The organism is Ralstonia sp. GX3-BWBA, assembly GCF_003290055.1.
In the GTDB taxonomy this organism is placed as follows: domain Bacteria; phylum Pseudomonadota; class Gammaproteobacteria; order Burkholderiales; family Burkholderiaceae; genus Ralstonia; species Ralstonia holmesii.
This window is the reverse complement of sequence record NZ_QMKS01000022.1, coordinates 57672-115342: the sequence shown is the minus strand read 5'-3', so window position 1 is coordinate 115342 and position 57671 is coordinate 57672. Positions and strand designations below refer to the sequence as shown.

Below are 57671 nucleotides of genomic sequence, written 5' to 3'. Positions count from 1 at the left end.
TCCAGCGCATTGAGTTCTCGCGCGACCTCAGCGCCATCCATCCACGGTGCCCCGACCAGGCCAAACGGCGCCGACGTGCCTCTGCCCACGCTGACACTTGCGCCCTCGATCAGCCCCACATCCGGATATCGCTCCAAGGCAGCGAAGTCACGCAGGTTTGGCGATGGCGGAACCCAACCCAGCCCGGTATTGGCAAAGCGCATTGCGCGGTCGTACTGCTCCATGGCCACGACATGCAGTGCTGCGCCGATGTGCAGCTCGTCGTTCAGCAACCTGGCAAGCTCGCCGATTGTCATGCCGTGCACAAGCGGCAGAGGCACGTAGTTCGTCAATGAGCGGTTCGCCGTATCTGATACCGGCCCACCAACGAGATCACCGCCTATCGGGTTGGGACGGTCCAGCACCAGCACTGGGATGTGGGCCTTCGCTGCGGCTTCCAGCGTCGCCCCCAGGGTGGCAAGGTAGGTAAAGAAGCGTACGCCCGCGTCCTGGAGGTCAAACACCAGGACGTCGATATCGGCCAGAGCGCTGCGTGGTATGTCCTTGCTGTTGCCGTAGAGGCTATGGACGACCACGTTGGAGCGTGTATCGATCGTGTCACCAAAGCGCGCATCGAGATCGGTGCCGATGCCATGCTCTGGCGCAAAGATGGCGCTCAGCCGCACACCGGGTGCCTGACTCAGTACATCGATAGTCCGCCGCCCCTGCGCGTCAAAGCCACTGTGGTTCGTGACCAAGCCGACCCGCTTTCCGACAAGCGGTGCGAAGCCGTTGGCCTCCAACACGTCGATACCGGATCGCACGGGTCCGACCGCCATGGGCAAGCGGCGTCCAGCACTGATCACTGCATCAGCCATGGGCGGGGCGCGCGCCGCGATCTGTTCGCCGGAGAGCAGCGGCGCCGTGCTCGATACCAGATTCAGCACGGCTTCACGCAACGGCGTGGCGTTACCCCGCTCGTCCGGATACAGCCGGCTCGTGAGCACAATCACGAATCGGCGCGTGACCAAGTCGATCCATAACCCAGTTCCGGTATAGCCCAAGTGCTGGACGAGTCCGACACGCGGCGCGCGATAGCGGTTGGGGATCAACGGCGCCTGGACTTCCCATCCCAGCGTGCGCGTCCCCTCCACTGCAGTCGAACCGTCCGGCGTCAACAGCAGGGCAACGCTGTCCGGCTGCAAGATACGGCGATCCCCAACGCGGCCCCCGTTGAGGAGCATCCTGGCGAACTGCGCGAGATCATCCGCCGTAGAGAACAAGCCCGCGTTGCCGGCGACACCGCCCAGCGCCGCGGCCGTCGGATCATGCACTTTGCCGCGAAGCCATCGCCCGTTGCGAATGATGGTCGGCGCAATGCGCGTGATCGCCTTGCGGCTCGGGCGGAACGCGGTGTCGCGCATGCCAAGTGGTCGAAAAATGTTCTGCGCACACCATGCGTCAAGCCCGATCCCACTGACACGCTGGACGATCTCGCCCAAGGTGACATAGTTGAGATCGCTGTAGATGACACGTTGCCCTGGCTCTGCAATCGGCGGCATGATCCCGATGGCGTGAAGCACCGTGGCGGGGCCCCGGAGTTCGGATCGGGCAGCCAGGCCGGGAGGCAGGCCTGAGGTGTGCGTTAGCAACTGCCGTATTGTGATGCGCGCCTTCCCTCCGTCCGCGAAGGCTGGCCAGTACCGGCTGGCAGGCGCATCCAGGTCCAAACGTCCGCGCTCTGCCAACTGCAACACCGCCGTGGAAGTGGCCACTGCCTTGGTAAGGGATGCCAGATCGAAGATCGTGTCTTCGGTCAGCGGCTCAGCGGCGCGTCCGACGGACCTCTGACCCAGCGCGATACGTTCGCGCACCCCGCTGGCATCACCGACGGCCACCACTGCCCCGGCCACATTGGCATCTGCAATCTGCGCGGCCAGCACGGCTTCCAGCTCTCGCATGGGCACAGGCGTGCCCAGCGGCCCTGGCGCGTTGATGGTGGGCTCGGCGCGCCCGCTTTGCATGCAGGCAAACAGCACCGCAGCCAGCACCGCGGCTATCGCGGCAAATTGGCTGGATCGTAACGATTGCGCGCATTCCATAACATCCACCCGTTGGTATCTTCCGCATCGGCAGCGTCGACTTGGGCGCGGATCATCTCGGCATTGAACTCACGACGATCAAAAGCATAGTCCCGGAACGCCTGGAGCCATGGCCGGAACCTCACCCCCGGCAAACCTGTACGCCGCTTCGCTTCAGCCAGAGAGTGCGAGACGATCTCGCCGGGATTCTCGGTGGGTTTTCTGACGCCCGGCAAGCCCCAAGTGAAACCGGACGGATAGAGCATGGGCGAGATGTAGTCGACCACAGCACCCAATGTGTTGATCTGCTGGCCGATCGCCGTGTCGTCGGTGTTCCAGCAAACGTAGCCGAAAATATCCGCTGCCAGGTAAATGTTGTACGGCCGCAGCCGCTCTCTCGCCTGCGCAAGAAAACCTGTCACGGCCGCAACCCGGTGTGCTTGCGTGTTGGCCTGATGGAACTGCAAGCCGTTGGCGTCCGGAAAACGCAGGTAGTCGAACTGGATTTCGTCGAACCCGAGTCTTGCAGCCTCTTCCGCCACGTCAAGTGTGTTGGCCCAGGCGGCTTCGACACCGGGGTCGATCCATTGTTGATCTTCACGATCGTGCCAGACCGCTCCATCGCGATCTCGCACGGCCCATTCGGGGTGCACCCGGGCCAACGGGTCGTCCTTGAAGACAACGATGCGCGCAATCAGATACAGGCCACGTAGACGAAGTTGCCGAATCACGGCGGCGAACTGGTTGAAGCGGGCTGCACCGCTTTTCTGTTCGCGGGCCGCGCCTACTGCCACACGGGCCGCGCTCGGGTAAGGTGTATCGCCCCGGTCGCCCTTCATGTCGATCACCAGCGCGTTGATGGCCGTCTCGCCCTGAAGTGCGACAGCCGCATCGCGCAAGGATCGGTTGGATACGCCCTGTACCGACAGATAGACCGCCCGGGGCTTGATCTGCTTGAGCACGATCTCGCCTGCGGGCTGCGCGCCGCCAAGCACCCGCTCGGCACGTGCGTAGCCGGGAGCGCGGACACTGAGCGTCGCGCGTGCATCCACTGCCGATGTCGGGATGGCGGCCAGGCCAGCAGCATCGGTCGTTCCGCTCTGACCCTGAACGAATGTGATCGCACCTTCCACAGGACGGTGGGTCTGTGCGTCTACCACCCTGACCTCGGCTGCGCCGGCAAGCTGCGCGCAACTGAGCCACGCCGCTGCAAGCCAGTGGCGCAGGCGGCTATTCATGATTGCCCCCGGCTGCATTGAGAATATTCGTCATGCATCGCGCTCCACAGCCATCGGTGATCAGGTATCGGGGCAGTGCGAGGGCGGGTTGCTTCGCCCGCAACGGTTGCGCGTCCAGCGTGAAGGCTGCGGTATAGCCCTCCTCTTGCGCGATGCGTTCCAACTCAGCATCGTGGATGCCGAAAGGCCAAGCAAGCAAATGCACCGGAACGCCGATCTCCGTTTCGATGCGCACCTTTGCACGGCGCAACTGATCGTGGGCGAACTTGACGAAATCATCGGCGCTGCGGTGCATCCGTTCCACCCGGAAGTTCGGATGCCAGTAGGTATGAGACTGCACGTCAAACTGGCCGGTGCGGGCCAGCTCTCGCAACTGTGCCCAGGTCATCGCGTATGCGGCATTTGAGATGGCAGACGGGTACACAAATAGCGTTACGGGAATGCGCCGGCCGCGCAGCGCGGGCCACAACGTCTCGTAGACAGACCGATGGCCGTCATCCACCGTAATGGCCACGGCCTTCGCCGGCAGTGCATCTTGCTCGCCCTCGTGCCAGCGCAGGATGTCCGTGAGCGGAACGATGCGATAACCAGCCGCCTCGATCGCCTGTAGATGCGCTTCGAATGTCTGCATCCGAACCGTCATGGTGCTATCCACCGTCGATGCAAAGCGGTGATAGACGAGCACCACCACATGTGGCTCCACGGCCGCCATATCTGCGTTGGCACTAGGGCACGCAAACATCAGAAGCGCCCAGCACAACGAGAAGACCCAGGTGTTCATCAGCCGCAGCTCCGAAGGAATATGGATAGTGCGCCTCGCCCGCCCCGCCCGGCCTATGATTCGCGGGGTGTGCCGTGCAGCCAATGCCAGAGCAGCACTCCGCTGCCCACCATGCCGCCCAGATGGGCAAAGTGCGCGACATCGACTTCGGTTCCACTCACGCCCAGCGTCAGTTCCACGATCGCATAGAGCGTCGCAAAAACCCACGCAGGCATGGGGATGGGTGGGATCAACGGAACAATCATGCGATTGGGAAACAGGACGGCGAAAGCGAGAAGCAATCCGAATACGCCACCGGAAGCGCCAATGACCGGACCCGCCGGCAGAACGCTGAAGGCGGTAAAAGCGATTTGGGCGAACGCCGCGCTCAAGATGCTGGATACGTAGAGCAGCCAAGTCCGAGGCGTGCCCACGGTGCGTTCCACGTCGCGCCCGAACATGTAGAGGCCGAACATGTTGAGCGCCAGATGCGCCCCGTTCGCATGCAGGAAAGCGTATGTCAGCGGTTGCCACGGCATGAATCCGCTGCGCAGGCCGGCCCCTGATATGCCGAGCGGCCAGAGCGCAAAGGTACGCAGCAGCGCGTCTCCCGCAAAGAGCTCTGCACCGAACACGGCCACGTTGATGAGGATGAGCAGCTTGATCATGAAGGCACCCCTGATCTCTGCCCACGATACGGCCGCGCGCGTTGGCCGGATTGATCTCGCGCAAGCCGGTTCGACAGTGTGTCGTGATCCGGCAAAGCCACGCATTCCGTTTGATGTGCCGCAAGGCCCTGGTATGGCCAGATGAAACGATGGAGCTACGAGCACACAAGAGGATGTCCCATGCCATTGGCCGCTTCCTATCGGTACCCCGCGAATCAGGCCATCGCCGCGATCTTTAACGAAATCGCTGATTTGCTGGAGGTTGAGGAGGCCAACCCGTTTCGGGTGCGCGCTTACCGCAATGCTGCCCGCATGGTCGAAGGCATGACGGAAGGCGTTGACGCCATGCTGGCACGCGGCGCCGACCTGACCGCCTTGCCCGGTGTCGGGGTCGACCTCGCGGCAAAGATGCGCGAGATCGTCGAAACGGGAAGCTGCGCCATGCTCACGCGCGTGCGCACCGAGGTTCCATCGTACGTACTTCAACTGCTCCAATTGCCCGGCCTTGGCCCAAAGCGGGCCCGTGCGCTGCAACACGAACTGGGCATCACATCGTTGGACGAGTTGGCTCGGGCTGCGGCGGCGCACCGCATTCGCGAACTGCATGGCTTCGGCGCCCGAAGCGAACTGCGGCTGCTCGAAACCCTCAACGCGCGTCTGGCACGCGATCGCCGTTATGGCTTGGCAATCGCCAAGCCATGTGCCGACGCATTGACGCATTACCTGCTGGCAAGCGGCCTGGTCGACCAACTCGTCGTGGCCGGCAGCTACCGCAGAGGGCGAGACACCGTGGGGGACCTTGATCTGCTCATCACGGGAAGAAAGCGCGCGCAGATCGTTGAGCATCTCGTGCACTACAACGAGGTTGCCACTCGGATTTCTGCGGGGCCCACCCGCGCCAGCGTCGTCCTGAAAAATGGCATGCAGGTGGACTTGCGCGTGGTGCGGCCCGACGCTTTCGGCGCGGCGCTTGTGTATTCCACCGGCTCGAAGGCCCATAACATCGCGCTGCGCAAACTTGCACAGACCCAGGGGCTGAAGATCAACGAGTACGGTGTTTTCCGAGGAAAGGAGCGTATCGCCGGCCAGACGGAGGCATCGGTCTACCGCGCAGTCGGGTTGCCCTGGATCTGCCCCGAGCTGCGCGAAGACCACGGGGAGATCGCGGCCGCGCAGTCCGGCTTGCTGCCATCCCTCCTTGAGCAGAGCGACATCAAGGGGGATCTTCATGTCCACACATCCGCCAGCGACGGCACCGCCAGCCTCGAAGCCATGGCAGCGCAAGCGCGTCTGCTGGGCTATCAATACCTGGCAGTGACCGACCATTCGCCGCGCATTGCCGTGACACACGGGCTTACGGCAGATCGCCTGGCCGCACAAGCCGATGCCATCGACCGGTTCAACGCCGAGCACAAGGGTTGGCCCGTGCTGCTCAAGGGGGTTGAAGTCGACATCCTGGAGGACGGGTCACTGGACCTGCCCGACTCGGTGCTGGGGCGCCTGGATCTTGTCGTGGGCGCCATCCACAGCCATTTCAGTCTGCCGGTCGATCAACAGACCTCGCGCATTCTCCGTGCGCTCGACCATCCCCACTTCAGCATCCTTGCCCACCCGCTGGGCCGCCTGATCGGCGAGCGCAACGCCTGCAATGTTGACCTCAAGCGGGTTCTGACAGCCATCGCACAGCGCGGCTGCTACGTTGAGGCCAATGCCCAACCCACGCGACTGGATCTGTCCGACATTGGATGCCGCCTGGCAAAGGCGGAAGGTGTGCTCGTGAGCATTGCGTCTGACGCGCACAGCCCCGCCGATCTGATGAACCTGCCCCTTGGTGTCACGCAAGCTCGCCGCGCATGGCTGGGGCAAGCGGACGTACTCAATGCGCATTCGCTCGACACCCTGCTGCCGTTGTTGAGGCGAACCATGTGACGAGCGCATGCGCGCACCACCTCGGACAGTCTGTATTTGCACCGCAACATGCCGTACGCCGTGCCCCTCGGGTTGATCCGAGTCAAGGTGCCGGAAATCGTGCGGTCAAGAATGGACACATGAATTTCCACATCAGTCACCAGACCAACCGGAGCCAAACCATGAGCGTCCCAGTCGACATTTCTTTCCAGGGTATTCCGCATTCCAAGGCCGTCGAAGAAGCGGTTATCAACCATGCAGACCGCTTGAAGCGTATTCATGCCGATCTGATGCGCTGCCGCGTGAGCCTTGCCGTCGGCGCCAAGCATCAGCACCAGGGCAAGCCGTTCGACGTCAACGTCCACGTGTTCACACCGCATCAGACGCATGTTTCGAGCAACACCTCCAACGAGGACCCATACGTCGCACTTCACGAGGCCTTCTCGCACGTGGAACGAATGCTCGTGGAAGCCAGTAGCAAACGCTCGTCACAGTCTTGAGGCGTCGTGGGCATGCGCGCGCACTATTGCATGTGCATGCCACCATTCACGGCCAGGTTGGCACCGGTGACGTAGGCCGCGTCCTCGCCGCACAGAAAGGCCACCAAGGCAGCCACTTCTTCCGGCCGGCCGAGGCGGCCCACCGGAATCTGCGGAAGAATCCGCTCTTGCATGATCTCGTGGGGAATATCGCGCGTCATTCGCGTGGCGAGATAACCGGGCGAAATCGTGTTGACGGTCACGCCCTTTGCGGCGCACTCAAGTGCCAGCGCCTTGGTGAACCCATGTATGCCAGCCTTGGCCGCCGCGTAGTTCGTCTGCCCGAATGCGCCCCGCGATCCGTTGACTGACGAGATGTTGATGATGCGGCCCCAACCGCGCTCGATCATGCCTTCGTATAGCGGCTTGGTCATGTTGAAGACGGAGTCGAGATCGGTGGCCAGCACGTTCCGCCAGGCATCCAGCGTCATGCGCTTGAAGGTCGTGTCCTGGGTGATACCGGCGTTGTTCACCAGAATGTCGACCGGGCCCACCATGGAGAGCACATCCGATGCGCACCGCTGGCAAGCGTCGTAGTCAGCCACATCCACCGCGAACGTCTGAAACAGACGCCCCTGGGCATGCTGTTCCGCCATCCATGCGGTCACATGCGTATTGCCCAACGAATGCGTTACCACAACCCGATGCCCTTGCGCGTGAAGACGGATGGCAATGGCCTCGCCCAACCCGCCCATACCACCGGTGACGAGCGCAATGCGTTGTGTTGTCATGACGGCCTCATCGCGTCGTCGGACGTGCGCCAGTGCGAGGGCAATCGCGCTTGCACAGCAGCCACCGGTCTGTTTCCGGTTCGATACGCAACCGCACAACGGTATCGACCGGCTGTGCGCCGGCGCGAATGCTCAGGGTCTGCATCACACCCCGATACGCGGCCGTTATCTGATAGTGCCCGCGAGGCAATCGCATATACAACAGGGGGCCCTCCGTGCGCACGCGCAAACGGAGCTTGCCGCGATCATCGGCAACCGAAACATCCACATCCGACAACGCCTCGCCGGTTCTGGCCGACACCACGTTCAGCCGCACATTGAAACGACGTGCCATCGCATGCATGGTGTCGCGCTCGTCGCTCCCCACGCCACCTGACACATAGGCGATCTCGTTCTGTACGCGGACCTCCGGCGCTGCCGCAGCATCCGGCCCGACTGCACCAGCGTGCGCGCTGGCGGCCAAAACCAACGCGGCGAGAATGCCGTGTGGCAAAAAACGACCTGCTTGGCTCATCTCATACCTCACTGATCAGCGGCCGGGTGGCCAACCGTCTGCGCCAGCACCGGAACCTCGTCTTCATTGAGTGACAAGGCTTCTGCCAGCAGACGCTGATTGAGCCAGCCACGCACCACACAGCCGAGCCCGGCCGAAGCACAGTAAAGCGACACGTTTTGCGAGATCGCTCCTGCGGCGACGCCGGAAAAGGTTTCGCGCACCGCTTCGGGCATCTGGTCTGCACGAGCATGGTTCACCACGTACACCAGATCCAGCGGCGCCTTGCCGACAAAATCCTGGTACCCCGTCAGGTTGCGCGCGTCCACGGCGTGCTTGAGCCGCAAGCGGTGCGCCACAGGCTCGTATTCGTAGACGCCTTCCGGCAGAGCGGCGTAGATGTCGATCTCGTTCAGGCCATGCGCTGAAGGCGCGGTGCGCCCGCCTGTTTCCGGCCGGTTGATGCCGTTCGCCGCCCATAGCAATTCGCTCAGTTGCTGCAGCGACAGTGGCGTGGGCGCGAATTCCCGCACGCTTTTCCGCTTGGTCAGCGCGGCAGTCAACGTGTTGCCGCCATCCAGTAGCGGCGGCGCCAGCGGAATGGTTGCCGGTGGCGCCGCGTGGGACGTTGGCTGCGGCAGTAGATGTTGCACAGGGTCATAAGACAGGAGCATCGCCTTGCTCATGGCATCCACCTCACAAAACTGAAAATCCATCGGACATGTGCCGCCTAGGCGGAGATGATCACCTTGAGTGCCTGCGTCTTCGCGGCGTTGCGGAACGTATCGTAGGCAGTGAGGATGTCATCGAGCTTGAACCGATGCGTAATGAGCTGCCCTGGCAGAAGCTTCCCCGCGCGCACCGTTTTCAGAAGCATCGGTGTGCTGACCGTATCCACGAGCCTTGTTGTGATGGCGATGTTCTGGCTCCACAACGTTTCCAGATGCAGGTCTGCCTTGACGCCATGCACCCCAATGTTCGCAATCACCCCGCCCGGCGCAACCAGTTGCTGGCAGAGTTCGAACGTCGCGGGCACGCCCACTGCCTCGATCGCACAATCGACCCCCACGCCATCCGTCAGCCGCTTCACGGCGGCAACGGCGTCTTCACTGGAGACGTTGATGCAGGCCGTTGCGCCCAGCCGGTCGGCTACTTCCAGCCGCGCCATGTTCGTGTCGATCATGATGATCTGCGCCGGCGAGTAGAACTGCGCCGTCAGCAACGAGGCCAGCCCGATGGGGCCTGCACCGACAATTGCCACGCTGTTGCCGGGCTGGACGCGGCCATTCAGTACGCCGCATTCGAATCCAGTCGGAAAGATGTCAGACAGCATCACCAGCGCCTCTTCATCAACGCTAGGCGGCAGTTTGTAAAGGCTGGTCTCGGCGTGCGGAATCCTGACGTACTCGGCCTGCACGCCGTCGATGCGATTGCCCAGGATCCAGCCGCCCGTCTCGCAGTGCGAGTACATGCCGCGCCGGCAGTTCGCACATTTTCCGCAAGACGAGATGCACGAGATCAGCACATGATCACCGGGCTGGAGCGATGTCACGGCAGCGCCCACGGACTCCACCACGCCCACGCCCTCGTGGCCCAGCGTGCGCCCCGGCTCGCAGGTCGGCACGTCGCCCTTGATGATGTGCAGATCGGTACCGCAAATAGTCGTCAACGTGACGCGCACTACCGCGTCGCCGGGCGCCTGCAATTCCGGTTTCGGCTTGTCGGCCAGGGTGATCTTGCCGGGCCCTTCGTAGACGAGTGCTTTCATGGGAATCACCAACGAGGACGATGACTCCATGCTAGGCAACCGCCCTGCGCGGACGTTGATCTACGTCAGGGCGCATGGCAGCAACCGCGCGATATTGACCTTCTATATCCGGAGGCGAAACCCGCGTATGGCCGAACAAGCGCCCACCATTCCATGCACGCAGCCAGCGGAGGCCTTGGTCACCCGCATGCTTGAGGCGGCAGCGTATCCGCACCCCGCTGCGGATCTGCAGATGATCGAAACCCATCTGTCGTGGGTCTTCCTGGCCGGAGAATTTGCGTACAAGGTGCGCAAGCCGATCAAGCTGGACTTCGTCGATTTTTCGACGCTTCGTGCGCGGCAAACCGATTGCGAGGAGGAGTGCCGTCTCAACCGCCGCTTCGCCCCAGCGCTATACCTTGGCGTGGTGCCCATTTCGCACGATCCGGCCACGGGCGCAATCTACGTCGATGGACAAGGCACGCCTTGTGAGTACGCGGTCCGCATGCGCCGGTTTGCCCAGCAGGACGTACTGAGTGCATTGGCCCATGCCGGGCGACTGCGCCCGGAAGAGATCGACGCGCTGGCCGATCTGATCGCAGACTTCCACGCAACCGCGCCTGTCTGCGGCCCCATTTCAGACGACGGAACACCCTCAGGCATTCGGCGCACGCTTGAGGACTGCGCAGCGGGGGTGATTGCCCTCAGCACTGAACCCCCGATTGCGGCGGCCACGGTAGCGCTGCTTCGCAAGCATGCAGACCGCCTCGAAGAGACATTCGCGTCACGCCGGCGCGGCCGCCACATCCGCGAATGCCACGGCGATCTTCACCTGGGCAACATCGTGTTGATCGGTGGCCAGCCGACGCCGTTCGACTGTCTGGAATTCTCGCCCTCGCTCCGGTGGATCGACACCATGTACGACACCGCCTTTCTGTTCATGGATTTGCTCGCCGCGGGCCTGCATGGACTGGCGTATCGGCTGATCAACCGTTATCTCGAACGATGTGGTGACTATGCGGGGTTGGCGGTACTGCCTTTCTACGCATCGATGCGCGCACTCGTGCGTGCTCGTGTGCTGCTGGAGCGCGCTCATCAGTTGGACGGAACCCCCGATCTGGCAGCAAAGCTGCGCGGCGAGGCACGCCGCATGCTCGACCTGTCTCGGGAGCTGCTCTGCCGAAACGACGCCTGCATTCTTGTCATGCATGGCCTTTCCGGCAGCGGAAAATCCACCCGCGCCGCACAGCTTGCCGAAGCAGAAGGGATGATCCGCGTGCGCTCCGACGTCGAGCGCCAACGCGCCCGGTATGTCGCCGCCGTCGATCGCTACCTGCCGCGCGCAGTCGAACGTACCTATCGGCGTCTGGCCGCCGTCTGCAAGCTGGGGGCAAGCGCCGGTTTTCCGATGATTGCCGACGCCACGTTCCTGGCCGAGCGCCAGCGCAGACGTTTCTTCTCTCTGGCCCACCGATTGGGCGTGGCCGTTGCCATCGCGGACTGCGTTGCCGACGTCGACACGCTGCGTATGCGTATCCGCAATCGCATGCGGGGCGGACTCGACGCCTCGGAAGCGGACCAGCACGTGCTGGACGCGCAGATCGCCACACAACAGCCGCTCAGCGTGGAGGAGCGGGCACATGTGATCCCTGGCGAGATCTCCAACGTGGTGCCCTACATCAGAGGCAGAGAGCAGTGATTTCGCTTGGGCAGGCCAGGCAACCAAGTGCCTTGAGACCAAGCACCGTGGCAATGGTATTTCACGCGCGGCCGCCAATTTGCGCCATATCAACGCACACAACTGCAGAGTGCCTACGCTGCATATGGATACCTTATTCGGCGGCCCGGCTCACCTGCCCGCCAAGACCCCACCGGAGATCACAATGCAACAACCTGCTGATATGGCATGCAATCTGGCATGCGCTGTCATGCGCGACATGAGCCGCACCGCCAGCTTCATGCTCGAGGCACAAATTGACCTGTCACGCTTGCGCCTGAAGCTGGCCGAGGCTGCGCTGGAAGACGTGCGTGAGATGGAACATGAATTGAGCGGCACGCATGACTGGACATCGCTGGCCACTGCACAAAGCGTCTTCATGAAGATGCAATCAAGCCACGGTGCTAACGCTCTAAAGACGTGGGCCGAGTTCACGAACAAGCTGCAGGCCGCCTATTTGCGTCGGTTGACGGAGTGGACGCAGCAGATGCAGCCACCCGAAGCTCAAACCTCTTCCTCACAGTTGTTTGCCGCGTCCTCCGATTCGCTGAAAGCCTTCTTTGACAGCTTCAACCTCATGGCCCCGCCAGCCTCCGAGGCGAAGAAGAACGGACTGGCACGATCCACCACGACAAGAGCTGAGAAGACCGCCTGATCAACAGGCCAAGGAGCCCGTCATGCGAGTTCAGGACGTCTATTCACACAATGCAGTTCATATTCCGCTCTCGTGCACGCTTCAGGAGGCGGCACAGCAGATGCGCCAGAAGCATGTCGGTGCGCTGGTCGTGACGGAGAACACCCCTTCCGGACCCCGCGCGATCGGCGTCGTCACGGATCGCGACATCGTGCTTGATGCGGTTGCGGTTGGCGTCAGCCCCTCCCAGACCTGTGTGGCCGATGTGATGAGCCGGGGCATCTCCAACGTACCGCTCGATGCCAGCCTCAGCGACGCGTTGCAGGAAATGCTCTCATGCGGCGTGCGGCGTGTTGGTGTGACGTCCGACGGCGCGCTGGTTGGAGTGCTGTCTCTGGACGACGTGCTGAGCGCAATGGCCACTGAATGGAGCCTGATCGCCCGCCTCGTCCATAACGAGCGTGAACGCGAGACCACCGGCAGCGTCCAGCCGCCGCTGAGCGTCTAAATCGGCTGCCACTCCACTTCAGGAAAACCTCCCCATGAATCCCGAGCCGCTTTCTCTCAGCATGGACATCGTGGCGGACGATGCCGTGCTGGAAGGCACCCTGTACTGCCCCGGCAACGCGGCGGGCCTGGTGATCTTTGCGCATGGCAGCGGAAGCTCGCGGCTCAGTCCACGGAACCAGTACGTTGCGGATCAGCTCCACGCCGCAGGCCTAAGCACGCTGCTATTCGATCTGTTGAGCGCCGAAGAGGCATCGCACGCCTCGTGCCGGTTCGATATCGACCTTCTGGCGCGGCGTCTGCATACAGCCACGCACGCGGTAGGCAACATCGCTCGCGAACGCGGGTTGCGGCTGGGGTACTTCGGCGCCAGCACGGGGGCCGCAGCCGCGATTCTGGCGGCTGCCGAGCCGGACGACGCCGACCCAATCGAAGCGGTCGTCAGCCGCGGTGGTCGCCCTGATCTTGCCGGCCAACGCGCGCTGGGCAAACTCGCCTGCCCAACCCTGCTGATCGTTGGCGCAGCCGATCTGGACGTGCTCGATCTCAACCGGCAAGCCCTGAGCCAGATGCATTGTGAGAAAGCCCTGGAGACGGTGCCCCACGCAACGCACCTTTTTGAAGAGGAAGGCGCGCTTGAGCAGGTCGCCGAGCTGGCGCGGGCATGGTTTGTCCGCCACCTGAGTGCAACCACCCAACCCCACAGACACGCGAGGTAGCCCCATGCGATTCAAAGATCGATTGGATGCGGCGCGTATGCTCGCGCAGGCACTGGAGAAGTACAAGGACATGCACCCTTTGGTGCTGGCCATTCCAAGGGGTGCGGTTCCCATGGGCGCTCTCATCGCAACCGCGCTTGGCGGTCAGCTCGATGTGGTGCTGGTTCGCAAGCTCGGCGCACCGTTCAACCCCGAACTGGCCGTCGGCTCTGTGGAAGAAGGCGGCTGGACCTACATCGCACCCTATGCAGGACGCATTGGTGCAGATACGACATACCTCGAACAGGAAAGCGCAGAACAGATGGACGTCATCCGTCGGCGCCGTGCGCTCTATACCCCGAACCGCGGTCCGTATGACGTAGGAGGACGCGTTGTGATCGTGGTCGACGACGGGCTGGCGACCGGGGCTTCCATGAAGGCGGCACTCCACGCCATACGGCAGCGTCATCCGCAACGCCTCATCTGCGCGGTTCCCGTGGCGGCACCAGATAGCCTGGACGACATTCGACCGCTGGCCGATGAGATCGTCTGCCTCTACGCGCCGCAGGGTTTTCGCGCGGTCGGCTTGTATTACACCGACTTTCCTCAGGTCGAGGATGCCGAGGTGTGTGCCGCGCTGGCCGCGGGTCCGCAATCCGAACGCCGGGCTGGCTGACGCCGCCTCTACAGGCGCGCCACGCCCGGATTCAATCCAGACCGTATCTGCGCACGTACCAGGCTTTCATCACGTAGGCAAACAACCCATAGGTCAGTACGATCGCTGCCAGGCCGGGCCAGTACGCTGCCGGCAGCGGCACAAAGCCGAAGAGCGCCCCGACCGATGTCAACGGCATGGCGACGCCCACGCAGGCAATGGTGATGCTGGTCAGTACCAGTGCAGTACTCGCCCGGCTTTGCACGAACGGCACCTTCCCTGTGCGGATGATATGGATGATGAGCGTTTGCGTGAGCAGCGATTCAACAAACCACCCGGACTGGAAGAGCGCCGGATCCGCCCACGCGTGAAAGACACCCAGCAGCAGCGCGTAGGTCGCAAAATCAAACAACGAACTGACGGGCCCCATGTACAGCATGAACTTCAGAATGCTGCCGATCTCCCACCGTCGTGGTTTGACCAGGTACTCGTCGTCCACGTTGTCGGTCGGGATGGCGGTTTGCGAGAAGTCGTAGAGCAGGTTGTTGAGCAGCACCTGCACCGGTGCCATTGGCAGAAAGGGCAGAAACAGGCTTGCGCCCAGCACGCTGAACATGTTTCCGAAGTTTGAGCTGGCGCCCATCTTGATGTACTTGACGATGTTGCCGAACACCTTGCGCCCTTCCGTCACGCCCTCGCCCAGCACCGCCAGGCTTTTCTCCAGCAGGATGATGTCGGCGGACTCCTTGGCAATATCGACCGCGCTATCCACCGAGATGCCAACATCCGCGGCTTTGAGCGCCGGCCCATCGTTAATGCCGTCACCCATGAAGCCCACGACGTGACCTCTGCGGTGCAGTGCCTCGACAATGGCCGCCTTCTGCGCGGGCGACACCTTGGCGAACACCGAAGCGCGTTCGGCCATGTCGGCCATCTGGTCGGGTGACATGACAGCCAGCTCGGTGCCAAGCACCACCGGTTCCACGGCCAGACCGACCTCGCGACAGATCTTGCGCGCAACAATGGCGTTGTCCCCGGTCAGGATCTTGACTGCCACGCCGCTTGCCTTCAATGCGGCAATGGCAGGCGCGGCCGTATCACGCGGCGGGTCGAGAAAGGCGATATACCCCAGCAACGTCAACCCCGACTCGTCCACCACGGCGTACTGGCTTTGCTCGGGCGGCATCTCCTTGTATGCAACAGCCACGACACGGAAACCGTCCGCATTCAGGTTCTCCGCCAACTGCCGCGTATCTTGGAGGTGGCTTGCCTCCAGCGGGCCTGCCTCATCGCCGCTCACGTAACGCGCGCTGACGGCCAGCACTTCTTCCACCGCGCCCTTGCAGATCAGCACATGCGTGCCGTCGTCCTGCGCCAGCACAACCGACATGCGCCGGCGCTCGAAGTCAAACGGCAGCTCATCGATTTTCTGGAAACGCGCATGCACATCCAGACGCTGCTCCAGCTCCACGTGCTTGAGCACGGCCACGTCCAGCAGGTTCTTCAAGCCCGACTGATAGAAGCTGTTAAGAAATGCGTACTCCAGCACCTGGTCGGATTCTTCGCCGCGCAAGTCGAGGTGATGCTTGAGGATGATGCGGTCTTGCGTAAGCGTGCCGGTCTTGTCGGTGCACAGCACGTCCATCGCGCCGAAATTCTGGATGGCGTTGAGCCGCTTGACGATGACCTTTTTGCGCGACATGGCGATGGCGCCCTTGGCCAGATTGACCGTGACGATCATCGGCAACATCTCGGGCGTCAGGCCAACGGCCACCGCCACCGCAAACAACAGCGCCTCAAACCAGTTGCCCTTGGTCAATCCATTGATGAGAAAGACCGTGGGCGCCATCACCAGGATCAGCGTCAGCATCAGCCATGTGAATCGGGTAATGCCGCGATCAAAGCTGGTCTGCACGCGCTGCCCGGCAATCAGGTTGGCCACATGACCAAAGGCGGTGCGGTGCCCGGTGGTCAAGACAACGGCCGTGGCGTAGCCGCTCACCACTGCGCTGCCCATGAAGCACAGGTTGGGCCGGTCGAAATCCGCCGCAGGATGGCTGTCGGAGGGCTGCGCGTGCTTTTCCTGTGGCATGGCTTCGCCAGTCAGTGCCGACTGGTTGACGAACACATCCTTCGCACTGAGCAACCGCAAGTCGGCCGGGATCATGTCACCGGCGGAAAGCTGAACGATATCGCCTGGCACCAGTTGCTCGATCGGGATTTCCTGGCTCGCTTCGGCGCCATCGGAACCGATGCGCCGTACCGTTGCCGTTGTATGCACCATGCGACGCAGTGCTTCCGCCGCCCGGTTCGAGCGGTGCTCCTGCAGAAAGCCCAGCACAACACTCAGCACCACCATGACGGCAATCAGCACGGCCGCCCGTACATCGCCCAACACCGCCGAGACGCCCGCCAGCGAGATCAGCAGCAGATTCAGCGGATTGACCGATCGGCGCACCAACTCAATCAGCACAGCTTCGTGATGGCCGTTGGCCACGCGGTTGAACCCGTATTCGCGCAGGCGCTGTGCAGCGGCTTCCTGCGTCAGGCCCTGCGTCTGGGTCTGAAGCCGGTCCAGCACGTCCTGTGAGGCAAGCGCCGACCACATTGAGAGATCGTCGGCGGGCGAATGCGGATACGGCACGGACGTGATGTGCATAGGAAATTGCGAGCAAACCGCATGGATGTGCAAACCATTAGAGCGCAGGACGCGCGTCGGGCCTTGACGCAACTCAACGGCCATCGTTGCCTGGGCGGCCGTCGTGCGTGCCCGCCACTGGGGGTTCAACGCCGGCGCCACGCCAGCCGCCGCCCAGCGCAAGGAACAGCGCCACGGTGTCTTGCAGCCGCTGTGCACGCACCTGCAGCGTGCCGAGCACGGCTTGCTGATACTGCAGGTCAGCACTGAGCACCTGCAGATAGCCGGCAACACCAGCACGGTAGTCTGCGTTGATCTCTTCCAGCGCGGCACTTGCCGCCGCCTGCGCGCGCAACTGTGCATCAAGCTGCACTGCATCGTGTTCAAGCGCACGCAGCACATCGGCCACCTGCTCAAATGAAGCGAGCACCACCTGCCGATAGCCGGCATCGGCAGCCTGCAATGCCTGCCGGGATGCGGAACGGCGGAAATACAGGGTACCGCCTTCAAATAGCGGGGCGACAAGGTTTGCCCCCACGCTCCAGGCGCCGGCTTTCGCACCGAACAGATCGGCGCTACGACCGCTCATCCGGGCGTAGTCTGCGCTCAGGGTCAGGCTTGGCAGCATCGCCGCCGTTGCAACACCCACCTCTGCGCTGGCTTGGTGCAGGCGCGCCTGTGCGGCCAGAACGTCGGGCCGCTGGCGCACCAGTTCAGAGGGCACCAGCCTGGGCAGGTCCGCCGGCAGTTGCAGCCCGTTGAGCGCAACGTCTACGGCGTCTGCCTCGGAAGGAAATCGGCCGGCCAACACCGCTTGCAGATGCGCAGCCTGGTCACGCTTCTGCTCCAGCGGCGGCAACGATGCTTCCAACGACGCCAATTGTGCAGCAAGGCTCAACTCGCTGGCATGCGCCATGACGCCGGCTTCGACCTGTGCGTGTGCAATCTCCACCTGCTCGCGCACCACGGCAATCAGGCTGCGCGTGGTGTCGATCTGCGCCTGATAGGCGGCATGCGCGATCACGGCGTTCACCAGATTGCCGGTCAGCACGAGGTAGGCGGCGGCAACCGCGTACCTTTGCCCTTCCGCTTGCGCCGCCAGTGATTCCACCGCACGCCGATTGCCGCCAAAGATATCGACCGCGTAACTGATGGATGCCCCCAGTGTCCACAGCGTAAAAAGGCTTGGCGCGCCGGTCTGTCCGAGCCTGGCGGGCACCGCTGCCTGACGTGACACATCGGCTGATCCAGCCACCTGCGGGTAGAACACTCCCGCGCCAGCTCGCAACAGGTCTTGCGCGGCGCGCAGGTTGGCTTCTGCCTGCTGCAGGCTCGGGTTGGCCGTAACAGCCGCTTCCATGGCCTGATCAAGCGCGGGACTGCCGAGGGCGCGCCACCAGTCTGCAGCAGGCACTGCTGCCGCCGTGAAGCGTTGCGCAACGCCGTCTGCAGAGGCCGCCTGCGCAGGATCGCCGTCACGAAGATAGCGATCGACGCCAGGTGCCAGCGGTGCGTGGAAATCTGGCCCGACCGCGCAGCCCCAGACCACAACCGCTGCGGCTAGCGCCCCCGCCGCCGCTTTCACGACGCCCCCTGCAGATAGACGTCGACCAGTTGGCCGGGATAGACGGCGAGCTTGTCTGGCTGCTTGAAGCGGAAAAGCAACGGCAGCACGCGCACATCCACGCGTTCGGAGCGCTGGTCGGACAACTGCACCTTGGGCGACACGTACGGCTGCACGCGCACAAATTCCAGCGGCACGCTGACATCGGTGCCGCGCACAAACATGCGTGCCTGTACTGCACCGGGCGGAAGGCGGTGTACCAGGATCTCGTCCACATACACACGCACGGCCAGCTTGTTCTGACCGGTGCTCATCGTGACCAGCGGCACGTTGGCCCGTATGTAGGCGTCATAGGTGCCCTGCGGCGATACATAGCTGCCCATTGCCGTGTTCACGGACATGACAACACCATCCACCGGTGCCCGCACGGCGTATTTTTCGAGCAATGCCGCCGCTGCTGCCGCGCCCTTCTGTAAGGCGTCGCGCTGTTTTTGCAGCGTGCGGATGTCGTAGCTCCAGGCGCCGGCGCGCGTCAGGTCGTACTGACGCTGGGCAACTGCAAGATTGCCGTGCGCCACCCGTACCGCATTGGCAGCGTTGTCCATTGCATCGCGACTGACTGCCTTGGGATTGAGCCGGGCGGCCGCTTCAAGCTTGTCCAACTGATCCTGCACGGTGCGCAAGCCGGCATCTGCGGCGTTCACCTGCGCGCGGGTGACTTCCAGCGCTTCCTTGCGCGGTTGGGCGAGCAGCGCGTTCAACTGGGCGTCGACGGCATCCGCTTGCGACTGCTGCTGTGCCGTCAGCGCGCGTTGCACGGAATCCTCGATCTGGATCAGCACATCGCCGCGCTTGACTGCCTGCCCTTCCTGCACGGCGATACGGGCGACGGTGCCCGACACTTCGGCATACAGGTTCAGGTTGGCGCCACTGGGCTGATCGCTTTCGACAATGCCGTTGGCGTAGATGCCCGTCGCGTACGGATTCGCCGCCGGTTGGAAGACAGGCGGCAGCGGCGGCCTCTGCCGTGCGTAGTAAATGGCCGCCCCCAACCCTGCCAGCGCACCGATCACAGAGAGCACAAACAACCATCGGATCTTCATCGCATCTCTCCGTGTTCAATGCGGCTCAGCTTGCCATCCTCCATGTCGAGGATGCGGCTGGCCATGTCGAGGATGCGCGCGTCGTGCGTCACGATCACGATGCAGCGGTGCGCGTTCAGGATTTCCGTCTTCACGAACTGCATGATGGCGCGGCCAGTGTCGCCATCCAGCGATGCGGTGGGTTCATCCAGGATCAGGATGTCGGGCTGCGTGACGATGGCACGTGCAATGGCCACGCGCTGCTGTTCACCGCCGCTGAGCTTGACCGGCGGCAACTGCGCGCGGTTCTTCAGCCCGACCACATCGAGGTAATGCATGGCCTGATCGAGTGCCGTATCCCACGCGACATGCCGCAGGATCAGCGGGATGGCGACGTTCTCAACCGTGGTGAGGCGCGGGAACAAGTGGTAGTCCTGGAACACGAAGCCAATCTTGCCCAGGCGGAAATCGGCCAGTGCGTCGGCACCCAGGCTCCAGATGTCGACCCCATCCACCACCGCGCGGCCGCCATCGGGGCGCAGGATGCCGGAGATCACGCTCAGCAGTGTGGTCTTGCCACTGCCCGAAGGCCCGACAATGAACAGCATCTCGTTGAATTCGGCCTCGAAACTGACCTGCATGAGCGCACGAGTACGCGCCTCGCCCTCGCCAAACCATTTATCGAGTGCCTGCGCGGCAATGGCAACATTGGCCACGATCAACCCCGGAAGATGTCGAAGGGCTCGATGCGCAGGACCTTGCGCACCCCGATGTAGCCCGATATGCCGGCAATCACCACCACCATGGCCAGCGCCAGCATCAGATTGGTGAACGTGATCATGGCCGCATAGTCGGGAATGCGAAGACGCACCAGCGCGATCGACGCGGCACATAGGCCGATGCCCAGCCCGTAGCCAACCAGCGCCACGAACGTGGCCTGGAAGACGATCATCGTGACCAGCTCGCGCCCCTTGGCCCCGATGGCCTTGAGTGCGCCGAAGCGCTCCAGGTTTTCCAGGATGAAGGTGTAGAAGGTCTGCCCCGATATGGACAACCCCACCACAAAGCTGATCACCGTCATCAGCAGGATGTTGGTGCCAAGCCCGGTCTGGAAGGTATAGAAGCGAGAAATGCGGTTGATGAACTCTTCTTTGGTCACGGCGCGATAACCTAGCCGGTCTACCGCACGTTCGATCGCTGCAATGTCGGCCTCGGTCTTGGGCTCAATCAGGATGTATGACATCGTGTAGCGCGTACCGGGCAGATATTGCACAGCGCGGCGATACGTTGTGTACAGGGTGGGCACGCCAAACAATCCGCTTGTTGCCACCTCGCCAATGCCGACGATCACCCCTCGATGGTCGTTGACTTCGAATTCCGTGCCGATATGTGGGTTTTCGAGCTTCCCGAACTCGGCGTCCTGGATGACGATGAAGGCGTTCTCGCCGTACAGATCCTGGATACGGCCACTGAGCATGCGAGGGCGGCCGAACAGGCTGGTGTCGTCGATGCCGACCACGGTCACGGGCTGATAGGCTCCGCTGTTCAGACGCACAAGTGCGCCGCCTGAATACAGCGGTACGGCAAATTTCACGCCGTGAATGCTGCGTACCGCATCAAGAACGTAATCCGGCATGCCGATGGAATTGGCCACGGTGTTGACAGCCGGATCCATGACCCACATGCGAGCGCCGATGTTGTACACGGCAGACGAAGACCGATTGAGCACGCCCGCAAACAGCGACGTCATCTCGATCATCAGAAACACCGCAAACGTAATGCCGACCAGCAAACCGCTCAACTTGGCCTTGTCATTGACCAGCAGCTTGTAGGCGAGTTTGAGAATGGCTTGCACATGGCCCCCAGGCCATGCATGGCAGACAGGGATACGCCCCGGGCGTGATATCGACCGGCCGATGCATGTGCATCAACGATAGCGATTCGGGCGCGGCGGCCTTTGACGTGTCGCAAGACCGCGCTGGGTCCTGCGGGGATTGCGCTACAGCGTATCGTCGTCGGAGAACAAGCGATGACGTATTGCGTAACGCACAAGGGCAGCTTCGCTTGAGAGCTGCAGCTTGTCCATCAACCGCATCTTGTAGGTGCTGATGGTCTTGGCGCTCACACACAGGCTTGTGGCGATTTCGGTCAAGGGCTCGCCGCGCACCAGCCGGCGATAGACCTCCATTTCACGGTCGGACAGGCGCGTGTGGGCGGCCTCATCACTGGGCTCGCCCAGGCTGTGGGCGAGCTTCTCCGCCATGGGCGGACTGACATAGGTGCCGCCGCTCGCCACTTTCTGCAGCGCACTGACCAGTTCCGTCGCGGCGCTTTCCTTCGTCAGATAACCGGCCGCCCCAGCACGGAAGGCGCGCGCTACGTACTGCTCTTCAGCATGCATGGTCAGCACCAGCACGCGCACCCTGGGGTGATCATCGTGCAGCTGGCGGAGCAGCTCCAGCCCGCTGCGCCCCGGCATCGAAAGATCAAGCACGATCACCTGCGGTTGATGGTCGCGCACCAGTTGCACCACCTGCGTACCGTCAGAGGCTTCACATGCGACTTCAAAATCCCCCGCGCGCTCCAGGATATGACGCACGCCATCGCGCATCACGGCATGATCGTCGGCGATCATCACGCGAATCATGTCCGTGCCTCCTCAATGGCTTCGTGAACGGCGGGAAAGCTCACACTCAAGCGAAAGCCGCCCCCAGGCACGTGTGTGATCGTTGCCTGCCCGCCCAGTAACCGGGCCCGTTCGCGGATGCCAAGCAACCCCAGCGGCTTGCGTTCACCCACCGCCGGAGGCGCCCCACTCCAGCCATGCCCATTGTCTTGAATGGACAACTCCAGCACGTCCTCCTGCTGCGAGAACTCGATCTCAACGCGAGTGGCATCGGCGTGGCGCACGACATTGTTGAGCGCCTCCTGCACGATCCGAAAGACCGAGATGGCAGCGCGCTCGTTCATTGCCAGTTCTTGTGCATGCACAGTCACGACCAGGCCAAAGCGTTGGCGAAAATTCTTGGCCATCCACTCGATGGAAGGCACAAGCCCCAGCTCGTCGAGCAACGGCGGCCGAAGATCCGCTGAGATCTGCCGCACGGCAACGATCGTCTCGTCAATCACATGTTGCATCGCCTGGGTCTGGTCGATCAGCGCCTTGTCGCTCCGTGCGGCCTGCAGATCCGCCGCCAGCAGCGAAATGTCCATCTTGAGCGCACTCAGGCGTTGCCCCAGATCGTCGTGCAGTTCACGGGCGATGCGGTGCCGCTCCTCTTCCCGCGTTGCCAGAACGCTGTCCGACAGATGTTGCAACTCTTCCTGAGAGCGCCGCAGCGCCGCTTCCGCGCGGGCACGCTCCGTGGTATCGCGCAGCATCACCGTGAAAAGCTTGCCGCCGTTCACCTCGATCTGCGAAATCGACGCTTCGATCGGGAACTCTCGCCCATCGGTGTGCAGGGCAAACAGCGGGCGCTGCTTACCCATCTGGCGTTCCGACACGCCCGTCACCCCGAAGCGCCTCACGTGCGCTTCGTGCGCGCCGCGAAACCGCTCGGGAATAAAGTCTGACAGTGGCCGACCGATGGCCTGGCGAGCTGAACAACCGAACAGTGTTTCGGCCATGGGATTGAACAGCACGACGCGCTGGCTGTCATCGACTGAAATGATGGCTTCCATGGACGAGCGGATGATGCCGGCCAACCGGGCTTCGCTCTTTTCAAGGTACGACAGATCGCGGGCGACGGCGGCTCGCAACTTCCGTAGCCGCAGCCAATAGAACACCAGTGCGATCACGGCAGAAATACTTGCCGAGGCTAGCAAAACAAAGGGAGCGTCCCCGGCGTTGAGGGCAAATGCCAGCCGGGCAACCGACGCGGCCAGCAGCAAAATGGCCAGCCCACCCACCACAAGTTCGGCTGAGGTGGATTGCAACTGCAGCCGCCGCCTGTGCGTCGCCTTCGAGGATTGAGCGTCTTTCTCCGCCACCGGACACCATCAAAAGGTCGGGATGCAATCAACATAGCCCATTCCTAAGGCTGGAGATACTAGCCGTGTGAAGGAGACGCCCCCCGGAAAACCCTGCCGCCGCTGTCAGGGAACCCTGACAACGGCATGGCACATCCCGACGACCATCTCAGCACTGCCTGATTTCGTGCAAACCCGGCACCTCCGATACTGAGCGTACGGACACCGGACCCTGGTGGAACGCTGTGACCGGATACCCACCATCTCACCGAGGATGTGTGGTTCAAACACTACAGACGCCTTCCGGAGCCGCCCCATGATTCCGCGCACGATAGAGTCCCCTGCACCCGTCGAAACCCGCCATCCTGCTTCACTTCCTCAGCTCAGGCTCGTGCGCGACGCAACACAGGTCCGCCAGACAACGCCACTGATCCCCAGCAGCCAGTGCGCCAATTGCATGATGCACTGGGCCTGCATCGCGAGCGCTGTACCATCCGCGCAACGCGAACAGCTGGACCAGATGGTGCACACCTGGCGCAAGATCGCCAAGGGCGAAGCACTCTTCCGTGCGGGTGACATCTTCCACGCGCTGTATTCCATCCGGTCGGGATCGTTCAAAACCGTGGTATCGCACCCCAACGGCGCAAATCACGTCACCGGATTCCAACTATCGGGCGAAACGCTTGGGCTCGACGGCATTGCCGCCGATCGCCACACCTGTGATGCGATTGCCCTGGAAGACAGCACGGTCTGCTCCATGCCTTTCCATTGCGTTGAGGACCTGTGCCAGGACATCCGCCCACTGCAACATCGCCTTCACCAACTGATGGCCGAAGAGATCGTGCGCGAGTCGGGCCTCATGCTGCTGCTCGCCGGGCTAAGCGCGGAAGCGCGTGTTGCCACCTTCCTGCTGAATCTCTCCACGCGCATGCAGGACCGCGGATACTCCGCTTTGAGCTTCACGCTGCGCATGACCCGCGAAGAAATCGGCAGCTACCTTGGCATGCAGCTTGAGACTGTCAGCCGAGCGCTGTCGAGGTTCCAGCGCGAAGGCTGGATCGTGGTGAGCGGCAAGAACATCGAGCTGACCGACAAGGCCGCCCTGATGGAGCTTTGATCGCTCTGCCTGCCCCTCAAAAAAAACATGCCGCCCCGCTTTTTCTGGCGGGGCGGCGTGTTTTTTTTCCTGCATATTTCCAACCTTACGGCGCGATCTGGAGATGATCGATGACTTCCGTCACGCCAGGTGCGGACCATGCCGCCCCCTTGGCCGCGCGCCGCTCCGCTGCGGAACCGATGTGGCCGCTGAGCGTAACCGTCCCGCCCTGAACAGAGACGCGGATGTGGTCGGCCTCGCGCGCGGCATGCCGCTTGAGCGCCGCACCAATCTGCTCGGCAACATTGGCCGGCGCCACGCGCGCTTTGATCCGCAGCCGGTTGATCAGCCCGGCGACACCGCGCAACGATCCCACCGCATGCGCCGCCTGTTCGCTCTGATATGGCCAGTCCACCTCACCCGAGAGCGTCACCCAGCCATTTTCGACCAGCACCTCAATGCGGTTGGACGGTAGGCTGACCTGCCATTCCAGCGCGGCACGGGCCGCTTGGGCAACGTCGGCGTCCGTGTGTACTCCCGGCAGACGGACTTCGATTTTCTGCACGACTCCACGCACACCAGCAACACGCTCGGCCGCATGCTCTGCAGCGAGCTTCTCCATGTAGCTGTGCACGTGGCCGGTCAGTGTCACCACGCCGTTTTCCACTTCCACACCAATCGCCGCGGCATCCACCGCAGGTTCCCAAACCAGTTCGTCGTTGACGTCCTGCTTGATACCCAGATCGCTTTTCATACCTCGCTCCTGCTAGATAGAGTCGCCTGGCTATGCCCAGTGGCGTTCACGCGCCGTTTGGCAAGACAGACAGCGCATGGCTGTCGGCTGGGCTTGCAGGCGTAGAAACGGAATCGCTTCGCCACAATCGACGCAGATGCCGTAGCTGTGCTGCTGCATACGCTCGCGTGCAGCATTCAGTTGCTCAAGCTCCCTTCGGTAACGCACAAGCATGACGTCGTTCGTTTGGTCCCCCGCCTCTTCATCGGCAAGATCCGCGTTCTCGAACGGCGCTTCACGGGGCATCGGCACAACGGATGCGCCCAGCGCCGATAGTTGGCGCTGCACGCGTGCTTCCTGTTCGTCGAGCAAGCTCCTCAGCCGTTTCCATTGCGCCTCGGTAAAGCGGGTCATGCCGAGTCTCCTTCTGTTGATTCAGCGTCGCACCGTGTGTTCGGCTTCACGCTTCCGTTGGCGAGAGCCAGGCCGGACGCTGCCTCGATTGCTCCCACCGGCCGGCCGCCTTCACCTGATCGATAAAGCCCGCCATCTCCTCCTGCGATAACCCGCTGAGCACGTCGCGCTGGAACAGCGCCAGCACCGGCGCGGGAATGGTGGCGGTGATCCGCATGATTTCTTCGACCGCACGGAATGCCCCGCGCGCCGCCATGACGCAAATCACGGACAGGTGCGTGGACCCGGGCAATTGGTCAGCCAGGAAGTCCCGCATGGGCGAAGCCAGGTGGCCCATCCAGATGGGTGCGATCACGATGACGTGTTCGACTTCATCAAGGGACGGACCTTCATAGCGATACTTGGCGCGCGCATGGAATACCGTTTCGATGACACAGCGCGCATCTCCCAAGAAGCCGGCACGCGGATGCTCGTCCGTCACCTCGGCAAGCTGCCATCCGCTTTGCGCAGCCATCTGTTCGGCTACCTGACGTGCCGTGCCGGTGCGCGAGTAGTACACGATCAGCTTCTTTTCCATCTCGTACTCCAGGGGTTTCGAAAGCAGTGGAACGGGCAATTGCCTCTAGGAAACAACCCACATCTGATCGACAACGGCACGCACGCCCGGCGCGTCCCATGCGGCTTCGCGAGCCGCACGGCACTCGTTGAGGTTGCGCAGCGGCCCATACAAGGTCACCGTCCCGTCCGCCACGGAAACACTGAGGCGCGAGGCGTCGACCACCGCCAGGCGTTGCAGCGCCCTCGCAATGCGATCACTCAGATCCGCCGGGCCGGAGGCGGGGCGCAATGTCAGCGCATTGGCCACGGACTTCACGCCGTGGACTCTGCGCACCGTGTCTAGCGCCGCACGGCGCTGGAAGTCCTGGTCGACTTCACCGCGCAGCGTCACGGCCCCGTCTTCGACGGTGATCTGTACTGCACCGGACGGCACCGATGCATTCCAATGCAATGCACTGCTGATTGCCTGCGCAATCTCGTCATCCGGGCGTTCCATATCCGGCGGCATCCGTACATCCACGTGGATGACAAGGGCGGTCACACCGGCAACCCGCCGGATCGCCTCTTCCGCGGCATGCTTGTCAGCGAACGTGTCGACGCCGCCGGAGAGCGTGACGACGCCGTCCTTGGCCTGCACTGCAAAGCGACTGGCATCCACCGCCGGGTCCCATTGCAGTTCTTCTTCGACATCGTGCTTAAGCTGGATATCGTTTTTCATGGCGACCTTCTCTGGTTCAATTGAGGTCGAAGCTCAGTGCGACATCAGCACCGGCACGGTCATCGTCTTCAGCAGGGTGCGTGTCACCCCGCCCAGCACGAGTTCGCGCAAGCGGCTGTGCCCGTAGGCTCCCATCACGATCAGATCGGCATTGAAATCGGCCGCTCGCGAGAGCAGCAACTCACCTACGGCGGTGTCGGAATCTGCACAGTCGGTCTCTTCCACCGTTGTGTGAATGCCGCGCGCGTTCAATGCACGCGCCACCTGACCCACCGTGGTTTCTTCGGCCCAGTGCTTCGGCTGCGTGCTCGTGATCTGCAGCACGTGCACATTTGCGCCCGTCATCATTGGCATGGCGTCGTGCAGCGCACGGGCCGATTCGCGACCGCCGCTCCAGGCCACCAGAACGCGCTGCGGCAATGCCGTGAAGTTGCCCGCGTACGGCACAACCAGCACCGGGCGGCCCGACTCCAGGATCAGGGTTTCCACAAAGTCGCCGGCGATAAATTCATCCGGGTCATCGTGGTTCCGTTGTCCGACGACGAGAAGATCGGTCTCCCGCGCTTCGCGCAGCACGAGTGCCACGGGATCGCCTTCCACGGCACGCCACTCCGTTTCCACCCCAAGGCGCTCCGTCGCCTGGCGAAAGCGCGCTTGTACGGTATCGCGGATGCCGTCGCGCCGGATGCGGTCTTCCTCCAGATAGCGCGCAGCGTTCTCCATCATGTAGAACCAGCTGAGGCTTGGCGCAAAGCTCGCATAGATGCCGACGAGTTTGGCGCCGTGCGCCTGCGCGTACTGGGCCGCAAGGTTGAGGCGGTGCATGGCGCGTTCGCTGCGATCCAGATGCACCATCACACTGGCATAGCTCATGGTCAGATCCCGATGTTGTGTCAGAGGACGAGCTACCCGGCTAGGCAATGACGGCATTGCTTAGCGGTTCGGTCGCCGCGTGCGGTGTTTCCGTGGGCAACGCGCGGACGAGCAGCACCGGCAGCGTGCTCCGGCGTACAACGCTCTCGGCCACGCTGCCCAGGAGCAAACGCTGGAAGCCGCGACGCCCGTGCGTGCCCAGCACCAGGGCTTGCGCACCGACGTTGTGGGCCGCCTGTTCAAGGGCAGTGCCGATATCGAAGGTTCCGATGGGGTCGTCCACCACCACGCTGTGGACGTGCACACCTGCCTTTTCGGCCTTGGCCCGCGCGTCGGCAACGATTTGATTGCCTTGTTTGACCAATGCCTCGGTAAAGGCGCCGACATCGATATAGCCAACGTCGTACATCAGATACGAGTTGTCGATCACGTGGGCGATGACCAGCTCAGAGCCGAGCTTTTGCGCAAGCTGGATTGCCTCGTCCAGCGCGCGATCTCCCGTAGGGCTGCCATCCACCGCCACCAGAATCCTGTCGTACATGATCTGCCTCCGTCGAATCCGTCGTCCGCCCCAAACGGGGTTGCTGGATTCCATGTTGGACCACCAAGCGGATCACCCCTTGATTTACATCAGCGTTTGGCTCACCGGATGCGCCGGCCATGCCACTTGATCTGCCTCAAGCGCTTGCGTCCAACGCTCGATAGACTCGTTCGCTATCGACTGCCTCCTGCTGCAGTCACGGAAAGCTCACGGCACCTTGTGCGGGATCAACCTCCGACACCTTCCCGTTCTTATAGTGAAAACGTACGCGCATCGGAGTTCAGCATGAGGGTCGACGAGATTTGTTCCCACCGCATCGTCCACGTTCAGGCAACGGCAACGCTGCAACAAGCTGCCCGGTTGATGCGGGACGAAAGCGCCCGGGCGTTGCTTGTCACGGAACACACCGCTGGCGGTTCGCGGGTGGTGGGCATCGTGACAGACCGCGACATGGTGGTGCACGGCATTGCCAGCCGCAGCGATTGCACCCAGACCGCCGTCTCGGAAGTCATGACGCGCGGTCTTCTGACCATCCACAATGACGCCGTGATCAGTGAAGCCTTGCGCTCGATGCTGAGCCACGGCCTGCACCGTCTGGCCGTGGTCGATCGCCAGCAACGGCTGGTGGGCATGCTCAGCCTGGACGACACCATCCGCGCGATGGGCGGCGAATGGACCTTGCTGGCCGGCATTCTCGGTCGCGAGAACGCGACCGGCTCCCGCCAGCATGCGCCGTCCGATTTGATTCTCTGAGTCTTCCCCTCTGGTGACGGGTCTGATCCGCATGTGCATTAGCTAAAATTGACTAGGCGACAAACCAGAACACCGCCCAGCAGGACAAAAGCATGGTCAGCAGACCTGCGGTGACCCTGCTGGCAAAGGCACGCCCCCCGCTGATGGCCACGACAACCTTCGAGAACGTGTTGGCCGTCAGCGCGAGCATCACCAGCGTGCCTGCCGTAGATATCTGCAGCGTATGACCAGCAACCTGCGTTGCAATGGATGCAGTCGCGGCATGCACATCGGCAAATGAGCCAAACACGGTGACAGCCACCACCGCTGCTGTCCCGAACCATGTGCGAGCGGCGGCGGCGGCAAGCAGCAAGGCCGCCGTCCACAACGCAAAACCGATCGCGACCCTCCAATTGATGGATGACGCTGAACTCTCCGGCGCCTCCTGAAGCGGCTCGCTGCCGCGCCATATCCATAGAGCAGACCATGCCACGGTCGCTATCATGCCCACCGCCAGCGGCGCCGCCAGCACGCGCAGCAAGTCGATGCTGATGGCGGCAATCAGCAGCAGCATCTGCACCATCGTGGCGACGTTGGACAGCAGCGCTGCGGCAACCGCACCGTCAATGGGTCGATGGTCCTTCCGGACCCGCGACGCCATCGCCGTGATCGTTGCCACACTCGATGCAAACCCACTGAACAGGCCGGCCAGCGGCAAACCGATGCGCTCTCCAAACCATCGCGCCGCAAAATGGCCTGTGTTACCGGTCAGCATGACAAGCAGCACAACCAGCCACAGCGTATGCGGGTTCCAGGCGTTCAGCGGCCCTATGTTCCGGTCGGGAACCGCGGGCCAGATCAGCAATGCCGCGACGGCGAGGATCAGCAGATCGGCGAGTTCACGCTGGGTGATGACCGTACGGGCAAACCGATGCAAACCCGCTTTGGCATAGAGCAGGACCAGAAGTACCGTACCTAGGCCAGCCGTCATTTCGGGCTCGCTCACGGCATAGGCGCCTAACAGCGTGGTCGCCACCAGTGCGAGTTCCGTCGTCACGCCAGGATCAACATTGGCCGAATGGTGATAACCCACCGCCGCCAACACCGCGACCGTCAGCAACACAATCGGCAAGGCAAACGGCACCGGCAGGCTTGCCGCAATGGCGCCTGCCAGCGACCCAATCGCAAAGGTTCGCATGCCTGCCGGCAGCTCTGCGCTGCCGGTGTGACTACGCTCGCGCTCAAGGCCGATCGCCAGGCCCACGCCCAAGGCAACCGAGAAGGACAGTAGTGAAGTCATTCAGTGGAGCCGGATGGCCGTTGCATTGCACCCATTCAGTATTGCGCGTGGCAACGCTTTCCGATTGATCTGGCGCAGTCGATGGTCGACTGCCGGGGCGGAGTTCCGCAGGGCTGATCCATACTGACCAGACATGCCAGACGGAGACAGCGATGTCTGAATCGATGCAGGCCATGGTGATGGAAGGCGCCGGAAAGCCATTGATTTGGCGTGAAGTGCCCAGGCCCACACCTGGACCGGGCGAGGTCCGGATCGCCGTGTCCGTGTGTGGTGTGTGTCGTACCGACCTCCATATCGTGGACGGCGAACTGACCGCCCCGAAACCATCCCTCATTCCCGGTCACGAAATCGTAGGCATCGTCGAGTCGTGCGGCGAGGGCGTGACGACGCCCGCCCCGGGCGAGCACGTGGGCGTGCCGTGGCTCGGCTGGACATGCGGCGTCTGCCCGTACTGCCTGCACGGGCGCGAAAACCTGTGCGACCACCCTGCCTTCACCGGATACACGCGCGATGGCGGGTATGCGCAATACGTCGTCTGCGACGCGCGATACTGCCTGCCGATTCCGGCGCGGTACGACGATGCCCACGCGGCGCCCCTGCTCTGTGCCGGCCTGATCGGCTACCGCACGCTGCGCATGGCTGGCGATGCGCGCCGGATCGGCATCTACGGCTTTGGTGCTGCGGCCCACCTCATCACGCAGATTGCCGTGGCAGAGCAGCGCGAAGTCTTTGCCTTCACCCGGGCCGGCGACACTGCGGCTCAGCAACTTGCGCTGGACACCGGTGCCAGGTGGGCCGGTGCCAGCGACGGCCCTGCACCGGAGCCGCTCGACGCCGCGTTGATCTTCGCGCCCATCGGCGCGCTCGTGCCGCAGGCGCTGCAGGCCGTGGTCAAGGGCGGCTCGGTGGTCTGCGGTGGCATTCACATGAGCGACATCCCCGCGTTTCCGTACCGGTTGCTATGGGAAGAACGCAAGCTGGTCTCGGTGGCGAACCTGACGCGGGCGGATGGGCTCGCGCTCATGCGCATCGCAGCGGAAGTCCCCTTGCGGGTTCACGTCACGCCCTATCGGCTGCAAGACGCCAACACCGCCTTGGAAGACCTCCGCGCCGGGCGGGTGGCCGGCGCAGCCGTCCTGCAGGTGTCTTCGGAAAACATTTGACACGTATCAACAGCCCAGGCGCCACGCTGTCTACGCTGAATTACACGCGGTGCCCTACTGCGCAACGCCTTGGAGACCACCATGTATCAGCGAATCCTGCTCGCCATCGACGGCAGCCACGCGTCCTATCTCGCGCTGCACCAGGCTATTGTGGTCAGCAAGGCGACGGGCGCGGAAGTCGAGGCCCTATTCGTTGCCGATAGCAGCGACATCACCTTCGACATGGTTGGAGTTGACTCGATTGCCTACGCCAACCAGGTGGTCGGCTACGGCCGTGACACGCTTGCCGAGGTGTCGAAGAAGCTGGACGCGGCTGGCGTCAAGCATTCGACCAAATTGCTCGAAAACTCCATTGCGCCGGGGCAAATTTCCGCAACGATTGTCGGGGAAGCCAACGAGACCGGAGCCGACCTGATCGTGCTCGGCACGCATGGCCGGCGTGGGCTCAAGCATCTGGTGCTCGGCAGCGTGGCCGAGGGCGTGGTGCGCAAGACCAACAAGCCGGTACTGATGGTGCGTAGCGAGGTCGACGAGTAAGAGGCAGCGAGCAGCGCGGCCTACCGATCCTCTCCTGCGAGAGGGGCACACCCTGACGCCGCCCGCCTGGAAACCCCTGAGGGGCGGCGACGTCTTTTTGGAAACCGAGCCTGTCGCGCGGCGGCTAGTGCATTCAAGCGCACTCAATTCTCTGCCCCCCTCCCCGTCCGGACCGGCCCTCCGCCCGCCGGACCAAGCCGCGACAGTGCAAAACGCAGCCGCGCCGGAACGCGAGCCAATGGTGATGCGTTTTGACGACAGTGTTGCCGCGCTGAACGTGCACGTCTGGGTCACGACCGAGCACTTCTGCGACATGCTGGTGGCACTCGCCCAGCCAGTCCGCACCACCCTCGCAGATGCCCAGTGCGCTGCGCTCATGCGGGTTCGCGAGCTGAATATCGTGCAAGCCGCCGCCCAAAAAAACGAGGGCGGACGCATCTGTCAAGGCCGCAAAACCGCCCGGACCATGGCTGGATGAGGGTTGGGATTTTCTTGTGCATTCGCAAACGCATTGCATAGACTCACCTTTCAAGGCATCCCTATAGGCAATGCATCATGTGTCGCTGGCTGGCGTATTCAGGCAACCCCATTCAGATGGAGACAGTGCTGTTCCGGCCGCGGCACTCGTTGATCGACCAGAGTCTGCGCTCCCGCCTCGGCGGCGAGACGACCACCAACGGCGACGGTTTCGGCATCGGGTGGTACGGCCGCTACTCTGAAGTGCCCTTCCGATATCGTTGCCTGCACCCCGCGTGGAACGACACCAACCTGCGTGAAGCCGCTCGCGCCATCCGGTCTTCGATGTTCATTGCCCACGTGCGCGCGGCAACGGACACGCCCGCCCAAGAGACGAACTGCCATCCGTTCCGCTACGGCCGGTGGCTTTTTGCGCACAATGGGCTGATCCGCGAATATCCGTTGCTCCGCCGCGCGCTGATGATGGAAGTGGCGCCCGAGCTGTTTCGCTGGATCGAGGGTTCGACCGATTCCGAGATCATGTTTTTCCTGGCGCTCTCGTTCGGGCTGGACCGCGACCCACGCGGCGCCCTGGAACAGATGGTCGGGCTGATCGAAGACATCGGCCGCCGCCACGGCGTCGAATACCCATTGAACATGACGGTCTGTGCAACGGACGGCGTTCAGATTGTGGCCGCGCGCTATTCCAGCGAGGGCGAATCACGCTCCCTCTTTCACAGCACATCTTTCAAGCACCTGCACCAGCTCTATCCTGACAGCGCCGCAATTGAAGACGCAGGGGATGGGGCATTTCTTGTGCTGTCAGAGCCGCTTGTCGACCTGCCCGGCGCTTGGGCGGAGATCCCCGAAGAGACTGTCGTCATCGTCAAGGGCGGTGTGGTCGAACACCACCGTTTTGTGCCGCGCAAGCCCGGTCCCACGGGTTTTGACCTGCCCGCCAACCAAGCCACTTACGGACGCGAGGCAGGCTGATCGCGCTCCCGCCGGGGTGATACCAGCATCACCCCGTCCTTTTTTCCCCTCCGCTGAAACCTCCTGACAAAACGCTGTCAGGAGCCCTGCGTTACGCTCGCGTTCGCGTCATGTTTCGTAGGCGAACCGGATCTTCATAATCCGCTACAGTTTACGGCTCGAATTCTGATTGCCGGCGCGGCTGCCATTGGTTCACCCGCGCCGGCATTCCCCCTTACCTCCAAGCTCCAAGGAACGCCCTCCATGTCCTCCGGTGTCATTCGCCTGCGCGGAGCCCGTCAGCACAATCTCAAAAACCTCGATCTGGACCTGCGCACGGGCGAAATGACCGTCGTGACCGGCCCGTCGGGGTCCGGCAAATCCAGCCTCGTTTTCGACACGCTCTATGCCGAAGGCCAGCGCCGCTACGTCGAGACCTTCAGCGCCTATGCGCGCCAGTTCCTCGACCGCATGGACCGGCCGCAGGTCGAGCACGTTGAAGGCGTGCCGCCCGCCATCGCCATCGACCAGACCAACCCGGTGCGCAGCTCGCGCTCGACGGTCGGCACGATGACGGAGCTGAACGATCACCTGAAGCTGCTGTTTGCCCGCGCCGCACAACTGTTCGACCGCGACACCGCGCTGCCGGTGCGGCACGACACGCCGGAAACCATCTACGACGAGCTGCTCTCCCGCACGCGGGAGGGCGATCCGCGCCTGGTGGTGACGTTTCCCGTGGAGCTGCCGGCCAATACCAGCCCGGAAGAAGTCACGCAGTGGCTGTCGGTCAGCGGCTATACACGCGTGCAGGCCGAGCGCGTGGTCGAGTCTTCCACCGGCAAACGCAAGCTGCTCGACGTGGTGGCCGACCGCTTCCGCCTGCAGGGCACCGAGCGTGTCCGCGCGCTGGAGGCCATTGAGTCGTCGCTCAAGCGTGGCGGCGGCCGCGTGAGCGTGTATGTCTTGCCGGCCGACGAGGCGTCGCAACCCGTCATCTGGCGCTTTTCCACGGGCCTGCACTGCCCGGAAAGCGACCTGCGCTACGCAGACCCGCAACCCGCCCTTTTCTCGTTCAATTCCGCTTACGGCGCGTGCGATGCCTGCCGTGGTTTCGGCCGCGTGATCGGCGTCGATCTGGGGCTGGTGATTCCCGACGAGCGCAAGACCCTGCGCGACGGCGCCATCAAGCCGATGCAGACGCCGGCGTGGAAAGAGTGCCAGGACGATCTGATGCGCTACGCGGCCGCAGCCGACATCCCGCGCGGCACGCCGTGGGCAGAGATGACCGAAGCCCAGCGCAACTGGGTCATCAATGGAGACCCGGCCTTCAAACGTGGCGGCTGGAACAAGCAGTGGTACGGCGTGCGCCGCTTCTTCGACTACCTGGAGTCGAAGGCGTACAAGATGCACATCCGCGTGCTGCTCTCCAAGTACCGCAGCTACACGACGTGCGAAACCTGCGGCGGTGCGCGCCTGAAAACCGAGTCGATGCAGTGGCGCCTGGGCACCAAGGAAAACGCCGACGCCGTGCTCGCACCCGAACACCGCTTCATGCCGCGCGGCGTAGCCTGGAGCCGCGCCCAGCTCGAAGCCCTGCCCGGCCTGACCGTGCACGACCTGATGCTGCTGCCCATTGAGCGCATCCGCCGCTTCTTTGACGAACTGACGCTGCCCTCAACGCTGCTCGACGACGCGCTCAAGCTGCTGCTGGACGAGGTGCGCACGCGCCTGGCGTATCTGTGCGACGTCGGCATCGGTTATCTGACGCTCGACCGCCAGAGCCGCACGCTCTCTGGCGGCGAAGTGCAGCGGATCAACCTGACGACGGCGCTCGGCACATCGCTCGTCAACACGCTGTTCGTGCTGGACGAACCGAGCATCGGCCTGCACCCGCGCGATCTGGACCGCATTGTCCAAGCCATGCAACGCCTGCGCGACGCGGGCAATACGCTGGTGGTGGTTGAGCACGATCCGTCCGTGATGCTGGCTGCAGACCGCCTGATCGACATGGGGCCCGGCCCCGGCGAGCGTGGCGGCAACATCGTCTTCGACGGAACGCCGGCGGCCATCCGCCAGGCCGATACGCTCACGGGCGCCTATCTGTCCGGACAGCGGCGCGTGGCCGATGCAACCGATTGGCAAGCGCGCGCCGTCAACGACGCCACGCCGCGTCTGGTGCTGGAAGGTGCGGCCGAACACAACCTGCGCGATGTCACCGTCGACATTCCACTGCAGCGCCTGGTGTGCGTGACCGGCGTGTCCGGCTCGGGCAAATCGACGTTGATCCAGGACGTCCTGCACCCCGCGCTGGCACGCCACTTTGGCAAGGCTACCGAATCGCCAGGCGCATTCCGCGCCCTGCGCGGCGCCGATCAGATCAGCGACGTGGTGTTCGTCGATCAATCCCCGATCGGCAAGACCGCGCGCTCGAACCCGGCCAGCTACGTGGGCGCGTTCGATGAAATCCGCAAGCTGTTCGCCAAGGCGCCGATGGCGCTGCAGCGCGGCTACACGGCGGGCACCTTCAGCTTCAACTCGGGCGACGGCCGTTGCCCGACCTGCGGCGGCTCGGGTTTCGAGCACGTCGAGATGCAGTTCCTCTCCGACATCTACCTGCGCTGCCCGGATTGCGACGGCACGCGTTATCGCGCCGAAATCCTGGAAGTGAAGATCCCGCGCGCGGGGCGCTCGCTATCGGTGGCCGATGTGCTGGAGCTGACGGTAAGCGAAGCCGCCAGCATGTTCGCTGATGACGCCGACGTGCTGCGCGTGCTGCAACCCATCGTTGACGTGGGCCTGGAGTACGTGAAGCTGGGCCAGCCGGTGCCGACGCTCTCCGGCGGCGAGGCTCAACGCCTGAAGCTGGCGGGCTTCCTGGCCGAAGCGGCGCAAGCCGCCCAGGCGGCGGCTCGCAAGCGCGTCAAGCAGGATGTGCCCGCCAATGCCGGCCGCCTGTTCATGTTCGACGAACCGACCACGGGCCTGCACTTTGACGACATCGCCAAGCTGATGCGTGCCTTCGGCAAGCTGCTCGAAGCGGGGCATTCGCTGATCGTGATCGAGCACAACCTCGACGTGATCCGCGCGGCGGACTGGATCATCGATCTCGGTCCCGAGGGCGGCGACGCAGGCGGCCTGCTCGTGTGCGCCGGCACGCCCGCGCAGGTGAAGGGCTGCGCTGAATCGCACACCGGTGTGGCGCTCAAGCAGTACGAAGCCAGCATCGGCCAGCCGGAGGCAGCCGAAGGTGTGCCGTTGCAGACCGCGTTGGCTGAACGCCGCGCAAAACGCGCCGCCTTGGCCGAAGTCCAGGGCGAAAACGTGGTGCGCATCGTTCACGCACGCGAGCACAACCTGAAAGGCCTGAACGTCGATATTCCGCACGGTAAGTTCAACGTGGTGACGGGCGTGTCGGGCTCGGGCAAGTCGACACTGGCGTTCGACATCCTGTTCCACGAGGGGCAGCGCCGCTATCTGGAATCGCTCAACGCCTATGCACGCTCCATCGTGCAGCCGGCGGGGCGACCGGAAGTCGATGCGGTCTACGGCATTCCGCCCACGGTGGCCATTGAGCAGCGCCTGTCGCGTGGCGGCCGCAAGAGCACGGTGGCGACCACGTCCGAGGTGTGGCACTTCCTGCGTCTGCTGTATGTGAAGCTGGGCGTGCAGCACTGCATCCACGACGGCACGCCGGTATCAGCGCAAAGCCCGGAGGCGATCTTTGCCCAGCTCATGCGCGACCATCGCGGCCAGCACATTGGCCTGCTCGCGCCGTTGGTCGTGAACCGCAAGGGCGTCTATACCGACCTTGCCAAATGGGCCAAGGCGCGCGGCTATACACATCTGCGCGTCGATGGCGAATTCCTCAGCGTCGACCCATGGCCACGCCTGGATCGCTTCCGCGAGCACACGCTGGAACTGCCCGTGGGCGACATCGTTGTCTCGCCGGAAAACGAAGCCGCGCTGCGTGCATTGCTGGAGCAGGCGCTGGAATACGGCAAGGGCATCATGCACGTGCTCGCGCCGCTCGATGGCCTGCAGAACGCCATGCGCAACGGCGGCACGGCGCACGTCGGCAATGTGAAGGTGTTTTCGACCAAGCGCGCGTGCTCGACCTGCGGCACCAGCTACCCCGAGCTGGACCCGCGCATGTTCTCGTACAACAGCAAGCATGGCTGGTGCACGAGCTGCGTCGGTACCGGATTGGCGCTCACGCGCGAACAGCGTGCCGCGTTTGATGACACCGTGCTCGGCGGTGACGATCGCGGCCGCGAGCAGACGTTGCCGTCGGAGGAGGTCGATCCGGACGGCATGACCGACCTGCCCTGCCCGGATTGCCACGGCACGCGCCTGAATCCGACTGCGCGCGCTGTCACCTTTGCCGCCAAACCCATCGTCGACATTGCGCAGTGGACGGTCAGCCAGACCCGCCGCTGGGTCGAGGGCCTGGACCTGACAGGCCGCGATGCCGACATCGCCCGCGACGTGGTGGCCGAGATTCACAGCCGCCTGTCGTTCCTGGAAGAGGTCGGCCTGGGCTACCTGAGCCTGGACCGCGCCGCGCCGAGCCTGTCGGGCGGTGAAGCGCAGCGTATCCGCCTGGCTGCGCAACTCGGCAGCAACCTGCAAGGCGTCTGCTACGTGCTGGATGAGCCGACCATCGGCCTGCACCCGCGCGACAACCGGATCCTGCTCGACGCGCTGCGCAAGCTGGGCGACAAGGGCAACACGCTGGTGGTGGTTGAGCACGATGAAGACACCATCCGCCGGGCCGATCACATCATCGACATTGGCCCGGGCGCCGGCAAGCGCGGCGGCACGCTGGTTGCACAAGGCGGCGTGGCGGACCTGGCAGCCCAGCCGGATTCGCTCACCGGCCGGTTCCTGTCGCAGCCGATCGAGCATCCGCTGCAGCCGCGCCGTCAGGTGGTCGCACCGCGTGCTGGCGTGCAGGCGGTGCCCGAGCAATGGCTGACGGTGCATGGCGCCAAGCTGCACAACCTGCGCAACGTGACGGCGACGATGCCGCTGTCACGCCTGGTGGCCATTACAGGCGTATCGGGCTCCGGCAAATCGACGCTGGCTCGCGATGTTTTGATGACGAACCTGCTCGATGCGGTCGGCCGTTCGGTGCTGTCTTCGCCGGCCACGCGCCGCGCGCGCAAGGCCGCACAGGCCGAGACGCCTGAGGCGAAGATGCCGCGCAAGCTCGACGTGAAACACGACTGGCACGGCTGCGACAGCGTCACCGGCTGGGAAACCATCGACCGCGTGCTCGAAGTCGACCAGACCCCGATCGGCAAGACGCCGCGCTCCTGCCCGGCCACCTACATCGGCGTGTGGGACACCATCCGCAAGCTCTTTGCCGACACGCTCGAAGCCCGTGCGCGCGGCTATACCGCCTCGCGCTTCTCATTCAATACCGGCGACGGCCGCTGCCCCGCCTGCGAAGGTCAGGGCGTACGCACCATCGCCATGAGCTTCCTGCCCGACGTAAAGGTCGGCTGCGACGTCTGCCACGGCCAACGCTTCAACGCCGAGACGCTTGCCGTCACCTGGCGCGGCAAGAACATCGGCGATGTGCTCACCATGGAAATCGACGAAGCGGTCGAGTTCTTTGGCGCGATGAACAGCATCGCCCATCCGCTGCAACTGATGAAGGACGTCGGCCTCGGCTACCTGACGCTCGGCCAGCCTTCGCCCACGCTGTCCGGCGGCGAGGCGCAGCGCATCAAGCTCGTCACCGAGTTGTCCAAGGTGCGCGATGACCTGACCCGCCGTGGCCAGAAGGCACCCCACACGCTGTACGTGCTGGACGAGCCGACCGTGGGCCTGCACATGGCCGACGTGGCCAAGCTGATCCGGGTGCTGCATCGCCTGGCAGACGGCGGGCACAGCGTGATCGTGATCGAGCACGACCTCGACGTGATTGCCGAAGCGGACTGGATCCTCGATCTCGGCCCAGAAGGCGGTGACGAGGGCGGTACGATCGTGGCGGCGTGCGGGCCGGAGGCGTTGACGCGCGTAGCGGCCAGCCATACCGGCGCGGCTTTGGTGCCGGTGCTGGCGCGCGGCAAGCAGGTCGACCCAAGCAAGCAAGGCGAAACGGTCTAGCGTGGCGCGCGACGGTCTCCGGGCAGATGGAGACCGTCAGCGCGGTGCGCCGCTCGGTGTGGCGTGGGCAATTCTTTCGCTTTCCTGAGCAGACCGGCAAAAAAGCCTGCCCGAGCAGGGTTTGCCCTAAAGAACCGGGCTGCGCTGCCGTCACATTGTGGAGATTGTGAAGAAAGCGTTTGCGCGCGTCCGACCATGGCCACTTCGTCCACAAGCAACAACTACATTCCGCCGATCTCGGTTCCGGGCATCAGTACGAACATCGACGTCAACAGCCTTGTCACGAAGCTGATCCAGGCGGAAAGCAAGGGCATGACGCTGCGGCAGACGCAGCAGAAGGCTTTTCAGACGCAGTTGTCGGCGGTCGGCTCGCTCAAAAGCGCGTTGGCGACCTTCCAGACGGCGATGGCGGCCCTGAACAACCCCGACACGTTCACCGGCAACAAGGCCAGCGGGCACGACACGTCAATCCTCACGGCTTCGCTGTCCAACACGGCGCCCGCCGGCACGTATCAAGTCAACGTGACGCAGCTTGCGCAGGCGCAGGTGCTGTCGGCCAACGGGCAGGCATCCAGCAAGACGTCCATTGGCGGCGGCACGCCCACCACCCTCACGTTTTCATTCGGTAGCGTCTCGGGCGGCAGCTTTGCCAACGGCAAATACACCGGCGCCACGTTCACGCAAAACGGCAACCAGGCCGGCGGCTCGATCACCATCGACCCATCGAACAACACGCTCGCCGGCATCCGCGACGCCATCAACAGCGCCAACGTGGGCGTCTCGGCCAGCATCGTCAACGACGGCAGCAATTCGCCCTATCGGCTGGTGCTGACGTCCACCGCAGGCGGCGCCAATTCGGAGATGAAGATTTCCGTCTCCGGCGACCCTGCTCTGCAATCGCTGCTGAGCCACGACCCGGCCGGCACGCAGAACATGACCGAGGTCGCCACGGGCCGCAACGCCATGGCCACCGTCAACGGCATCAGCGTGCAGAGCGCCACCAACACGCTGACGGACGTGGTGGACGGAACGTCGTTCACGCTGGCCAAGACGGGCAGCACGACCGTCACGGTCGGCAGCGACGCCGGCCAGGCCAGCCAGTCGGTGCTCAACTTCGTCAAGGCGTACAACGCGCTGCGCATCCAGCTCAACGCGCTGACCAAGTTCGACACGGCCAACGCCGCCAACAACGGCGCGCTGGCGGGCGACGTCAGCACCAAGATGATGATCAACCAGCTGACCGACGTGCTGGGCCAGGGCATCGGCAACGGCGCGTTCCAGTCGCTCGGCAGCATTGGCGTGACGATGGACAAGGAAGGCACGCTGTCGATTGACGACCCCAAGCTGACCGCCGCGCTGAAGAAATCGCCCGGCCAAGTGGCGGCGCTGTTTGCCGGCACGGGCACGGCAACGGATTCGCTGCTGAAGGTCTCGTCGTTTTCAACGACCACGCAGGCCGGCAGCTATGCCGTCAACGTCACGCAACTGGCCACGCAGGGCGCATTGAAAGGCTCGGCGGCCGCCAACGCGACCATCCAGAGCGGCGTGAACGACAGCCTGTCGGTCACGCTCAGCGGCATCACGACCAACATCAAGGTGCCGGCGGGCAGCTACACCCCGTCGAGCCTGGCCGCGCAGATCCAGAGTCAGATCAACGCATCGCCTGACCTGCAGAGAGCGAAGGTGGAAATCGCCATCGGCGCCGATGCCAACGGCGTGCTGACGTTGACCGACAAGCAATACGGATCGGTATCCACGGTGTCTGTGTCGGGCAATGGCGCAGCGTCGCTGCTCGGCGGCAGCCCGACGGCCACCGGCGGGCGCGATGTGCAAGGCACCATCAACGGCGCTGCCGCCACGGGTTCGGGCCAGAACCTGTACGGCGCCAGCGGCTCCGCAGTAGATGGCCTGACGGTGCAAGTCACGGGCGGTGCGTTGGGCGATCGCGGCACCGTCACCGTGCAGCGCGGCTACGCGGCGCAACTGCACACCGTGTCGGGCAACTTGTTGTCGAGCAACGGCATGGTGCAGAACGCCACCGACGCCATCAACAGCTCCATCACCTCGATCGGCAACCAGATCGACCGGATGCAGAAGCAGCTCGATGCCAAGCAGGCGCTGTATTACGCGCAGTTCAATGCGCTGTCGAAGGTGGTGGCCAGCATGACGAACACCGGCAACTACCTGACGACGCAGCTGGCGCTATTGCAGAAGCAGCGGACGGCGGGCTGATCGCGCTGACCGCACCTTGAGTGCGCATCCGCCGCAGCCATTTGCCTGGTTACTGCTGCGGCTTTCCCCACAACGGATTCTTGTTGTCCGAACCCAGCACCTGGGCGAGTACTTCGGCATCGCCGTCACGTGCTGACGGAGCGCTCTTACGCGCGCGGGCGACCTTGGCTCGCTTACCGTGCTTCTTGGCGTGCACGGTTTTCTTGATTCCGCTTTGCGGGGCATTGCCCGGGGCCGGCACGGTGGAGGTGTGCTGGGCGCAGATGCCTGCGCTCATCCAGGCGGTGGTCAGGAGGGCTGCGGCGAGTTTGTATTGCAGGTTCATGTGAGAGAGTTGACTGACTTAGGAAGTGGAAATGCGAGCGCATGAGGCATACCGTGTCACCGCGCGCGAGTGACCTGCAAGCATCCGCGCCCGACCATCATTTCGCGCCAGTCTTCGCGGGCGGCGAGATGGGCTGATCACCGGATGTCTCGTCCGGGTTGTGGTAGCTGGTGTCAACGCTGTAGCCCTGAGCCTTCAGCTTTTGCTCGGAGCTGGCACGCTCGGCACGCATCTGGCGTTGCAGGCCGGGAAAGAGGTCGCGCCAGTGTGGGCGGTCCTGCTCATTGAACGCATTGCGCCAGAAGTTGGCGTACCGGCCAGACAATCAAGATCAAGGCGCTCAACGCGACCAAGCGCGATCTGACGAAGGACTTCAAGACTGCCATCGAGTTTGACCAGAGCGCGCTGTTCAAGAAGGTCTACGAAGAAGAGTTCGGCACCTTTGGCGGTGCACCGTTTGGCGCGCTGATTGGCGACTATGAGGTCACGCGTCAGCCGGAAGACATGTACTTCATCGAGCAGATGGCGCACGTGGCAGCGGCTTCGCATGCGCCGTTCATTGCGTCGTCGTCGCCTGAGCTGCTGGGCCTGGAATCGTTTGCCGACCTGGGCAAGCCGCGTGACCTGGCCAAGGTGTTCGACACGGTTGAATACGCCAAGTGGAAGTCGTTCCGCGATTCGGAAGATTCGCGCTACGTGGGTCTGACCTTGCCGCGCTTCCTCGGCCGTCTGCCGTACAACCCGAAGGACGGCACCGTGGTCGAGAGCTTCAACTTTGTTGAGGACGTGGACGGCACCGATCACAGCAAGTACCTGTGGTGCAACGCCGCCTGGGCGTTCGGCGCGCGCCTGACGGCAGCGTTTGACGACTTCGGTTGGTGTGCTGCCATCCGCGGTGTGGAAGGTGGCGGCCTGGTCGAAGACCTGCCGACGCACACCTTCAAGACCGATGACGGCGAAATCGCACTCAAGTGCCCGACCGAGATCGCCATCACCGACCGCCGCGAGAAGGAACTGAGCGACCTCGGCTTCATTCCGCTCGTGCATTGCAAGAACACGGACTACGCCGCGTTCTTCGCTGCACAGTCGGCGCAGAAGGCCAAGAAGTATGACTCCGACAGCGCAAACGCCAATGCGGTCCTGTCTGCGCAGCTGCAGTACATCTTTTCGGTATCGCGCGTGGCGCACTACCTGAAGGCGATGATGCGCGACAAGATCGGTAGCTTTGCCTCGGCCAAGAACGTTGAGACGTTCCTGAACCGCTGGATTTCGCAGTACGTGCTGCTGGACGACAACGCCACGCAAGAACAGAAGGCGCAATTCCCGCTGCGCGAGGCGTCGATCCAGGTGGCGGAAGTGCCGGGCAAGCCGGGCACATACCGCTCGGTGGCGTTCCTGCGGCCGCATTTCCAGCTCGATGAACTGTCGATCTCGCTGCGTTTGGTGGCGGATCTGCCGAAGTCGGCCAACTCGTAATTCCTGACCGGACTCTCCCCGGGGGGGAATGTTCGGGCATAACCACCCGTTACGCTCGTTACCCGTTGCAGTACCAACAACCAATCTATTGAAGAGGGTCTCTGTATGAAGGATATCTACGTCAAGTTCGACAGCCCGGCAATCAAGGGGGAGTCGCAAGACAAGGATCACAAGGACTGGATCGAAATCAACAGCTGGTCGCAGGCAATCAGCCAACCGCGTTCGGCCACGGCTTCGACCGCCGGCGGCCACACGGCTGAGCGTTGCGAGCACCGCGACATGGTCTTCACGAAGGATCTGGACGTCGTCAGCCCGCTGCTGTACCAGCACGCTTCGGGCGGCACGACCTTTGGTGAAGTGACCATCGAGTTCTTCCGCGCAGACGGCGAAGGCAACCGCGTGAAGTACCTCGAAGTCAAGCTGAAGAACGCCATCCTGAGCGAAGTCGATTCGCAAGTGGTCGCCCAGGGCATTCCGACCGACACCTTCAGCCTGCGCTACGCCGCAGTGCAGTGGAAGTACACGCAGCAGAAGAGCGCCGGCGGCCAAGGCGGCAATCATTGGTTGTCACGGCGGGCACTTGAACGTGCCCTGCTGCGACACCAGCGTGCAAAGTGATATGAGCAAGAGAGGCCTTTCGCGATTACTGGGGCTCTTCTGCATCGCAGTCGCCATTGCAGGCTGCACGCCAGACGATCCGCGCCCTAACACCAACGTGACAGCACTTTCGCAGCACATCCACCTCAGCATGCCTCCCGCGGCTGCCCGCTTCGAGATAGCCATCCTTCCAGAGCGCAACGACGAAGGCGTACCAGGGCCGACGGACTACGTTGCCCTGATCGCTGCGATCCGGCCACAGGGCCCCGACAACGCGATCATCGCGAATCAGCCCCGCATTGGTGAAGCGGCCGCAGTTCCGGAAGCGTTCCTGCGTGCCTGGCTTTCCGAGGCAGAGAAAGACGCATTGCAACGAGCAGCCGCGCCAGGCGGTACGGCGTACAACATCAGCGCGTTGACGAGCCAGGCCGCCAAACGCGCGATCGCAGTCCCCCTGAATGCCGGCGAGTGGGTCTTATACATCGAGTACGTCGCGCCATAGCCGTCAGCCCTTCAAGGGGCGATCAACTACTCCCCCGCAGCGGGCGCCAACACCTCCCGCTGCCCATTGCGCCCCATCGGCGACACCAGCCCAGCCGCTTCCATCTGCTCAATCAACCGAGCCGCACGGTTGTAACCAATGCGCAGTTGCCGCTGCACGGAAGAAATCGACGCGCGCCGCGTATTCAGCACAAACGCGGCGGCTTCGTCGTAGAGCGGATCGGCTTCTGCGTCTGCGCTTTCGCCTCCGAACAAATCCCCGCTCGCGGCAGCTTCGGCTGGATCGCCGGCGAGGATGGCCTCGTCGTACTCGGGTTCACCAAATTGTTTCCAGTGTTCGACCACGCGGTGCACCTCTTCGTCGGCGACGAACGCGCCGTGCACGCGTTGCGGATAGCCGGTGCCCGGTGGCAAGAACAGCATGTCGCCCTGGCCAAGCAGCGATTCGGCGCCCATCTGATCGAGAATCGTGCGCGAGTCGATCTTGGATGACACCTGGAACGCCACACGCGTGGGAATGTTCGCCTTGATAAGGCCGGTGATGACGTCTACCGACGGCCGCTGCGTCGCCAGAATCAGGTGGATGCCGGCGGCGCGGGCCTTCTGTGCGAGGCGCGCGATCAGTTCTTCGATCTTCTTGCCGGCCACCATCATCAGGTCGGCCAACTCGTCGATGACGACCACGATCAGCGGCAGCGTCGAGAGCGGCTCGGGCGCATCGGGCGTGAGCGAGAACGGGTTCGGCACCTTGCGGCCGGCCTGTTCCGCGGCCCGGATTTTCTGGTTGTAGCCGGCCAGGTTGCGCACACCCAGGGCCGACATCAGGCGGTAGCGCTTTTCCATTTCACCCACGCACCAGTTGAGCGCGTGCGCGGCCTGCTTCATGTCCGTCACGACCGGCGCCAGCAGATGCGGAATGCCCTCGTACACCGAGAGCTCCAGCATCTTCGGGTCGATCATGATCATGCGTACGTCGTCGGGCGTGGCCTTGTACAGCATCGACAGGATCATCGCGTTGACAGCCACCGATTTGCCCGAGCCGGTCGTGCCGGCCACGAGCAGGTGCGGTGCGCGCGCGAGATCGGTCACCACCGGGTTGCCGGTGATGTCCTTGCCCATGGCCAGCACGAGGTGCGACGCGTGCGACTGGAAATCCGCCGCGTTCACCACTTCCGACAAGCGGATCATTTCGCGCTTGACGTTGGGCAATTCCAGGCCCATACACGTCTTGCCGGGAATCGTCTCGACCACGCGGATGGACGTCACGCCCAGCGCGCGTGCCAGATCCTTCATCAGCCCGACGACTTGCGCGCCGCGCACGCCGATCGCGGGGTCGACCTCGAAACGCGTGATGACCGGGCCGGCCGAGGCGCCAACGACCGTCACCGGTACCTTGAACTCCGCCAAGCGCTGGGCGATCAGGTTGCTGGTCTCTTCCAGATGTTCGGCGGAGACCGCTTCAGCGCTGGTTGATGCGGCGGTCAGCAATGCGGCGCCCGGCAAGCGGTAGTCGACGATGCGCGGTGCAGCAGGAGCCGGAACAGGAGCCGGCGCGGGTGCTGGCACGGGTACTGCGGCGACTGCCGGTGCCGCACGTGACACCACCTCCCCCACCACGGCAGGCAAGACGATGCGCGGCTTGGGCGTGGGCAATGCAGGTGCTGCTTCGGGCCGCGCGACCGGCTCGATAACCGGCGTGGCGGGCAGCACTTCCGCCTTGGGCAGTGCTTCGACAATCAGAGCGGCTTCAGCTTCAACTACCGGCTCGGCAACCTCCGGCTCGGGCATCGTCGCTACGGCGGGCGCCATCAGCCCGCGCAGTTCGGCCAGGAGCGCTTCCGCCTCCTGACGTACAGCATCCAGGTCGACGGTCTGGGTTTCTGCAACGGCGGCTTGCGCGTCCACCAGCTCCGGCACCGTGGATTCGGCCGGGACAACCCGCTCGCTTGGCGGCGTAGCCTGCGTCTCAGGTGCCGCTGGTGCTGGTGCCTTTGTCTGCAGACCCAGTTGTGGTTGATGGAACGGGCTGCTGACGATGGTGGCACGCGGCTTTGGGCGTGCTGGAAGCGCTTGCGGCGGAATGGCTGCTGCGGCAGGCGGCGCCGTCTTCGCGCTTGCGGGCGCGTCTGCCGGCGCGCCCTTCTTTGCGTCGAGCAGCGGCCAGATCTCGCCCGGCTGCGGCGGTGACGGGCGCGTGCGCGGGGGTGGCTGCCATGCGGGCTGCCGTCGCGCAGAAACGGCTTCGATGCCACGGTGACGCACGGCCGGCTGCGCGGGGCCGGTGTTACCGCTCCAACGCGCCTCCCCTGCTCCGCCGAGGCCGAGCGCGGTCGGCTTCAAGCCGTCGTCAACGGGCTCATCGTGGCGTGTGTCCGGCTCGGAAGACGCCTCGGTATCAGCAGTGCGGTGGCGGTTGAACACTTGACCCCACGATCGCCCGAACACCATGGGCGCGACCCAGATCAGCACACCGAGCATCAGCAGGAACGCGCCCGTCCAGCCCAGCATGTGCGAGAACAGCGACGATACTGCGCGCCCGGCAGCACCTCCGGCCTTGTCCTGCGGATCGGCGCCAGAGGTCAGGGCTTCAAGCGCGGCGCTGGCGCTCAGGGCGACGAGCGTCACCAGCCAGAGCCGCACGGTGCCCCGGCCTTTCAGAAAATCCCGCTCCCCCGCCAGCGCGCGCGTTACGTACCGCCACACCAACGGCAGCAGCCACACGGTGGAAATGCCAAACCAGCCAAGCACCATTTCAAACGCCATCTACAAATGCCAGGCCGCGATTGTAGCGGGGCGCGCCACCGTCATGAGAATCGCCCGACCGAAAAACACCCGGCCGGGCTTACTGACAACACGATTCAGCGCAGCGTGCCCGATGCAGTGGCCCGTGTGCTTGCGCTGCACGCGGCCGTGCTGTTCTCGGTGGTCGCGGCCGGGGTGGGCGCCTATATCGGCTCGCTGGCGGGTGCGATGCTCGCCACCCGCGACGAGCCCAATCCCGCGCAGCCGCCTGACGCCACCCTGCGCACGCGCCATTCCGGCGTGCTGCTGGCGGCGCGCGTGACACCCGAGCGCGAGGCCGAAGCCGCGCGCATTCTGGCCAGCGCCGGCGGGATGGATGTCGAAGAAGCCGCAGGCCGCTGGCGCAACGGCGAGTGGGTCGACTTCGACCCGCTCAGCCCTGCCAAGCTCAATCCGAAGATTGCTCAGCGGGCTGCGTGATCGACGTTGGCGACAAGAGAAATCAAACCGCCGTACTGGGCGCCGTTCCGCCTCGCTGCACTGGCACCGGACGCGCCTGGTTGTCGTTGAGCATGGTCCACACGAGGATGGCCGCCACGATGTCGAACACGGCCAGCGCCACGAACAGCGGGTTGTAGCCGATGGTCGTTGCCAGCGTGCCGACCGCCAGCGAGAAGAGCATGCCGCCCAGGTAGCCCGACATGCCTGCCAGCCCCACGGCCGTGCCGACCTCATGCTTGCCGAACATGTCAGACGTGAGCGTGTAGAGCGCGCCAGAGAGCGTCTGGTGCGCAAAGCCACCCACGCAAAACAGCGCAATCGCCGTGTAGGGGCTCGTCGCCAGACCAATGCAAGCCGGGCCGATCATGCACAGACAGCCCGTCACCATCACCAGCTTGCGAGACGTCACGAGCGATACCGAGAAGCGCTTCTGGAACCACGGCGCCAGATAGCCACCGAGCACGCAGCCCACGTCTGCCGCCAGGAACGGCAGCCAAGCAAACAGGGCGATCTCTTTCAGGTTCATATGGCGCTCGGTGGCCATATAAAGCGGAATCCAATAATTGAACGTCTGCCACGCCGGCTCCGACAGAAAGCGCGGGATGGCGATGCCCCAGAACCGGCGGCCACTGACGATCTTGCCCCACGAGGGCTTGGGCGCATTCGCGTGGTCGTCCGAGGTTTCCTGGCCGGCGCGGATGTAATCGCGCTCCTCTTCCGACAAGCGGTGATGTTTGGCCGGCACGCGATACAGCAGGAACCACAGCACGCTCCACACCAACCCGATCCCGCCGATCACGACAAAGGCAAAGCGCCAGTTGCCGTGCAAGATGCACCAGACCACCAGCGGAGGCGCCACCACCGCGCCCACGGAGGAGCCAATGTTGAACCAGCCGGTTGCAATCGACCGCTCCTTGGCTGGGAACCACTCCGCCGTTGCCCGCAGCGCCGAAGGAAAACCTGCTGCTTCCGTCATCCCGAGCATCGCGCGGAACGCGGCCAGCGACAGCCAGCTTCCCGCCGTACTGTGCAGCAGGCAGACCACCGACCACGCCGCCGCAAACAGCGCAAAACCCAGCTTGGTGCCCAGCACGTCAAGGACGTAACCCGCCACTGGCTGCATCACCATGTAGGCCGCCTGGAATGCCGCAACGATGTAGCCGTACTGCTGCGTGCTGATGTTCAGCACCTTGTTCACTTCGGGCGCCGCCACGGCCAGCGCATTGCGGGCCAGGTAGTTCATGATCAGGCCGCTGAGTACCAGGACGATGATCCACCAGCGCAAGCCTTTGATGGGTTTCATGTGTTGTCTCCTAAGAGCCCCGGTGTGTTCTTGTGTGCGGGGCGTATTGCAGGTTCAAAGGTGCAAGACGGGTTCCGGCAATCCGGTCACGCCCGGGCGCACGGCAAACGTGGCGCCCGAGAGCGGGTCGTCGCCGATCAGGATCGACGTAACGAACAGGGTATCCAGCCCAGGCCCGCCGAACGCGCACATGGCAGGTTTGGACGTGGGAATGGCGATGCTCCGATCGAGACGACCGTCCGGCGTGAAGCGATGCACAAACCCCGCATCGTTACCGCAGATCCAGTAGCAGCCGTCGGCATCCACCGCGGCGCCATCGGGGCGGCCCGGGTGCGCATTCATGTCGATGAAGACGCGGCGGTTGTGCGGCGTGCCGCTGTCAACGTCGTAGTCGAAGGCCCAGATGGTCTGGCGGCTTGCGTGCGAATCCGACAGATACATCGTCTTGCCGTCGGGGCTGAAGGCCAGGCCGTTCGGCACGATCAGATCGTCGATGACGGCATCGACACGCCCGGCGCGAGCGGCCTCCGCGTCAAAGCGACACAGCTTGCCGAGCGGCAGGCCTAGCGAGGTGTCAAACACCATCGTGCCAGCCCACAAACGGCCCTGGCGGTCGCAGCGGCCGTCGTTGAAGCGCATGTCGGGGCGCGAGTGCGCCACCGTGGCGAGACGCTGCAGCGGGCCAAGCTCGGCGCCGGCGCGGGGCTGTGGTGCGAGGAAGATACCCGTCTCCATGGCCATCGCCCAACCGTTGGACGTCATGGCAATACAGCCGGCCATCTCAGGCAGCGCCCAGCTGTTGGTCTGGCCGGAGAAGAAGTTCCAGCGCCACAGCCTGCGGCCCGGAATGTCCGTCCAGTACAGCGCCTGCTCGCCGGCGTGCCAGATGGGGCTTTCGCCCACACCGCATTGCATGCTGCCAACGCGCTCGACAGTCGGCTCTACATTCACTTGCATTGCGTCAGTCTCCGAACGGGCCGGCTTTGACAAACGCTCCGCCCTGGTACTGCGCAGCCGGGTCATCGGCGGGCAGCGGCGGTTGTGCTTCGACCTGTGTGCGGAAGATCTCGCTCGTCTCCGTAGGTGTGTAGCCAAGGTGCGCGGCGTGGCGGTTGTCCCACCAGCGGTCGCGATTGTTCGACATGCCGTACACCACGGTAAAACCCACGCTCGGCACGAACAAGGCGCGGCGGATAAGCTGCTCCAGGTCGTCGTAGCCGAGCCAGGTGACGAGCATGCGGCGGTCCTTCGCTTCTGCAAACGAAGAGCCGATGCGGATGGCCACCGTTTCGATGCCGTAGCGATCGAAATAGAAACTGGCCAGCTGCTCGCCAAACACCTTGCTCAGCCCGTAGTAGCCATCGGGCTTGGTGGGCGAGGTGCTGTCGATCACCTCGCCCTGCTTGTAGAAACCGATGGTGTGGTTCGAGCTGGCGAACACGATGCGGCGCACGCCATGACGACGGGCAGCTTCGTACAGGTTGTAGGTCCCTGCGATGTTGGCCGGCAAGATCTCTTCAAACGGCCGCTCGACCGACACGCCGCCAAGATGCACGATCGCATCCGTACCGGCGACAAGCGCATCGACGGCCTTCGCATCCGCCAGGTCACACGGTGCGAGCTCCTCGCCGGTGCGCGCTTCGCCAAGATTTGATATATCAGACAAGCGCAAAAAATCGGCGTATTTGGGCAGACGCTCGCGCAGCACCTTGCCGAGGTTGCCGCCTGCGCCAGTGAGCAGCAGGCGGTGGCAACGCGTGGTCACACCCGCGAGCGGGTCGGGTTGAACGTGTACTTCAGTGGTCATATCAGGTCACCGGGGCGGGATTGAACAGCGCCAGCGCATTATGCAGGCCCAGCTTGTCGGCGCAAACTTCCTTGCGGCCGCTCGCCACGTCAAGAATCAGGTGGAACAGCTCCCAGCCGATGTCGGCAATGCTCGCTTCGCCCGTGGCAATGCGGCCGGCGTCGAGGTCGATCAGGTCGTGCCAGCGCTCGGACAGCGCCTTGCGCGTCGATACCTTGATGACCGGGGCCATGGCCAGTCCATACGGCGTGCCGCGGCCGGTGGTGAAGACCTGAAGGTTCATGCCAGAGGCCAGCTGCAACGTGCCGCAAACGAAATCGCTCGCGGGTGTCGCGGCAAAGATCAGGCCCTTGCGACGCACCTTCTCGCCCGGGCCGAGCACGTCAACGATAGGCGTGCTGCCCGACTTGACGATCGAACCCAGCGCCTTTTCCACCACGTTGGACAGGCCGCCTTTCTTGTTCCCCGGCGACGGGTTGGCGCTGCGGTCGGTCTGGCCGCCGCTCAGGTAGTTGTCGTACCACGCCATCTCGCGCAGCAGCGCACGGCCGACGTCTTCGTCAATGGCACGCGGCGTGAGCAGGTGAATGGCGTCACGCACTTCGGTCACTTCCGAGAACATCACGGTGCCGCCTGCACGCACGATCAGGTCCGCCGCAAAACCCACTGCGGGGTTGGCCGTTACACCCGAAAACGCATCGCTGCCGCCGCACTGCACCCCGACCACGAGATCGGACGCCGGGCAGGTTTCGCGCTGGCGCTTGTTCAGGTGTTCCAGGCGGCGCTCGGCCATCTCCATGATGGCGTCGGTCATGCCGATGAAGCCGTCGAAGGCTTCGTCCTGCAGACGCAGCACCGGCGAATCCGCCGTGCCTGCCACTTCGATGGGAATACGGCCACCCGGCGCGAGCCTTTCCGGCACGAGGCGTTCGGGCACGAGCTTTTCGCAGCCCAGGCCGATCACCATGATCTCGCCGCCAAAATTCGGGTTCAGCGCCAGGTTTTGCAGCGTGCGAATCGGCACGATGGCGGCCGGCGCATTGATGGCGACGCCGCAGCCGTACACGTGGTTGAGCGCCACCACGTCGTCAACGTTCGGGAAGCGCGGGAGCAGCTCGCGCTTGATGCGGCCGACCACGTAATCCGTCACACCCGCCACGCACTGCACGCTGGTCATGATGCCGAGCACGTTCTTCGTGCCGACCGTGCCGTCTGCGTTGCGATAGCCCTCGAAGGTGTAGCCCTCCAGTTTGGCGAGCTTGGGATCGGGGCGCGTGGCCAGCGGCAGCTCATCCAGCGCGGGTGCGGACGGCAGCTTCACGGCGTGCTCGTTGACCCAGCTACCGCGCGGCAGCGGCTTCACGGCATAGCCGATCACCTCGTTGTAGCGGATGATGGCGTCGCCTTCGGCCAGGTCGACCAGCGCCACCTTGTGGCCTTGCGGCACGCCTTCGACGAGCACAGTGCCATCGGTCAGTGCCGTGCCGGCCGGCAAGCCGCGTGCATTGACGACGATGGCGACGTTGTCACCATCGTGCACGCGGATCGTCAGCGCCTTTTCAGTTGCGTTGCCGGCTTCAGGGGCCAGCGTCGGTTCAGACATCACAGACTCCGTGATTGATTCAAACGGGTTTTGCTTCAACGTCCCAGGCTCGGACGTTTCGGGTCATACGTCCAGCCTGGCACGAGGTATTGCATAGCCATGGCGTCGTCACGCGCGCCAGGGCCCAGGGTGTTGTAAAGCGCATGGGCCGCCATGACGCGCTCCATGTCGATTTCGATGCCAAGGCCCGGACGCTCCGGCACGGCCACGTGGCCGCCCTGGATGCGCAGCGGCTCGTGCGTCAGGCGCTCCTCGGCTTCCTGCCAGATCCAGTGCGTATCGATGGCCGTGATGTTGCCCGGCGCGGCAGCGGCCACATGCGTGAACATCGCCAGCGACACATCGAAGTGGTTGTTGGAGTGTGAGCCCCACGTCAGGCCCCACTCGTCGCACAACTGCGCCACCCGCACGGAGCCTTGCATGGTCCAGAAATGCGGATCGGCCAACGGAATATCGACCGCATGCAGCTGGACGGCGTGGCCCATCTGGCGCCAATCGGTGGCGATCATGTTGGTGGCCGTCGGGATGCCGGTGGCACCCTTGAATTCGGCCATCACTTCACGGCCCGAGTAGCCGGCTTCGGGTCCGCACGGGTCTTCGGCATAGGCCAGCAGATGCCCCTGGCCCTTGCACAGCGCAATCGCCTCGTTGAGCGACCATGCGCCATTCGGGTCCAGCGTCACACGGGCGTGCGGGAAGCGCGCCTTGATGGCGGCAATCGCTTCCATCTCTTCGGCACCGCGCATCACGCCGCCCTTGAGCTTGAAATCGGCAAAGCCGTAGCGCGCGGTGGCAGCTTCGGCCAGGCGTGCGATGGCGTCGGGCGTCATCGCGGCTTCGTGGCGCAGGCGCAGCCAGTCGTCGGCGCCGTTGGCGCCATCCAGGTATGGCAGGTCGGTCTTGCGACGGTCGCCCACGTAGAACAGGTAGGCGAGCATGGGCGCGCTATCGCGCTGCTGGCCGGCACCGAGCAGCTCTGCCACCGGCACCTCCAGGAACTGGCCAAGCAGATCGAGCAGCGCTGCCTCCACCGCCGTGATGACGTTGTCCATGCGCAGATTGATCTCGTGCGGCTGGCGCAGCACGGCGGCTTCCGAAGCGGAGGTCACCTGGTGCACCGTCGCCTGGTGCGCGGCAATGCCGCCACCCGCCAACGCCCGGCGAATGCTGTTCAGCACACCGTTGGTACGACCGACCGATTGACCAACCACCAGCGGAATCACGCGTTCCAGCGCCTGACGGATGCCCTCTCCGCCCGGCACCTCGCCCACGCCGGTGCGCCCGGCGTTGTCCTTCAGGATGACGAGGTTGCGCGTAAAGAACGGAGCATGCGCGCCGCACAGGTTCAGCAGCATGCTGTCGCGGCCCGCGACAGGGATCACCTGCATCTCCGTCACACGCGGTGTATGGGTGCGCGCGCCAGATTCGATCGATTGCAACGTCACTTCCAAGGCTCCCGTGGCTTACAGCGGCTTGAGTTCCACACGCTTGATCTCGCCCACCATGAACAGGTAGCAGACGATGGCAACCGCGGCGTGGATACCCACGTACACCAGCGCACCGTTGAACGAGCCCGTGGTGTTGACGATGTAGCCGATGGCGATGGGGGTTGTGATGCTCGACAGGTTGCCGAACGTGTTCATCAGCGCGCCCGACAAGCCGGCGATCTGCTTGGGCGCCGTATCCGAGTTCACTGCCCAGCCCAGCGCACCGAGGCCCTTGCCGAAGAACGACAGCGCCATGACCGCCACCACGATGGCCTGCGCATCGACGTAGTTGCAGATCACCATGGTCATGGAGAGCAGCATGCCCAGCACGATCGGCACCTTGCGCGCCACCGACAGCGACGCACCACGGCGCAGCAGCGCGTCAGAGATGATCCCGCCCAGAATGCCGCCCAGGAAGCCGCACACCGCTGGAATCGACGCGACGACGCCCGCCTTCAGGATCGACATGCCGCGCGCCTGCACCAGATACACCGGGAACCATGTGATGAAGAAGTACGTGAGGGCATTGATGCAGTACTGCGCGATGTACACACCCATCAGCATGCGGTTCTGCAGGAGCTGCTTGACGTAGCCGAGTTTCGGCCCTTCCGTCTTTGCCACGCCCGCACGGTCCATGTTGACCAGGCCGCCGCCGGCTTCGATGTACTCGATTTCGGCACGGTTGACGCCCGGGTGGTCCTTCGGTTCGTGCACGAACGCCCTCCACACGACCGCCATGACGACACCGATCACGCCCATCACGATGAACACGTGATGCCAGCCGAACGCGTGCACCAGCCAGGCCATCAGCGGGGCAAACACCACCGTGGCGGCATACTGCGCGGAGTTGAAGATGGCCGCTGCAGTGCCGCGCTCATTGGCCGGAAACCACGCTGCCACGATACGGCTGTTCGCGGGGAAGGACGGCGCCTCTGCCGCGCCCACGAGGAAGCGCAGGAGAAACACCATGACGATGGCTGTCGCACCGGTAAAGAAGCCGATCGCACCCTGCGCCAGCGTGAACAGCGACCACAGCAGAATGCTGAACGTGTACACGCGCTTGGAACCGAAGCGGTCAAGCAGCCAGCCGCCCGGAATCTGCGCAATCACATAGGCCCATCCAAACGCCGAGAAAATATAGCCAAGCGACACGGCATCGATGCCGAGTTCCTTCTGCATGGCCGAGCCGGCAATGGAGATGGTCGCCCGATCGGCGTAATTGATGGTCGTCACGATAAACAGCATCGCGAGGATCATGAAACGCACGCGGCTCATGCGCTCAGCGCGCGGCACGGCCTGTGCTCCCACTGCGGGGGCCTTGATGTCCATCGTCTCCTCCTTAAGCCGGCACCCGTCGTACCGGTCGGTTCAAGTTGCCGGGTCCTGTGCGGCCCGGCGTGTTGTTTTTGCTATTCGACTGTTACGGCTTCAGGCCCAGCTTCCATCCACCAGGCGGCGCAGCTTGAGCGGATTGGCGTCCTGCAGTGCCTCGGGCAGCAGTTCGGCCGGCAGATCCTGGTAGCACACCGGGCGCAGGAAGCGCTCGATGGCTGCCGTGCCGACCGAAGTCGTGCGTGCATCCGTCGTTGCCGGCCAGGGGCCGCCGTGCACCATGGCCTGGCACACTTCGACGCCCGTCGGCCAGCCGTTGGCCAGAATGCGGCCCGCCTTGCGTTCCAGAATCGGCAGCAACGAACGCGCGATGGCCGTGTCGCCCGCATCCAGATGCAGCGTGGCGGTCAACTGGCCTTCGAGCGATTCGGCCAGCGCGCGCAGCTCTTGCGCATCGCGGCAGCGCACGACCAGGCCAGTGGCACCGAAGATCTCGTCGTGCAGCGTCGGCTGCGCCTGGAAGCTCTTCGCATCGGTGATGTAGAAGCCGGCTTGCCCGCGGTTGGGTTGGTCGCTCTCTTGCCCGCGTGCCACGCAGCGCACGTTGGCCTCGGCGGCCAGCTTGTCGACACCGCGCGTGTAGGCGGTGTGGATGCCCGCCGTGAGCATCGGCTGCGCAGCCACGTCGCCCATGGCAGCAGCGGCGGCAGCTTCAAAGGCATCCAGTTCCGGCCCGTCGATGGCGAGCAGCAGACCCGGGTTCGTACAGAACTGGCCCGCGCCCATCGTGAGCGACGCCACGTACTGCTGGCCCAGCGCAGCAGCGCGCTTGGCCAGTGCATCCGGCAGCAGGAAGACGGGGTTGATGGCACTCAGCTCGCCATACACCGGAATCGGCTGCGGACGGGCCTGCGCAATGCGCAACAGCGCCTGACCGCCTGCGCGCGAGCCGGTAAAGCCAACGGCCTGGATACGCGGATCGGCCACCAGTGCGCCAGCTGCGTCGTTGTCCGCCAGGATGAGCGAGAACACACCCTCCGGCAGCCCGCACTGCGCAACCGCAGCTTGAATGGCGCGACCCACCAGCTCAGACGTACCCGGGTGCGCCGGATGCGCCTTCACAACCACCGGGCAACCCGCAGCCAGCGCCGACGCGGTATCACCACCCGCCACCGAGAACGCCAACGGGAAGTTGCTCGCACCAAACACCGCCACCGGGCCCAGCGCAATGCGGCGCATGCGCAGGTCCGAGCGCGGTAGTGGCTTGCGCTCCGGCAGGGCCGAATCCAGGCGCGCGCCCACGGCGTCGCCGGCACGCACCACGCTTGCAAAGAGGCGCAATTGGTTGCACGTGCGGCCACGCTCGCCTTCCAAGCGCGGACGCGGCAGTGCCGATTCGGCCATCGCGCGTTCGATCAGCGCATCGCCCAGCGCTTCGATCTGGCTGGCGATGGCTTCCAGGAAGGCTGCTCGGGTTTCCGGCGCGGTCTCGCGGTAAACGTCAAAAGCCGCGGAGGCCAGTTCAGCGGCACGTGCGGCATCGGCCTTGGAGGCCAGGGTGAATTCGGGTTCGAGCCATTCCCCGGTGGCGGGGTTCATGGCGCGAACCTTGCCGGCACTACCCGCTACGCGGGCAGCACCCAACAACAGTTCGCCGCTCAATTGCATATCGATTCCTTGTGTTTTCGGTTGCGCTCAGGCCGCCAGCTTTTCCACTTCGGCAATGCGCGACACCAACGCAGACAGTTCTGCCGTCTCGGCGTCGGTCAGGTCGGTCAAAGGGGCACGGACCGGACCTGCGTCACGGCCGATGACCTTCATACCGGCCTTGACGATCGACACCGCATAGCCGCGCTTGCGATTGCGCAGCTGGATGTACGGCAGCACGAACTCGTTGAGCATCTTGTAGACCTTGGCATTGTCGAACGCTCGCACGGCGGCGTAGAACTC

51 protein-coding genes and 1 pseudogene (2 of these 52 cut by a window edge) are annotated in these 57671 nt (G+C 63.8%); 19 read left to right on the top strand and 33 right to left on the bottom strand.

Annotated elements, in window-relative coordinates; translation table 11 throughout:
* The 4 genes in view from DOD19_RS20945 to DOD19_RS20930 are tightly spaced (at most 53 nt apart) and all read right to left on the bottom strand, a layout consistent with a single transcriptional unit that may run on beyond the window.
* A protein-coding gene (locus DOD19_RS20945; RefSeq protein ID WP_112187820.1) for an exo-beta-N-acetylmuramidase NamZ domain-containing protein crosses the window boundary here: on the bottom strand, positions 1-2081 show its 5' portion. Its footprint begins 313 nt before the window's first position; the window shows 2081 of its 2394 coding nt (coding positions 1-2081); it begins with the start codon at positions 2079-2081; its stop codon lies off the left edge, out of view.
* On the bottom strand, positions 2036-3316 hold the full coding sequence (locus DOD19_RS20940) for a putative glycoside hydrolase (RefSeq protein ID WP_112187818.1): 1281 nt from the start codon (positions 3314-3316) through the stop codon (positions 2036-2038). The genes DOD19_RS20945 and DOD19_RS20940 overlap by 46 nt, the downstream gene beginning before the upstream one ends.
* On the bottom strand, positions 3291-4079 hold the full coding sequence (locus tag DOD19_RS20935) for a polysaccharide deacetylase family protein (protein ID WP_112187816.1): 789 nt from the start codon (positions 4077-4079) through the stop codon (positions 3291-3293). The genes DOD19_RS20940 and DOD19_RS20935 overlap by 26 nt, the downstream gene beginning before the upstream one ends.
* A 53-nt stretch (positions 4080-4132) precedes the next feature.
* Positions 4133-4726 (bottom strand): rhomboid family intramembrane serine protease, encoded by a 594-nt coding sequence (locus DOD19_RS20930; protein ID WP_112187814.1) that lies wholly within the window; start codon positions 4724-4726, stop codon positions 4133-4135.
* Between the two features lie 180 nt (positions 4727-4906).
* Between DOD19_RS20930 and polX the strand changes: the two genes are divergently transcribed.
* Positions 4907-6655 carry a DNA polymerase/3'-5' exonuclease PolX gene (gene polX, locus DOD19_RS20925; protein ID WP_112187812.1) on the top strand — a complete coding sequence of 583 codons (1749 nt, stop codon included), beginning with the start codon at positions 4907-4909 and terminating at the stop codon, positions 6653-6655.
* A gap of 119 nt (positions 6656-6774) precedes the next feature.
* Entirely contained in the window at positions 6775-7134 is a 360-nt protein-coding gene (locus tag DOD19_RS20920) for an HPF/RaiA family ribosome-associated protein (protein WP_235193258.1), read from the top strand.
* 23 nt (positions 7135-7157) lie between these two features.
* Here the strand turns inward: DOD19_RS20920 and phbB are convergent, their stop codons facing one another.
* Genes phbB through DOD19_RS20900 form a run of 4 tightly spaced genes read right to left on the bottom strand, consistent with a single transcriptional unit; the run spans position 7158 to position 10165 of the window.
* Positions 7158-7904 carry an acetoacetyl-CoA reductase gene (gene phbB / locus DOD19_RS20915; protein WP_112187810.1) on the bottom strand — a complete coding sequence of 249 codons (747 nt, stop codon included), beginning with the start codon at positions 7902-7904 and terminating at the stop codon, positions 7158-7160.
* A gap of 7 nt (positions 7905-7911) precedes the next feature.
* On the bottom strand, positions 7912-8418 hold the full coding sequence (locus DOD19_RS20910) for a hypothetical protein (protein WP_024978925.1): 507 nt from the start codon (positions 8416-8418) through the stop codon (positions 7912-7914).
* Positions 8419-8426: 8 nt separating this feature from the next.
* Entirely contained in the window at positions 8427-9083 is a 657-nt protein-coding gene (locus DOD19_RS20905; RefSeq protein ID WP_112187968.1) for a nitroreductase family protein, read from the bottom strand.
* 44 nt (positions 9084-9127) lie between these two features.
* Positions 9128-10165 carry a zinc-dependent alcohol dehydrogenase family protein gene (locus DOD19_RS20900; RefSeq protein ID WP_112187807.1) on the bottom strand — a complete coding sequence of 346 codons (1038 nt, stop codon included), beginning with the start codon at positions 10163-10165 and terminating at the stop codon, positions 9128-9130.
* A 127-nt stretch (positions 10166-10292) separates the two neighbouring features.
* Between DOD19_RS20900 and DOD19_RS20895 the strand changes: the two genes are divergently transcribed.
* The 5 genes from DOD19_RS20895 to DOD19_RS20875 all read left to right on the top strand — a co-directional run bounded on the left by DOD19_RS20895 (position 10293) and on the right by DOD19_RS20875 (position 14376).
* Positions 10293-11843: a bifunctional aminoglycoside phosphotransferase/ATP-binding protein gene (locus DOD19_RS20895; RefSeq protein WP_112187805.1), complete on the top strand. Its 1551-nt coding sequence runs from the start codon at positions 10293-10295 to the stop codon at positions 11841-11843.
* Positions 11844-11952: 109 nt separating this feature from the next.
* The gene (locus DOD19_RS20890; RefSeq protein WP_239498064.1) at positions 11953-12516 is read left to right on the top strand and encodes a hypothetical protein; all 564 of its coding nucleotides are present in this window, start codon (positions 11953-11955) and stop codon (positions 12514-12516) included.
* Between the two features lie 22 nt (positions 12517-12538).
* On the top strand, positions 12539-13003 hold the full coding sequence (locus DOD19_RS20885; RefSeq protein WP_112187801.1) for a CBS domain-containing protein: 465 nt from the start codon (positions 12539-12541) through the stop codon (positions 13001-13003).
* Positions 13004-13037: 34 nt separating this feature from the next.
* Positions 13038-13721: an alpha/beta family hydrolase gene (locus DOD19_RS20880; protein WP_112187799.1), complete on the top strand. Its 684-nt coding sequence runs from the start codon at positions 13038-13040 to the stop codon at positions 13719-13721.
* Positions 13722-13725: 4 nt separating this feature from the next.
* A complete protein-coding gene (locus tag DOD19_RS20875) occupies positions 13726-14376 on the top strand; it encodes a phosphoribosyltransferase family protein (RefSeq protein ID WP_024978932.1) in 651 nt (216 codons plus the stop codon).
* Between the two features lie 31 nt (positions 14377-14407).
* Here DOD19_RS20875 and mgtA read toward each other — a convergent pair whose 3' ends face one another.
* The 7 genes from mgtA to DOD19_RS20840 form a co-directional block, all read right to left on the bottom strand.
* Positions 14408-17014, bottom strand: coding sequence for a magnesium-translocating P-type ATPase (gene mgtA, locus DOD19_RS20870; protein ID WP_112187967.1), 2607 nt, complete (start codon positions 17012-17014; stop codon positions 14408-14410).
* Between the two features lie 73 nt (positions 17015-17087).
* A complete protein-coding gene (locus tag DOD19_RS20865) occupies positions 17088-18578 on the bottom strand; it encodes an efflux transporter outer membrane subunit (RefSeq protein WP_112187797.1) in 1491 nt (496 codons plus the stop codon).
* Positions 18575-19660, bottom strand: a complete 1086-nt coding sequence (locus tag DOD19_RS20860; protein ID WP_112187794.1) for a biotin/lipoyl-binding protein — start codon at positions 19658-19660, stop codon at positions 18575-18577. Before DOD19_RS20860 ends, DOD19_RS20865 begins: the two co-directional genes overlap by 4 nt.
* Complete coding sequence (locus DOD19_RS20855) at positions 19657-20361, bottom strand: ABC transporter ATP-binding protein (protein ID WP_204360090.1); 705 nt, start codon at positions 20359-20361, stop codon at positions 19657-19659. Before DOD19_RS20855 ends, DOD19_RS20860 begins: the two co-directional genes overlap by 4 nt.
* Positions 20358-21494 carry an ABC transporter permease gene (locus DOD19_RS20850; protein WP_112187792.1) on the bottom strand — a complete coding sequence of 379 codons (1137 nt, stop codon included), beginning with the start codon at positions 21492-21494 and terminating at the stop codon, positions 20358-20360. The genes DOD19_RS20855 and DOD19_RS20850 overlap by 4 nt, the downstream gene beginning before the upstream one ends.
* Before the next feature lie 144 nt (positions 21495-21638).
* Positions 21639-22286 carry a response regulator transcription factor gene (locus DOD19_RS20845; protein WP_024978938.1) on the bottom strand — a complete coding sequence of 216 codons (648 nt, stop codon included), beginning with the start codon at positions 22284-22286 and terminating at the stop codon, positions 21639-21641.
* Positions 22283-23629: a PAS domain-containing sensor histidine kinase gene (locus DOD19_RS20840; RefSeq protein WP_024978939.1), complete on the bottom strand. Its 1347-nt coding sequence runs from the start codon at positions 23627-23629 to the stop codon at positions 22283-22285. The genes DOD19_RS20845 and DOD19_RS20840 overlap by 4 nt, the downstream gene beginning before the upstream one ends.
* Before the next feature lie 295 nt (positions 23630-23924).
* Here DOD19_RS20840 and DOD19_RS20835 point away from each other — a divergent pair, with 295 nt between their 5' ends.
* Positions 23925-24725 carry a helix-turn-helix domain-containing protein gene (locus DOD19_RS20835; RefSeq protein ID WP_024978940.1) on the top strand — a complete coding sequence of 267 codons (801 nt, stop codon included), beginning with the start codon at positions 23925-23927 and terminating at the stop codon, positions 24723-24725.
* Between the two features lie 85 nt (positions 24726-24810).
* On the opposite strand, the gene DOD19_RS20830 is transcribed toward DOD19_RS20835, so the two are convergent.
* Genes DOD19_RS20830 through DOD19_RS20805 form a run of 6 tightly spaced genes read right to left on the bottom strand, consistent with a single transcriptional unit; the run spans position 24811 to position 28541 of the window.
* The gene (locus tag DOD19_RS20830) at positions 24811-25458 is read right to left on the bottom strand and encodes a BON domain-containing protein (protein ID WP_112187790.1); all 648 of its coding nucleotides are present in this window, start codon (positions 25456-25458) and stop codon (positions 24811-24813) included.
* A gap of 30 nt (positions 25459-25488) precedes the next feature.
* Positions 25489-25851: a TraR/DksA family transcriptional regulator gene (locus DOD19_RS20825; protein ID WP_112187788.1), complete on the bottom strand. Its 363-nt coding sequence runs from the start codon at positions 25849-25851 to the stop codon at positions 25489-25491.
* A 46-nt stretch (positions 25852-25897) separates the two neighbouring features.
* Positions 25898-26428 carry a flavodoxin family protein gene (locus tag DOD19_RS20820; RefSeq protein ID WP_024978943.1) on the bottom strand — a complete coding sequence of 177 codons (531 nt, stop codon included), beginning with the start codon at positions 26426-26428 and terminating at the stop codon, positions 25898-25900.
* Positions 26429-26473: 45 nt separating this feature from the next.
* Positions 26474-27127 carry a BON domain-containing protein gene (locus tag DOD19_RS20815; protein ID WP_024978944.1) on the bottom strand — a complete coding sequence of 218 codons (654 nt, stop codon included), beginning with the start codon at positions 27125-27127 and terminating at the stop codon, positions 26474-26476.
* Between the two features lie 33 nt (positions 27128-27160).
* The gene (locus DOD19_RS20810) at positions 27161-28000 is read right to left on the bottom strand and encodes a universal stress protein (RefSeq protein ID WP_024978945.1); all 840 of its coding nucleotides are present in this window, start codon (positions 27998-28000) and stop codon (positions 27161-27163) included.
* A gap of 40 nt (positions 28001-28040) precedes the next feature.
* Positions 28041-28541 (bottom strand): universal stress protein, encoded by a 501-nt coding sequence (locus tag DOD19_RS20805; RefSeq protein WP_024978946.1) that lies wholly within the window; start codon positions 28539-28541, stop codon positions 28041-28043.
* 285 nt (positions 28542-28826) lie between these two features.
* Here DOD19_RS20805 and DOD19_RS20800 point away from each other — a divergent pair, with 285 nt between their 5' ends.
* Positions 28827-29294: a CBS domain-containing protein gene (locus DOD19_RS20800; RefSeq protein ID WP_024978947.1), complete on the top strand. Its 468-nt coding sequence runs from the start codon at positions 28827-28829 to the stop codon at positions 29292-29294.
* Between the two features lie 52 nt (positions 29295-29346).
* On the opposite strand, the gene DOD19_RS20795 is transcribed toward DOD19_RS20800, so the two are convergent.
* Complete coding sequence (locus DOD19_RS20795) at positions 29347-30573, bottom strand: MgtC/SapB family protein (protein ID WP_024978948.1); 1227 nt, start codon at positions 30571-30573, stop codon at positions 29347-29349.
* Positions 30574-30725: 152 nt separating this feature from the next.
* Here DOD19_RS20795 and DOD19_RS20790 point away from each other — a divergent pair, with 152 nt between their 5' ends.
* The 6 genes from DOD19_RS20790 (at position 30726) to fliD (ending at position 42047) form a co-directional block, all read left to right on the top strand.
* A complete protein-coding gene (locus DOD19_RS20790; RefSeq protein ID WP_112187786.1) occupies positions 30726-31736 on the top strand; it encodes a zinc-dependent alcohol dehydrogenase family protein in 1011 nt (336 codons plus the stop codon).
* A gap of 81 nt (positions 31737-31817) precedes the next feature.
* Positions 31818-32273, top strand: a complete 456-nt coding sequence (locus DOD19_RS20785; protein ID WP_024978950.1) for a universal stress protein — start codon at positions 31818-31820, stop codon at positions 32271-32273.
* A gap of 238 nt (positions 32274-32511) precedes the next feature.
* Entirely contained in the window at positions 32512-32751 is a 240-nt protein-coding gene (locus DOD19_RS20780) for a hypothetical protein (protein ID WP_112187784.1), read from the top strand.
* A 77-nt stretch (positions 32752-32828) separates the two neighbouring features.
* Positions 32829-33722, top strand: coding sequence for a class II glutamine amidotransferase (locus DOD19_RS20775; protein WP_024978952.1), 894 nt, complete (start codon positions 32829-32831; stop codon positions 33720-33722).
* A gap of 243 nt (positions 33723-33965) precedes the next feature.
* Positions 33966-39815 carry an excinuclease ABC subunit UvrA gene (uvrA, locus tag DOD19_RS20770; RefSeq protein WP_112187782.1) on the top strand — a complete coding sequence of 1950 codons (5850 nt, stop codon included), beginning with the start codon at positions 33966-33968 and terminating at the stop codon, positions 39813-39815.
* A gap of 195 nt (positions 39816-40010) precedes the next feature.
* A complete protein-coding gene (gene fliD / locus DOD19_RS20765; protein ID WP_112187780.1) occupies positions 40011-42047 on the top strand; it encodes a flagellar filament capping protein FliD in 2037 nt (678 codons plus the stop codon).
* A 49-nt stretch (positions 42048-42096) separates the two neighbouring features.
* Here the strand turns inward: fliD and DOD19_RS20760 are convergent, their stop codons facing one another.
* Both DOD19_RS20760 and DOD19_RS27570 read right to left on the bottom strand, forming a co-directional pair.
* On the bottom strand, positions 42097-42372 hold the full coding sequence (locus tag DOD19_RS20760; RefSeq protein ID WP_112187778.1) for a hypothetical protein: 276 nt from the start codon (positions 42370-42372) through the stop codon (positions 42097-42099).
* A gap of 97 nt (positions 42373-42469) precedes the next feature.
* The gene (locus tag DOD19_RS27570; protein WP_162634417.1) at positions 42470-42697 is read right to left on the bottom strand and encodes a hypothetical protein; all 228 of its coding nucleotides are present in this window, start codon (positions 42695-42697) and stop codon (positions 42470-42472) included.
* Between DOD19_RS27570 and tssC the strand changes: the two are divergent.
* The 3 genes and pseudogenes from tssC to DOD19_RS20740 form a co-directional block, all read left to right on the top strand.
* Positions 42685-43848, top strand: a pseudogene (tssC, locus tag DOD19_RS20750) (type VI secretion system contractile sheath large subunit); the annotation flags it as partial. The gene DOD19_RS27570 and the pseudogene tssC sit on opposite strands and share 13 nt — an antisense overlap.
* Before the next feature lie 105 nt (positions 43849-43953).
* On the top strand, positions 43954-44466 hold the full coding sequence (locus tag DOD19_RS20745) for an Hcp family type VI secretion system effector (RefSeq protein ID WP_112187774.1): 513 nt from the start codon (positions 43954-43956) through the stop codon (positions 44464-44466).
* Between the two features lies 1 nt (position 44467).
* A complete protein-coding gene (locus DOD19_RS20740) occupies positions 44468-44947 on the top strand; it encodes a hypothetical protein (RefSeq protein WP_112187772.1) in 480 nt (159 codons plus the stop codon).
* A 26-nt stretch (positions 44948-44973) separates the two neighbouring features.
* On the opposite strand, the gene DOD19_RS20735 is transcribed toward DOD19_RS20740, so the two are convergent.
* Positions 44974-47709 (bottom strand): DNA translocase FtsK 4TM domain-containing protein, encoded by a 2736-nt coding sequence (locus DOD19_RS20735; RefSeq protein ID WP_112187770.1) that lies wholly within the window; start codon positions 47707-47709, stop codon positions 44974-44976.
* A 105-nt stretch (positions 47710-47814) separates the two neighbouring features.
* Here DOD19_RS20735 and DOD19_RS20730 point away from each other — a divergent pair, with 105 nt between their 5' ends.
* Positions 47815-48168 carry a hypothetical protein gene (locus DOD19_RS20730; RefSeq protein ID WP_162634415.1) on the top strand — a complete coding sequence of 118 codons (354 nt, stop codon included), beginning with the start codon at positions 47815-47817 and terminating at the stop codon, positions 48166-48168.
* 22 nt (positions 48169-48190) lie between these two features.
* On the opposite strand, the gene DOD19_RS20725 is transcribed toward DOD19_RS20730, so the two are convergent.
* The 8 genes from DOD19_RS20725 to kdgD form a co-directional block, all read right to left on the bottom strand.
* Complete coding sequence (locus DOD19_RS20725; RefSeq protein ID WP_024978993.1) at positions 48191-49492, bottom strand: MFS transporter; 1302 nt, start codon at positions 49490-49492, stop codon at positions 48191-48193.
* Positions 49493-49546: 54 nt separating this feature from the next.
* Positions 49547-50449, bottom strand: coding sequence for an SMP-30/gluconolactonase/LRE family protein (locus DOD19_RS20720; protein WP_112187765.1), 903 nt, complete (start codon positions 50447-50449; stop codon positions 49547-49549).
* Between the two features lie 4 nt (positions 50450-50453).
* Positions 50454-51299 (bottom strand): NAD(P)-dependent oxidoreductase, encoded by an 846-nt coding sequence (locus DOD19_RS20715; protein ID WP_024978995.1) that lies wholly within the window; start codon positions 51297-51299, stop codon positions 50454-50456.
* A gap of 1 nt (position 51300) precedes the next feature.
* Positions 51301-52902 (bottom strand): galactarate dehydratase, encoded by a 1602-nt coding sequence (garD, locus tag DOD19_RS20710; RefSeq protein WP_024978996.1) that lies wholly within the window; start codon positions 52900-52902, stop codon positions 51301-51303.
* A gap of 35 nt (positions 52903-52937) precedes the next feature.
* Positions 52938-54347 carry an enolase C-terminal domain-like protein gene (locus DOD19_RS20705; RefSeq protein WP_112187963.1) on the bottom strand — a complete coding sequence of 470 codons (1410 nt, stop codon included), beginning with the start codon at positions 54345-54347 and terminating at the stop codon, positions 52938-52940.
* Between the two features lie 18 nt (positions 54348-54365).
* Positions 54366-55718 (bottom strand): MFS transporter, encoded by a 1353-nt coding sequence (locus DOD19_RS20700; protein WP_024978998.1) that lies wholly within the window; start codon positions 55716-55718, stop codon positions 54366-54368.
* A 99-nt stretch (positions 55719-55817) separates the two neighbouring features.
* On the bottom strand, positions 55818-57389 hold the full coding sequence (locus tag DOD19_RS20695) for an aldehyde dehydrogenase (NADP(+)) (RefSeq protein WP_112187763.1): 1572 nt from the start codon (positions 57387-57389) through the stop codon (positions 55818-55820).
* A gap of 27 nt (positions 57390-57416) precedes the next feature.
* On the bottom strand, positions 57417-57671 hold the final stretch of the coding sequence (gene kdgD / locus DOD19_RS20690; RefSeq protein WP_024979000.1) for a 5-dehydro-4-deoxyglucarate dehydratase. It continues 684 nt past the right edge of the window; 255 of the gene's 939 nt are visible here — the last part of the coding sequence; its start codon lies beyond the right edge, outside the window; it ends in the stop codon at positions 57417-57419.

What these genes read in the sequence shown, in the direction of transcription:
- polX (WP_112187812.1), top strand. Translation starts at nt 4,907, where the DNA reads ATGCCATTGGCCGCTTCCTATCGGTACCCCGCGAATCAGGCCATCGCC.
- DOD19_RS20805 (WP_024978946.1), bottom strand. Translation starts at nt 28,541, where the DNA reads ATGTACGACAGGATTCTGGTGGCGGTGGATGGCAGCCCTACGGGAGAT.
- DOD19_RS20880 (WP_112187799.1), top strand. Translation starts at nt 13,038, where the DNA reads ATGAATCCCGAGCCGCTTTCTCTCAGCATGGACATCGTGGCGGACGAT.
- DOD19_RS20745 (WP_112187774.1), top strand. Translation starts at nt 43,954, where the DNA reads ATGAAGGATATCTACGTCAAGTTCGACAGCCCGGCAATCAAGGGGGAG.
- uvrA (WP_112187782.1), top strand. Translation starts at nt 33,966, where the DNA reads ATGTCCTCCGGTGTCATTCGCCTGCGCGGAGCCCGTCAGCACAATCTC.
- DOD19_RS20860 (WP_112187794.1), bottom strand. Translation starts at nt 19,660, where the DNA reads ATGAAGATCCGATGGTTGTTTGTGCTCTCTGTGATCGGTGCGCTGGCA.
- DOD19_RS20725 (WP_024978993.1), bottom strand. Translation starts at nt 49,492, where the DNA reads ATGAAACCCATCAAAGGCTTGCGCTGGTGGATCATCGTCCTGGTACTC.
- garD (WP_024978996.1), bottom strand. Translation starts at nt 52,902, where the DNA reads ATGTCTGAACCGACGCTGGCCCCTGAAGCCGGCAACGCAACTGAAAAG.
- DOD19_RS20795 (WP_024978948.1), bottom strand. Translation starts at nt 30,573, where the DNA reads ATGACTTCACTACTGTCCTTCTCGGTTGCCTTGGGCGTGGGCCTGGCG.
- DOD19_RS20760 (WP_112187778.1), bottom strand. Translation starts at nt 42,372, where the DNA reads ATGAACCTGCAATACAAACTCGCCGCAGCCCTCCTGACCACCGCCTGG.
- DOD19_RS20800 (WP_024978947.1), top strand. Translation starts at nt 28,827, where the DNA reads ATGAGGGTCGACGAGATTTGTTCCCACCGCATCGTCCACGTTCAGGCA.
- phbB (WP_112187810.1), bottom strand. Translation starts at nt 7,904, where the DNA reads ATGACAACACAACGCATTGCGCTCGTCACCGGTGGTATGGGCGGGTTG.
- DOD19_RS20715 (WP_024978995.1), bottom strand. Translation starts at nt 51,299, where the DNA reads ATGACCACTGAAGTACACGTTCAACCCGACCCGCTCGCGGGTGTGACC.
- mgtA (WP_112187967.1), bottom strand. Translation starts at nt 17,014, where the DNA reads ATGCACATCACGTCCGTGCCGTATCCGCATTCGCCCGCCGACGATCTC.
- DOD19_RS20720 (WP_112187765.1), bottom strand. Translation starts at nt 50,449, where the DNA reads ATGCAAGTGAATGTAGAGCCGACTGTCGAGCGCGTTGGCAGCATGCAA.
- DOD19_RS20780 (WP_112187784.1), top strand. Translation starts at nt 32,512, where the DNA reads ATGGTGATGCGTTTTGACGACAGTGTTGCCGCGCTGAACGTGCACGTC.
- DOD19_RS20940 (WP_112187818.1), bottom strand. Translation starts at nt 3,316, where the DNA reads ATGCAGCCGGGGGCAATCATGAATAGCCGCCTGCGCCACTGGCTTGCA.
- DOD19_RS20740 (WP_112187772.1), top strand. Translation starts at nt 44,468, where the DNA reads ATGAGCAAGAGAGGCCTTTCGCGATTACTGGGGCTCTTCTGCATCGCA.
- DOD19_RS20910 (WP_024978925.1), bottom strand. Translation starts at nt 8,418, where the DNA reads ATGAGCCAAGCAGGTCGTTTTTTGCCACACGGCATTCTCGCCGCGTTG.
- DOD19_RS20775 (WP_024978952.1), top strand. Translation starts at nt 32,829, where the DNA reads ATGTGTCGCTGGCTGGCGTATTCAGGCAACCCCATTCAGATGGAGACA.
- DOD19_RS20895 (WP_112187805.1), top strand. Translation starts at nt 10,293, where the DNA reads ATGGCCGAACAAGCGCCCACCATTCCATGCACGCAGCCAGCGGAGGCC.
- DOD19_RS20875 (WP_024978932.1), top strand. Translation starts at nt 13,726, where the DNA reads ATGCGATTCAAAGATCGATTGGATGCGGCGCGTATGCTCGCGCAGGCA.
- DOD19_RS20845 (WP_024978938.1), bottom strand. Translation starts at nt 22,286, where the DNA reads ATGATTCGCGTGATGATCGCCGACGATCATGCCGTGATGCGCGATGGC.
- DOD19_RS20905 (WP_112187968.1), bottom strand. Translation starts at nt 9,083, where the DNA reads ATGAGCAAGGCGATGCTCCTGTCTTATGACCCTGTGCAACATCTACTG.
- DOD19_RS20695 (WP_112187763.1), bottom strand. Translation starts at nt 57,389, where the DNA reads ATGCAATTGAGCGGCGAACTGTTGTTGGGTGCTGCCCGCGTAGCGGGT.
- DOD19_RS20930 (WP_112187814.1), bottom strand. Translation starts at nt 4,726, where the DNA reads ATGATCAAGCTGCTCATCCTCATCAACGTGGCCGTGTTCGGTGCAGAG.
- DOD19_RS20830 (WP_112187790.1), bottom strand. Translation starts at nt 25,458, where the DNA reads ATGAAAAGCGATCTGGGTATCAAGCAGGACGTCAACGACGAACTGGTT.
- DOD19_RS20900 (WP_112187807.1), bottom strand. Translation starts at nt 10,165, where the DNA reads ATGAAAGCACTCGTCTACGAAGGGCCCGGCAAGATCACCCTGGCCGAC.
- DOD19_RS20820 (WP_024978943.1), bottom strand. Translation starts at nt 26,428, where the DNA reads ATGGAAAAGAAGCTGATCGTGTACTACTCGCGCACCGGCACGGCACGT.
- DOD19_RS20785 (WP_024978950.1), top strand. Translation starts at nt 31,818, where the DNA reads ATGTATCAGCGAATCCTGCTCGCCATCGACGGCAGCCACGCGTCCTAT.
- DOD19_RS20790 (WP_112187786.1), top strand. Translation starts at nt 30,726, where the DNA reads ATGTCTGAATCGATGCAGGCCATGGTGATGGAAGGCGCCGGAAAGCCA.
- DOD19_RS20815 (WP_024978944.1), bottom strand. Translation starts at nt 27,127, where the DNA reads ATGAAAAACGATATCCAGCTTAAGCACGATGTCGAAGAAGAACTGCAA.
- DOD19_RS20700 (WP_024978998.1), bottom strand. Translation starts at nt 55,718, where the DNA reads ATGGACATCAAGGCCCCCGCAGTGGGAGCACAGGCCGTGCCGCGCGCT.
- DOD19_RS20835 (WP_024978940.1), top strand. Translation starts at nt 23,925, where the DNA reads ATGATTCCGCGCACGATAGAGTCCCCTGCACCCGTCGAAACCCGCCAT.
- DOD19_RS20825 (WP_112187788.1), bottom strand. Translation starts at nt 25,851, where the DNA reads ATGACCCGCTTTACCGAGGCGCAATGGAAACGGCTGAGGAGCTTGCTC.
- DOD19_RS20810 (WP_024978945.1), bottom strand. Translation starts at nt 28,000, where the DNA reads ATGAGCTATGCCAGTGTGATGGTGCATCTGGATCGCAGCGAACGCGCC.
- DOD19_RS20920 (WP_235193258.1), top strand. Translation starts at nt 6,775, where the DNA reads ATGAATTTCCACATCAGTCACCAGACCAACCGGAGCCAAACCATGAGC.
- DOD19_RS20935 (WP_112187816.1), bottom strand. Translation starts at nt 4,079, where the DNA reads ATGAACACCTGGGTCTTCTCGTTGTGCTGGGCGCTTCTGATGTTTGCG.
- DOD19_RS20735 (WP_112187770.1), bottom strand. Translation starts at nt 47,709, where the DNA reads ATGGCGTTTGAAATGGTGCTTGGCTGGTTTGGCATTTCCACCGTGTGG.
- fliD (WP_112187780.1), top strand. Translation starts at nt 40,011, where the DNA reads ATGGCCACTTCGTCCACAAGCAACAACTACATTCCGCCGATCTCGGTT.
- DOD19_RS20885 (WP_112187801.1), top strand. Translation starts at nt 12,539, where the DNA reads ATGCGAGTTCAGGACGTCTATTCACACAATGCAGTTCATATTCCGCTC.